This is a genomic window from Mesorhizobium sp. M0904 (assembly GCF_040319475.1).
Lineage (GTDB): Bacteria > Pseudomonadota > Alphaproteobacteria > Rhizobiales > Rhizobiaceae > Mesorhizobium.
Genome location: NZ_JAMYOC010000023.1, coordinates 57,077 through 111,191, shown reverse-complemented (window position 1 = coordinate 111,191; position 54,115 = coordinate 57,077). Strand labels below are relative to the sequence as shown.

The following is a 54,115-nucleotide window of genomic DNA, read 5'->3' as shown; positions in this document are numbered from 1 at the left end:
GGGGCGCAAAGGCGTGCTTATCCCGTTCACGCAGGCCGCTGTTCCGGAAGTGTCGATCGCCGGCGGCTTTGTCCGCATCGATCCGGCTGCGGCAGGGTTGGTCGAGGACGAGGACGGAGAACCTGCCGAGCGCGACAGCTTCGACCCCAAGGGCCGGCCGCGCGGGCCGAGGGACGCCGGAGGCAACCGGTGAGTTTTTCGGCTTCGGTGCTGACGCTCTATCCCGAGATGTTTCCCGGCGCGCTTGGCCTGTCGCTGGCCGGCCGCGCGCTCGAGACCGGCATTTGGTCGCTCGAAACGATCCAGATCCGCGACTTTGCCCGCGATCGTCACCGGACCGTGGACGACACGCCGGCCGGCGGCGGCGCCGGCATGGTGATGCGGGCAGACGTGCTGGCCAGCGCTATCGACCATGCCTCGCCGGCAGGCGATCCACGTCCGCGCCTGCTGATGAGCCCTCGCGGCAAGCCGCTGACACAGCGCCGTGTGCGTGAGCTCGCCGCCGGGCCGGGTGCGGTGATCGTCTGCGGCCGCTTCGAAGGCGTCGACCAGCGGGTCATCGAATCGCGAGGCCTCGAGGAAGTCTCGATCGGCGATTTCATCCTGTCCGGGGGCGAGCCGGCGGCACTCGTGCTGCTCGACGCCGTGGTGCGCCTGCTGCCCGGCGTGATGGGCAATGCGGTATCGGGCGAGGAAGAGAGCTTTGAAAACGGCCTGCTCGAACATCCGCATTATACGCGGCCGCAGGAATTCGAGGGCCGGCCGATTCCCGAAGTGTTGATTTCGGGCAATCACAGCAAGATCGCGGCGTGGCGGCGGGCCGAAGCGGAGAGGCTGACGAAGGAGCGACGGCCGGATCTTTTAGCCGCTCAGCCCTTATCGAAATAGTAGAAGGCCAGGAACAGGCCGACGGCAATGACGAAGCCGCGCACCGCGTTCTGCGGCACGCGCCTGGCGATCCAGACGCCGGCATAGCCGCCGAGCGCGCCACCCGGGATCATGATGATCGCCTGCAGCCAGGCGATGACGCCGCCGGAGACGAAGACCAGGATGGCAACCGCAGCGATGACCACGGCCAGCATGTTCTTCAATGCGTTCAGCCGATGATAATCGCCGGACTGGGTGAGACCGAGCGTCGCCAGCATCATGACGCCCATGCCGGCGCCGAAGAAGCCGCCATAGACGGCGGTGGCGAACTGCGCCAGCGACCCGACCAGCGAACCCACGGCGGCTTCATGCTCCGGCTTGGGCGCCGGCTTCAGCCAAGGCCCGGCAGCGAACAACGCTGTTGCCGCCAGCAGCAGCCACGGCACCAAGGCGCGGAACGACGGGTTGTCGAGGCTTAGAAGGATGAGCGCGCCAGACAGCGCACCGAGAGCCGAAATGAGGCTGAGCAGCAGTGCGCCGCGCCAGAAATGCTTGATGTCGTGCCAATAGGCCAGCGTCGAGGTGATATAGCCAGGAAATTGCGTCACCGACGATGTCGCGTTGGCGACGATCGGCGGCAGGCCGGCCAGGGTCATGGCGCCAAAGGTTATGAACGTGCCGCCGCCGGCAACGGCGTTGACCGCGCCTGATAGAAAGCCGGCGAGAAAGAGCAGGACCGCGTCCAAGATTGGCATGAGGGGTGTCGTCGCTGGAGGAAAAATGCTTATCTTCCGGCTTAGAAAGCTTGACGCGCGGGCGCAACCCCCTGGACCACAAGCGATCACGGGATTGCCACAGCGGCGCCAGCCAAAAAGAAGCAGCGCCAAAAAAGAGCCAGCGAAGGCGTGACAAAGCGCCGAAATAGCTGTATGTGCGCGCCGAACCGGAAGAAAATTCTCCCGGACCCGTCAACAGTGACGGTGTAGTCGCCCCTGCCCGATGTTCTCGAACAGAAGTTCTCGAACGAAGGGCATAGCCGAGCGGTCGATGCGACTGCAAGGCGAGTGTCGGACGCTCTGACTGTCGGAAGAACAAGAAGTGGATTATTGAGATGGACATCCTCCGTCAGCTCGAGGCCGAGCAGGCCGCCAAGATCGAAGCCAAGCGCAAGCTTCCCGAATTCCAGCCCGGCGACACCGTGCGCGTTCAGGTCCGCGTGACCGAAGGCACCCGCACCCGCGTCCAGGCCTATGAGGGCGTCGTCATCGCCCGCGCCGGCGCCGGCTTCCAGGAAAATTTCACCGTCCGCAAGATCTCCTACGGCGAAGGCGTGGAGCGGGTGTTCCCGGTCTATTCGCCGATGGTCGAGGGCGTCGAGATCGTGCGCCGCGGCAAGGTGCGTCGCGCCAAGCTGTACTATCTGCGTGACCGTCGCGGCAAGTCGGCGCGTATTTCGGAAAACACCGGCGTGCGCGCCCGCAAGCTCAACGATGAAGAGCGCGATGCGCTGAACGCCGACAAGGCGCGCATCGAGGCCGAGAAGGTGGCCGCCGCGCAGGCGCTGGCCGCCGAGAAGGCCGCGCAGGACGCCGCCGAGAAGAAGGCCGCCGACGAGGCCGCCAAGGCCGCGGAAGCAGCTGCCGCCGAATAAGACGTCGTCAAAACCCATGGTTTCGGAAAGGCGGCTTCGGCCGCCTTTTTGTTGTGCGAGGTGGATTCGATTTTGCCGGTCCGCAATCGATACGGATCGTTCCGTAATGCCGCCATTGAAAGCATCGGAAACTCATTTTCGTGCCGAGCGGCGCATCGGAGCGGCTTGCAAGGCGCCTGCGGAAAGCTAAAGTCGGCGCCGGATTTCCTGCATGCCTCGGTCGATCGAGGCGGTTCAGTTCTTGGGGAGCGTGTCATGACCAAATCGAAACTGCTGCTGGCCGGCCTGCTGGCTTGCCTTCTCGTGCCCATCGCGGCCCTGGCGCAGGCGCTGCCCGATCTTGGCGGCAGGAAAGTGGTGGTGGTGACCGAAAACGCCTATCCGCCGCTGCAGTTTATCGATGCCAAGACCGGTAAGCAGATCGGTTGGGAATATGACGCGATGAACGAGATCGCCAAACGGCTGAACTTCAAGGTCGAGTACCAGAACACCTCGTGGGACGCGATGATCCAGGCGGTTTCCGACAACCAATACAACATCGGCATGACCGGCATCACCATCAAGGACGACCGCAAGCAGAAGGTCGATTTCTCCGATCCCTATATGCGCTCGGAACAGTTCATGCTGGTGCGCGGCGACGAGAAACGCTTCACCGATGCCAAGACGTTCGCTGCCTTCAAGGACGGGCTGATCGGTGCGCAGGCCGGCACTACGCCGTTCTACACCGCCGTCTACAGCGTGCTCGACGGCAATGAGCAGAACCCGCGCATAAAGCTGTTCGAGACATTCGGCGCGACGGTGCAGGCGCTGAAGGCCGGCGACGTCGATGTCGTGCTCACCGACGGCACTGCCGGCAAGGGCTATGTCGATGCGTCCAATGGCGGGCTGAAGCTGATCGGCGGGCCGCTCGGCACCGAGGATTTCGGCTTCATCTTCCCCAAGGGCTCCGACCTGGTGAAGCCGGTCAATGCGGCGATCGCCGCGCTCAAGGCCGACGGCACGCTCGACGCGCTCAACAAGAAGTGGTTCCTCGACTACAAGATGGGGCAGTAGGCCCGCTTGTTGCGCGCATTTCATGACGATTGTGCGCGGGAACTCGCGCTGACTCTGCGCTCGTACACCCTCCTCTGGCCTACCGGCCATCTCCCCCGCAAGGGGGAAGATCGGATTTCGCATCGGTTTTCGCTAATTTTCAGTGTTGCAGAACCGGCGGCGAGGTCAAAGCTGCCGATCTCCCCCCTTGAGAGGGAGATGGCCGGCAGGCCAGAGGGGGGTGTGACAGAACGCTGCCTTCGTGACTCTGTCACCGGTACCGCTTGATGCCGTCGCCGCCTCTCGCCTCGGCCAAATCCGACTTCCCGTGGTGGCTTGCCGTGGCCGTGGCGATCGCCTTGGCCGCCGCCGTCTTCATCGTTGCCAGCGACCTCTATGCCCAGGTCTTCGTAACCGTCGCCAAGGGCATCGGCGTCACCATCTTCGTCACCGTGGTCGCCTTCGCGCTGGCTTGCGCGATCGGGCTCGGCGTCGCGCTGATGGGCCTGTCGGGCTCACGCTGGCTCAGCCAGATCGCCCGCTTCTACGTCGAGATCATCCGCGGCGTACCGATGCTGGTGCTGTTGTTCTGGATCGCCTTTGCCGGCGCGCCGGCCTTCGTCGCGGCGTGGAACGCGCTGACGGCGCCGCTGCAAAGCGCCGGCCTCTTCGGTGAGCTGCTGGTACGCGACGTCTCGCTTTTATGGCGCGCCGTCATGGCGCTGACCATCGGCTATTCCGCCTTCATCTCGGAGGTGTTCCGCGCCGGCATCCAGGCGGTCGAGAAGGGCCAGATCGAGGCGGCGAAGGCGCTCGGGCTGACGCGCACGCAGCGCTTCCGGCTGGTCGTCTTTCCGCAGGCGATCCGCACCATCCTGCCGCCGCTCGGCAATGATTTCGTCGCCATGGTCAAGGATTCCTCGCTGGTCTCGGTGCTCGGCGTCGCCGACATCACCCAGATGGGCAAGATCTACGCCGCCGGCTCGTTCCGCTTCTTCGAAACCTATTCGATCGTCGCCTATATCTATCTCATCCTGACCGTTGGCCTGTCGCTGGCCATGCGGGCGCTGGAGAAGCGGCTGCGCCACCAGCATGGGGAATAGAAGGCAGGCGAAAACGGCGCTACCATCGAGCCGACGCGACCGGGGAGGACCGATGATCATCGACAAGGCCAATGCGGCGCTTGAAGCGGTCTACACGGCCGACACGCCTGAGGCGCTCGCCAAGGCCTATGCGCAATGGGCCGCGACCTATGATGGCGAAACCGCGGCGCTCGGCTATCTCCTGCCGTTCCTGATCACCGCCTGGGTGGCGCGCTACGTGCCGCCGGGCGAAGGACCGCTGCTCGACGCCGGCTGCGGCACCGGCCTGTCGGGGCCGTCGCTCAAGGCGCTCGGCTACCACGACATTGCCGGGCTCGACCTGTCGCAGGACATGCTGAAAATCGCCGGCAGCCGGCAGGCCTACAGCGAGCTGAAACAGGCGATGCTCGGCGGGCCATTGCTCTGGCCGGACGGCTATTTCCGCGCCTTTTTCTCGACCGGCGTGTTCACCATCAGCCACGCGCCGGCGTCGGGCCTGCATGAGCTGGTGCGCATCACCCGGAAGGGCGGCCACGCCATCTTTACGGTCCGTGACCAAGTGTTTGAAAGCAGCGGGTTCAAGGCCGTGTTTGGCGAACTGGAGCAGGCGAAAAAATGGCGGCCGGTCGAGGAGAGCCCATGGTTCCGCTGCTATGCGATCGCCGAGCCTGAGGCCTTGGTGAAGACGTTTGTGTTCGAGGTGCTGTGAAGCGCCTGCGAAGGCAGACGCGATTGCTGAAAAGCCAAAACATTGATATGAGCAGCGCCATGGAAGAGCTTTTTGGCGATCCGGCCTATAAAGGTTTCGTGCTGCAGGACAGGAAACGCCTGCCGTCGCGATTTTCTGCGCGCGTCTGCGGGGCGCTGACCAGCCGACTTCGCTAGGGCGGACTCGCCAGGCTGTTTCGCCGGCCGACCGGCGTCCCTTTCCCTTTTTAAATCGACGGATTTACGCACATGAGCGCACCGCGCACCCTCTACGACAAGATTTTCGACGACCATGTCGTCGACCGCCAGGACGACGGCACCTGCCTGCTCTATATCGACCGCCACCTCGTCCACGAAGTCACCAGCCCGCAGGCGTTCGAAGGCCTGCGCATGACCGGCCGCAAGGTTCGGCATCCGGAAAAGACGCTGGCTGTCGTCGACCACAACGTGTCGACTTCGCCGGAGCGAAAGTTCGGCATCAAGAACGAGGAAAGCCGCATCCAGGTCGAAGCGCTGGCCAAAAACGCCAAGGATTTCGGTATCGAATATTATTCCGAGAAGGATATCCGCCAGGGCATCGTCCACATCATCGGTCCCGAGCAGGGCTTCACGCTGCCCGGCATGACCATCGTCTGCGGCGACAGCCATACCTCGACGCATGGCGCGTTCGGGGCCCTGGCGCACGGCATCGGCACCTCGGAAGTCGAGCATGTGCTGGCGACGCAGACGCTGATCCAGCGCAAGGCCAAGAACATGCTGGTGCGCGTCGACGGCGCACTGCCGGAAGGCGTCACCGCCAAGGACATCATCCTCGCCATCATCGGCGAGATCGGCACAGCCGGGGGCACCGGCTATGTCATCGAATATGCCGGCGAGGCAATCCGTGCGCTGTCGATGGAAGGCCGCATGACGATCTGCAACATGTCGATCGAAGCCGGCGCGCGCGCCGGCCTGATCGCGCCGGACGAGACCACCTTCGCCTATGTCAAGGACAAGCCGCGCGCCCCCAAGGGCGAAGCCTGGGATGCCGCGCTCGCCTATTGGAAGACGCTGCAGTCCGACGAAGGCGCGCATTTCGACAAGGTCGTCGTGCTCGACGCGGCAAAGCTGCCGCCGATCGTCTCCTGGGGCTCCTCGCCCGAAGACGTTGTCTCGGTTCAAGGCATCGTGCCGAACCCAGACGACATCACTGATGAGAACAAGCGCACGTCCAAGCAGCGTGCACTCGACTATATGGGCCTGATACCGGGCACCAAGATCACCGATATCGAACTTGACCGCGTCTTCATCGGCTCCTGCACCAATGGCCGCATCGAGGATCTGCGCGCCGCCGCCAAGGTGATCGAAGGCAAGAAGGTCAATCCGCGGGTCAGCGCGATGATCGTGCCGGGCTCCGGCCTGGTCAAGGAACAAGCCGAGGCCGAAGGCCTCGACAAGATCTTTGTCGCGGCCGGCTTCGACTGGCGCGAGCCGGGCTGCTCGATGTGCCTTGCCATGAACGACGACCGGCTGAAGCCGCATGAGCGCTGCGCCTCGACCTCGAACCGCAATTTCGAAGGGCGCCAAGGCTTCAAGGGCCGCACCCATCTGGTGTCGCCGGCAATGGCGGCGGCGGCGGCAATTGCCGGCCATTTCGTCGACATCCGCGAGTGGAAATAGCGCAGGGCGCGCCCTGTCGGATATGAGTGCCCGAGCCGCAATGCGGTTCGGGCATTCTTCAGCCGGGCCGCCTGACGAATTCGTGAAATCCCTCACGTCGGCCGGGTTGGTCCTTTGCAACGATCAGCGCCAGTTGGCGCTCGTCGAAGAGTTCGAACCATTCATCCCATTCGACCAGTTCATAGCCGCCGGCGTTGGCCGGACGTTCGGGCTCATCCTGGTCCTGATAGGCGTGCTGGCCGAAGACCAGCCTCAGCATGGGCTGCGTTCCCGCTTCGGGCGACACGTCGACGATCGCCGGAAAGCCGGCGCGCGCCGCCGCCCATGAGCGAATTGCATCGTGATCGGTCAACATGATCGTGTCGGCCATCGGAGCGTCTCCTGGTTGCCGTCGTGAAACGCCGCTCGCCGTTCGCGGTTCCGCCCAGCGGCTGCGTCGACGCACCTGTCGTATATTCGCTTTCGCTTAACCGCTTGTTTGGGCTTCCGCTCTAACGTCTCCTGAGGGAAGCGAGGGGAAATTACAGCGCTTGGACACCGGCCTGCTCATAGCGCTGCTCAATCCAGGCATCGCCCTTACACTCGGCACTGCATTTCTCGTGCTGTGGTTCTATCAGCGTCACCGTCCCTATCTGGCCGTGCTGGCGGCGGGCTACTCGGCCTCGGCCGCAGGCTTCCTGCTCCAGTATTTCACGCTGCCTGTCGGTATGGCGCCCACCAAGCTCATCTCGATCCTGTGCTTCACCTTTGCCACTTGCTGTCTCGCCGGCGCGGTCATTGCGCGCTATGGGCGGCGCGTGCCTTACACGGCGGTCGGCATTCTGGCCTGCGGCGGACTGGCCGCGTTCTCGTGGTTTCTTTTTGCCCGGCCGGATCTCACCTGGCGCATCCTTGCCATCAATTTCAGCTTCGGCGGCATCAGCCTGGTTGTCGCCGCCGAGTTGCGCGCGGTGCGCAACAACGGCCCGACAGAAATGGTCCTGTTCGTGCTGTCGCTGCTTTCCGGCATGAACTTCCTGGCGCGGACCCTTGCCGTCGTCATCGCGCATGGGCCGTTCACCAGCTATGAAGGGCTTTACACCTCGTCCTATTGGACGACGGCGCTGCTGTCGCATGCATTGCTGTCGCTGCTTATTGCACTTTGCCTGTTCGGCGCCGCCGCGCTCGATGTGATGAAGGCCCTGAAGACCGAAACCCTGACAGACCCGCTGTCGGGCCTGCTCAACCGCCGCGGCTTCGAGGAGCGCGCCACGCTGGTGCTGCAGCACTGTGCCACGGCCCGATTGCCGGTTACGCTGGTGCTGGCCGATCTCGATCATTTCAAGGCACTCAACGATCAGCATGGCCACGCGGCCGGCGATCGCGTCATCGTCGATTTCGCCGCCAAGCTTCTGTCGGCTGCAGGTACGCGCGGCGTTGCCGGCCGCATCGGCGGCGAAGAGTTCGCCGTGCTGTTGCCGCTCAGCGACCTTGGCGCGGCAAGACTGTATGCCGAAACCGTTCGCACGCTCTATTCGGCGGGCCGAATCGACGGGCTTCCGCCCGAGACAAGAGTGACCGCGAGCTTCGGCGTGGCCGCCCGCACCAGCGACGAAGGGCTGGACCCGCTGATGCGCCGCGCCGACGAAGCGCTCTACAAAGCCAAGAGGAATGGCCGCGACAGCGTGTGCCTGTCCTATCAGCGGCCTGAAACGGTCGTCCTTCCCAATCGGACCAGTGCTGGCTGAGCGTCAGCGGCGGCTTCGAATTAACGTCTTTTTCGCGCGTTGGTGATCTGCTGTTCGGGGGGAGTGCCAAAACGCCATGGGCAGCGCTAATTTCATCCTGCTGATCAACCTGTTCGTTGCCGGGCTGCTGGCGGCGGCCTTCATGACGATCGCGGTCTATGACGCCGGCCGGGTGTCGGCGCGCTGGCTGGCGTTCGGCTATGTGCTCGGCATGGCTTATTTCGCGATCGAGTTCAGCATTCCTGCCTTCGACAATGCGCGCCCCGTAGTTGTCGCCGCCTTTGCCGCTTTCCTTGCTGCTACCATCGCCTTCAATGGCGGGCTTGCCCATAAATACCGCGTTTCGCCGCCTTGGCCGCCGATGCTGCTCTTCCTGGTCTTCGCCACCCTCGCGGTCTACTTCGTCCAGGATCTGCCACGCCAATCCTTTGTGCGAATGGCGGCCTACCAGCTTCCCTATGCGGCCATGCAATTCACCGGGCTGGCGATCGTCTTGTCGTCCAGGCAAAGACGCGAGCGGCTCGACTATATGCTGATGGCTGTCCTGGCGGCCAGCACCTTGCAATTCGCCAGCAAACCCTTCATCGCCCATGCGCTTGGGGGCTGGGGCGCCAACCCGCAATCTTATGCGCAGACCAGCTATGCGTTGGTGTCGCAGTCTGTCGGCACCGTGTTCGGCCTGGCGCTTGCGCTGGTGACATTGGCTATCCTGGTCCGCGACGTGCTCGCCGAGGTGACGTCGAAATCGGAAACCGACACGCTTTCGCGGCTGCTCAACCGTGGCGGCTTCGAGCGCCATGCCGAGATCGCACTGCGCGACGCCATGCGGCGCGCCGTTCCAGCGGCACTGGTCATTGCCGATCTCGACCATTTCAAGCGCATCAACGATACTTACGGCCACGCGTCGGGCGATCGGGTCATCGAGGCCTTTGCCGGTTTCCTCCGCGATGCCGCGGCCGACCATCATGTCGCCGGACGCATCGGCGGCGAGGAATTCGCTATTTTCCTGCCGGGGACCAATCTAGCCGCCGCCCGGCTCTTTGCCGAGGGCACGCGCAGCGCCTTCGGTTCCACGCCGATCGACTGCCTGCCCGCAAATCACCGCTGCAGCGCCAGCTTCGGCGTTGCAGAGCTTGGTCCGGGCGAAAGCTTTTCCGACCTGCTGCGGCGCGCCGACAAAGCGCTCTATCAGGCGAAGGGCAGCGGCCGCGATTGCGTGCGTGTCTCGGTGGGGCCGGCTGTTGCCCTGCCGGCGCCGTCAACCAAGGGCGGCGTGGCCGTCAGCGGCAGGGGCTGAGCTCCGGCATCTCGCCGTCGGAGAGACCATACATATAGCTGCGGCCCTTGACGAAAACCGGTGGCCTGTAGCAGTCGCCGCCGCGGACATCGTCCGATTCGTTTTCGTAGATCACGTCGGGCTGGCCGGCGCCGGTGTAGTCGGACAACTCCTTGGCCAGCTTGCCCTCGCCAACGAGGATACGCTTGTAGCCGGCGGCGCTGTCGATGACGAGATTGCCGAAGGAATCGGCATAGACGCGGTCATGATGGCGCGTCCCGGCGAATGCCGGTGCGACGACGCCGACGGCGAGCGCCGCCAATAGGAACCAGGGAAGGCGCGGTCCTGCTGAATTCGAATGCATGGCGTGCTGCTCCATTGCTGAGAGGCAAGCCTCCTCGAATCAGAAATTAACCTTTTATTAACCTTTGTTAAGAGGGCAACCGCAGCCGGGGCGAGGTCTCGGAAAATATGGTTAATACCCGATCGCCCACCGGCCATCATTCGGCCATGCCTTGTTCCCACCATCACCGGCATCGGGCGCGACTTAAAAAGCATGAAAATCCGGGGGGCTCGATGCGCGGGGGAAAGCAGCATGAGATTACACCGCAGGTTTCGGGTGGCGCTGGCCATTCCGCCGCTACTGGCTGCCGCCGCCTGCGCGCCGCAGACCAGCGCGCCCAAGCTTGGCAATACGGCCGCCGCTTCCGTGTCGCTTGCTCCCGCCGCCAGCGAACCGACGGCACCGCAGCCGCGCATTGCTACTTACAACTGCGCCGACGGTAGCGTGATGACCATCGAGAATCTTGGCACGTCGGTGCGCGTGCTCGGCCAGGACGGCACCAGCGCCGAGCTGCCGGCCTCACCGGCCAATCAGACCAGCCGTTACGGCGAGGCGCATGGCGCAATCGTGATCGACGGGCGTGACGCGCTGGTAATGAAGGGCGGTGCCTCACCGCTGGCCTGCAAGCGCTGATCCGCCCCCTTGTGGCAGCCATTTTTTGCAGTGCAGCGACATTGTGCCGGTTCAAGGCGACAGTCCTAATCGATTGAAGCTGAAAGCGCCGCTTTCATCAGACTAAATTACGTTTTCGAAACGGTTTTCCGGCTTTGACGCGGTGCAAAAAGAGCATTAGAAACCGGCTGTCCGAAGTCGCAACCGGAAGCGGCAATGCCGCATTCCCACCTGAGGCTCCAGAGACGCCGAACTGGGGGAGCCATGAGCAAATCACCAGCCACCCGCGAATTTGCCAGACGTGAACGGCCGCTTTCGCCGCACCTGACCGTCTATCGGCCGCCGATCACCATGACGATGTCGATCGTCCACCGCATCACCGGCGGGGCGCTCTATTTCGGCACGCTGCTGGTCGCGCTGTGGCTGATGGCGGCGGCGAGTTCGGAGGCGACCTTCAATGCCGTCAACTGGGCCTTCGGCTCGTGGCTGGGACGGCTGGTGCTGTTCGGCTACAGCTGGGCGCTGATGCACCACATGCTGGGCGGTGTGCGCCATCTGATCTGGGACACTGGGGCAGGGCTGGAAAAGCATACGGCGTCGAGGATCGCCTGGGCGACGCTGGCCGGCTCGGTCACGCTGACGCTGCTGATCTGGATCGCCGGCTACATGGCGCGGGGGAGCCTGACATGAGCGGCAAAAACACCGACATGCGTACGCCGCTGGCCAAGGTCCGCGGCCTCGGTTCCGCCCGCGAGGGCACCGGCCATTTCTGGCGCCAGCGGCTGACGGCGATCTCCAACATCCCGCTGGTCCTGTTCTTCGTGGGTTTCCTGATCGCACTCAACGGTGCCAGCTATATCGAGGTGCGCGCCGCACTTGCCAATCCATTCGTGGCACTGGTGCTGGCGCTGGTCCTGCTGTCGGTGCTCTACCACATGCGGCTCGGCATGCAGGCAATCATCGAAGACTATGTGCATGGCGAAGGCGCCAGGCTGGCGCTGCTCGCCCTCAACACATTCTTTCCCGTAGTCGTCGGCGTCGCTTCGGTCTTCGCCCTGCTTAAACTGGCATTTGGAGGCTGAGTTTTGGCCAAGGACGCGAAGAACGCCAACACGGCTTCCGCCTATAGCTATGTCGACCACAAATTCGACGTCGTGGTCGTCGGCGCCGGCGGCGCCGGCCTGCGGGCCACGCTCGGCATGGCCGAGCAGGGCCTGCGCACCGCCTGCATCACCAAGGTGTTCCCGACGCGCTCGCATACGGTTGCGGCGCAGGGCGGCATTGCCGCCTCGCTCGCCAATATGGGTCCCGACAACTGGCAGTGGCATCTCTTCGACACCGTCAAAGGCTCGGATTGGCTGGGCGACACCGACGCGCAGGAATACATGGTGCGCGAAGCGCCGGCTGCGGTCTACGAGCTCGAGCATTACGGCGTCCCCTTCAGCCGCACCGAGGACGGGAAAATCTACCAGCGGCCGTTCGGCGGCATGATGATGAATTTCGGCGAGGGGCCGCCGGTGCAGCGCACCTGCGCGGCCGCCGACCGCACCGGCCACGCCATGCTGCACACGCTCTACGGCCAGTCGCTGAAGCACAATGCGCAGTTCTTCATCGAGTATTTCGCGCTCGACCTGATCATGGAGCCGGACGGCACCTGCACCGGCGTCGTCGCCTGGAACCTCGACGACGGCACCATCCACCGCTTTTCGGCGAAAATGGTGGTGCTGGCGACCGGCGGCTATGGTCGCGCCTATTTCTCGGCCACCTCCGCGCATACCTGCACCGGCGATGGCGGCGGCATGGCCGCACGCGCAGGGCTGCCGCTGCAGGACATGGAGTTCGTGCAGTTCCACCCGACCGGCATCTACGGCGCCGGCTGCCTGATCACCGAGGGCGCGCGCGGCGAGGGCGGCTATCTCGTCAATTCCGAGGGCGAGCGCTTCATGGAACGCTACGCGCCGTCAGCCAAGGATCTGGCTTCGCGCGACGTGGTCTCGCGCTGTATGACGCTGGAGATCAGGGAGGGCCGCGGCGTCGGCCCGAAGAAGGATCACATCTTCCTGCATCTCGACCATCTCGACCCGGCCGTTCTGCACGAGAGGCTCCCGGGTATTTCGGAATCGGCAAAGATCTTTGCCGGCGTCGACCTGACCAAGGAGCCGATCCCGGTGCTGCCGACGGTCCATTACAATATGGGCGGCGTGCCGACCAATTACTGGGGCGAAGTGCTCAACCCTACTGCCTTGAACCCGGACCAGGTGTCGCCCGGGCTGATGGCGGTCGGCGAGGCCGGCTGCGCCTCGGTGCACGGCGCCAACCGGCTGGGCTCGAACTCGCTGATCGACCTGGTGGTGTTCGGCCGTGCGGCGGCGATCCGGGCCGGCCAGGTGATCGACCGGACATCGGCGATCCCTTCGCCCAACGAGGCCGCCGTCGAAAAGATCATGGACCGCTTCGACCGGCTGCGTCACGCCAACGGCTCGACGCCGACAGCGGTTTTGCGCGAAAAGATGCAGAAGGCGATGCAGGAGGACGCGGCGGTGTTCCGCACCCAGGAATCGCTGGAAAGCGGCTGCAGGCGCATTTCGCAGCTTTGGGGCGAGCTCAAGGACGTCAAGGTGTTCGACCGCTCGATGATCTGGAACTCCGACCTGGTCGAGACGCTGGAGCTGGAAAATCTGATGGCCAACGCCATCACCACCGTCTACGGCGCCGAGGCGCGCAAGGAAAGCCGCGGCGCGCACGCGCGGGAGGACTTTTCGGCCCGCGACGACGCCAACTGGCGCAAGCATACGCTGGCCCGGCTCAACGAGGCCGGCGAGGTGGCGCTCAGCTACCGGCCGGTGCACACCGAGACGCTGCTCAAGGAGGCAGACGGCGGCATCAATCCGGCCAAGATTGCGCCGAAGGCGAGAGTGTATTGAAGATGGCGCTGGCGACAGCTGGATATTCCGGCACGCCCCTTCCAGCCAAGCTCGGCCTGAAGGACGGGATGATTGCCGCCTTCGTCGCCTTGCCGGCCGAGCTGGACGACCTTGCCGAAGCCGTGGACTTTGCCGAGCTCGACCGGCTGGCCAACTGGTCGGCGATTTCGGGCGTTCATGAGAAATACGATGCCGTGCACGCTTTCACCCGGCAGCGTGTCGAGATCGAGGACCGTCTTGGCGACATCGAAGCGGCGATCAAGCGGGACGGCATGGTCTGGGTGTCATGGCCAAAGAAGGCATCGAAAGTGCCGACCGACGTCACCGAGGACATTATCCGCACAGAGGCGCTGAAGCTCGACCTCGTCGACGTCAAGGTCGCCGCCGTGAACGAGATCTGGTCCGGGCTGAAGCTCGTCATCCGAAAGGACCTGAGGTAATGGTCGAACTCACGCTTCCGAAAAACTCGAAGATAATGGCCGGAAAAACCTGGCCGAAGCCGGAGGGTGCGACCAATCTGCGCGAATACCGCATCTACCGCTGGTCGCCCGACGATGACGAGAACCCGCGCATGGATACGTATTTCGTCGACATGGACGATTGCGGGCCGATGGTGCTCGACGCGCTGCTCTGGATCAAGAACAAGATCGACCCGACGCTGACGCTGCGCCGCTCCTGCCGCGAAGGCATTTGCGGCTCCTGCGCCATGAACATCGACGGATCGAACACGCTGGCCTGCACCAAGGGCTGCGACGACATTTCCGGTGCGATCAAGGTCTATCCGCTGCCGCACATGCAAGTGGTCAAGGACCTGGTGCCCGACCTCACCAATTTCTACGCCCAACACGCCTCGATCGAGCCGTGGCTGAAGACGGTGTCGCCCGAGCCGGCCAAGGAATGGCTGCAAAGCCATGAGGACCGCGAAAAGCTCGACGGGCTCTACGAGTGCATATTGTGCGCCTGCTGCTCGACCTCCTGCCCGAGCTACTGGTGGAACGGCGATCGCTATCTCGGCCCGGCGACGCTGCTGCAGGCCTATCGCTGGCTGATCGATTCCAGGGACGAGGCGACGGGCGAGCGGCTCGACAATCTCGAAGACCCGTTCCGGCTCTATCGCTGCCACACGATCATGAACTGCGCCCAGACCTGCCCCAAGGGGCTCAACCCGGCCAAGGCGATCGCCGAGATCAAGAAGATGATGGTGGAGCGACGGGTATAGGGGGCGGGCGGGTTGCAGCCGAGATCGTCTCGTCCGTAGCGATCCTTCGCGCCCCCCTCTGTCCTGCCGGACATCTCCCCCGCAAGGGGGGAGATTGGCCGTCATCTTGGCTTTCGCTAATCTCCACCATTGCAAGAATGGACGCACAGCGTTGAAGCTGCCGATCTCCCCCCTTGCGGGGGAGATGTCCGGCAGGACAGAGGGGGGTGCTGTCCCTCCGGCCTCAGAAGGATAGCCGATCCAATGACCGACTCCGACCTTCCCATCCTCTCTCCCATCGAAGCGCGCGTCCTCGGCTGCCTGATCGAGAAGAAGGAACTGACGCCGGACGTCTATCCGCTGACGCTCAATGCAGCACATGCGGCGGCCAACCAGAAAACGGCGCGCGAGCCGGTAATGTCGGTCGAGGTTGGCGAAGTCAGAAGGGCGCTTGGCCAGCTCGAGCAGAAGGGCCTCGTCAGGCAGGTGTTCGCGTCGCGCGTCGAGCGCTATGAGCATGTCGTGGCACAGCGCTTTTCCCTGACCTCGGCGCAGATCGCGCTGCTCGGCCTGTTGTTGCTGCGCGGCCCGCAGACGGCCTATGAATTGCTGGCGCGAAGCGAGCGCCTGGCGCGGTTGCCGTCGATCGACGAGCTTCGCGGCAATCTCGATCTGCTGATCGGCCGAAGGCCGCCACTGGTGCAGCAGATCGATCGCGGCCCAGGCCAGCGCGAGGATCGCTATGTCCATCTGCTCAGCGGGCCGGTGCAGCTGTCGACTGCAGCAGCGCCCTTGCAATCGTCCTCGCCGGCCTCGGATCTGGAGACGCGCGTACAGGCCCTCGAGGAGGAGGTCGCGGCATTGCGCGCCCGCCTGGATGCGCTGACCGGCGAAGGCACTACATAGTCACTCGAACGTCGGCGATCCTTCGCGCCCCCCTCTGCCCTGCCGGGCATCTCCCCCTCAAGGGGGGAGATTGCGCTGTCATCTCCACTTTCGCCAATCACCAAGGTTGAAGGACGAGAGCCGTCGCCAAAACTGCCAATCTCCCCCCTTGAGGGGGAGATGCCCGGCAGGGCAGAGGGGGCGCGAAGGATCGCCGACGTTCGTTTGGCGGCTCACCCGAGTCTGGCGTCGAGCGATACCTTGATGGCGCCGAGCGCCTTCGAGACCGGGCATCCGCCCTTGGCTTTTTCGGCTAGTTCCTGGAATTTGGCGGCATCGATGCCCGGTACCTTGCCGACCAGCGTGATCGCGCTGCCGGTGATGCCGGTGCCGGGGACCAGTGTCACCACGGCCTTGGCGTCGAGCTCGGTAGCCGGAGTGCCGTTCTCGGCAAGAAGATGCGCAAGTTGCATGGCAAAGCAGCCGGCATGGGCGGCGGCGATCAGCTCTTCCGGGTTGGTGCCGGATTTGCCGCTCTCGTCCTCGAAACGCATCTTGGCAGAATAGGGCGTGCCTTTCAGCGTCCCGCTCTGGGTATCGAGCGTGCCTTTGCCTTCCTTGAAACTGCCTTTCCAAACGGCGTTGGCGGTGCGGTCCATCAATTCCTCCTTGATTGTCGTGATTGAGCCCGTAGTCGGCGTCCGGTCGACTATAGCGCGCGCCGGAGCGAAGGCCACCCACGCTTTCGTATCGGCGGCAGCGTGACACACCATGTTCGAGCGAAAAAAATTCGAAAAAATACGCGTGCAAAAATGTCGACTTCCATCTGTCCCGGCCGTCCTGCGGGCGGCCATGGAATTGGTGGCCGGATGGAGGACCACATGAACAATCTGTTTTCTGCTCACTGGACAAGCACCGGCCACATGGCCGGTGAACAACAAGCCGACTGGTCGCGCCTGCGGCCTTCCGGCTTCGGCCGACTGCTTGCGGCGATTGCCATCATCGGCATTACGGTGTCCTTTCTCGACTATGCAGCGGCCAAAGGCCCAGCTGACGTGTCCGTCGCCTCGCCCTACGGTCCAACCCAGGAATGGAGGTAAAGATGAGATACGTTTGCCTGGTCTATGGTGAAGAAAAAGATCTCTACGCAATGACGCCTGCGAGGCTGGCCAAGCTCGACGCCGATTCGCTGGCCTATGACAGGTCGGTGGCGCAAAGCGGCCGCCTGATCATCGCGCAGGCGCTGCAATCGGTGAAGACATCGAAGACCGTGCGCCGGCGCCAGGGCAAGCGGCTGGTCACTGACGGCCCCTTCGCCGAGACCAAGGAGCAGCTGCTCGGTTTCGTCATGATCGAGGCCGGGGATCTCGACGAGGCGCTGGAGATCGCCGGCGGAATCCCGCTGGCCGAAATCGGCACGATCGAGGTGCGGGCGATCTACAACGTACCGGGGTCGTAGGGATGTCCCGATAAGATCCTTGGCAAAGTGATGGCGGCCGATGACTGGCGCAGGCTTTCGTTTTCTTCGATCGATGCAACTTTTGCGTGTTGAAGCGAAGCAATACTTCTTCTATCGTCGCCCGAGATTGGGGATCTTGGGGTATGCATATATTGATTGCTGCAATCGGCCTGCTGGGGGCAGCGGCGTTCTGGTGGTACCGGCTGAAGATCATGAACGACGCGGCGCGTGAGGTTGCCGACGTCGTTGGCCGCGTCCAGGGCAATATTCGCCGCAAGAAGCTGCGCACGCAGGCGGCGCTCTCGCCGCTGACGGCGATCGACGATCCGGTCGTCGCCGCCGCGACGCTGATCACCGCGATTGTTTCCGAGCATGGTCCTGTGCTGCCGCAACGCGAAGCCGCCATTCGATCGGTGATCTCGGAGATCGCCGACAAAAAGCAGACCGATGAAGCCGTGATCTACGCCAAATGGGCGGCATCGCAAATCGACGACGCCACGGTCGTCATCGACAAGCTGGCACCGTTCCTGCGCGAACGGCTCGACGCAGCTGAAAGGAACGATCTGCTGCGAATGGTCAGCCGTGCGGCGGAAGCTGGTGGACAAAACCTGCCGATTCCCGACCAGCGCATGCTCCGGCTGCGCCAGAAGCTAGGCTTTGAGGTCAACTGACCGAACGCCAGTAAAACGCGCGCGCTTGCCGGGCCTAGATCGCCTCGCCCTTCAACAGTTTCGGCGTGTCGCCGGACAGACCCGACGCCTGGCGGATGAAGAACCCCTTCAGCCGCGGCATGCGCTCGACAAGGCCGAGGCCGATGTCGCGCAAAGTGCGCAGCGGGCCGAAATCGTTGGAAAACAGCCGGTTCAGCACATCGGTGGTGATGCCCATCTGCACCGTGTCGAAACGCCGCCATTGCTGGTAGCGCTCAAGCACGTCCAGCGCGCCGATGTCCTGGCCGAGCCGGTCGGCCTCGACCACCACTTCGGCTAGCGCCGCCACGTCCTTGAAGCCGAGATTCAGACCCTGGCCGGCGATCGGGTGGATGCCGTGGGCGGCGTCGCCGGCCAAGGCGATGCGCGGCGCGACGAAGGCGCGCGCAATGATCAGCCCAAGCGGCCAGGCACGCGGCTTGTCGGCGATATGGATTTCGCCGAGTTTCAGGCCAAAGCGCTGCTCGAGCTCATATTCCAGGACCAGGGTGTCGCCACTGACCAGCTTGTCGGCATCGTGCGACCGTTCGACCCAGACGATCGACGAGCGGTTGGTGCCGTCCTTGCCCGGCTTGAGCGGCAGCGTGGCAAACGGGCCTGCGGGAAGGAAATGCTCTTCGGCGCGGCCGTTGTGCGGCCGCTCATGCGCCACCGTGCAGACGATGCCGGACTGGCCATACTCCCATTTCACCGTCTTGATGCCGGCCATGTCGCGCAGCTTCGAGTTGACGCCGTCGGCGGCGACCAGCAGCCGCGCCTTCAGCGTCGCGCCGTCGGCAAGATGCATGGTTATGCCGGCGCCGTTGATGTCGAAGGCGCTGACGGCGACGCCTTCGATGATGCCGACGCCGAGTTGTTCGGCGCGCCGGCGCAAGGCGCCGTTCAAATCCTTGTTGGCGACCATATGCGCGAAGGGTTCGCCGGGCGCGACCTCGCCATCGAAAGTGAGGAACACCGGGCGGACCGGATCGGATGTGCGCGAATCAGTGACGATCATTTCGGTGATCGCCTGCGCCTCCGGCGCGATCTCGTTCCAGACGCCGAGCTGGTCGAGCATGCGGCACGCGGCGGCGGCAATCGCCGAGGCGCGGCCGTCCTTCCGCCAGACGCCGGCGGGTGCTGCATCGACGACGGCAACGGCAAGGCTCGGCCGCGCCTGCTTCAGCGATACGGCGGCGGCCAGGCCGACATAGCCGGCGCCGGCGACGAGAACGTCGAGCGAATTCTTGCTGTCCACCATGGCAATTCCTTTCGCAGCCTGACCGTCGCCGGGCTTTCCGCCCTTGACTGCCCGCTGTTCCTGTCGGAAACCGCCATGGTAATTTTGCGGCGAGGTCAAGATGACGGCAGCCATGGACGAGCTTCTCGGCATTCTCGACCTCGAGCAGCTGGAACACAACCTGTATCGTGGTCGCAGCCCCAAGCTCGACTGGCAGCGCATCTTCGGCGGCCAGACCATCGCCCAGGCGCTGGTCGCCGCGCAGCGAACGGTCGAGCCCGAGCGCCATGTGCACTCGCTGCATGGCTATTTCATGCGGCCGGGCGACACCAAGGTGCCGATCATCTACGAGGTCGACCGCATCCGCGACGGCGGCTCCTTCACCACGCGCCGCGTCGTCGCGATCCAGCACGGCCAGGCGATCTTTTCGCTGGAAGCCTCGTTCCAGCAGGATGAGGTCGGCCTGGAACATCAGGTGCCGATGCCCCAGGACGTGCCGGCGCCCGACACGTTGCTGTCGCAACGCGAGTTGCTGGGCAAGTTCGGCGAAGCGGTGCCCGAGGGCATCAAGCGCTATTGGGAGCGCGACCGGCCGATCGAGATGAAGCCGGTAATGCTGAAGCATTATACCAGCCGGGAAAAGCTCGAGCCGAAGCAGAACATCTGGATCCGCACCACCGGCCCGGTGCCGGCCGACCGCGCCACGCAGGCGGCCGTGCTCGCTTACCTCTCCGACATGACTCTGCTCGACACCTCGACCTTTGCCCATGGCCGCGCCATTTTCGATCGCGATATCCAGGCAGCCAGCCTCGACCATGCCATGTGGTTCCACCGCAGCCACCCGCTCGACGACTGGATGCTGTACACGCAAGACAGCCCGTCGACGCAAGGATCGCGCGGTTTTACCCGCGGCTCGCTGTTTGCCCGCGACGGCACGTTGATCGCCTCGGTTGCCCAAGAAGGACTCATCCGGCTGAAGCGGCCGCCTGCGGAGTAGGCATTTTTCGAAATTTGCCTATTTTTTAAGCATATGCACTGCCGCGCCTGTGAACAGGCAGCTGCCAGACCTTCTCGATTTCGTTGTTTAACAACAGCTTAACACCCTGCTTCGGCAATTGGCACGGAGCTTGAATCCTAGCGGGCACTCTCCGGCTCTCATGGGGATCGGCGAAGTCGTGCAAACGCGGGGACCCGCAACAGCAAAGGGTGAAACCTTATGAAGATCGTGATGGCAATCATAAAGCCGTTCAAGCTCGACGAGGTGCGCGAGGCGCTCACCGCAGTCGGCATCCAGGGCCTGACCGTCACCGAAGTAAAAGGCTACGGACGCCAGAAGGGGCACACGGAAATCTATCGCGGGGCGGAATACGCGGTCAGCTTCCTGCCGAAGATCAAGATCGAAGTCGCGGTCGCCGTCGACATGGTCGACAGGGCGGTCGAAGCCATCACCGCGGCGGCCAAGACCGGCCAGATCGGCGACGGCAAGATCTTCGTTTTCGGCATCGACCAGGCGGTGCGCATTCGCACCGGCGAAACAGACACCGACGCGCTTTGAGCCGCCGATACGTATTCCAATGGAGAGTTCAATGAATATTCCTTCCACCTTGAAGATAACGGGACGCGCGGCCGTTTTGGGCTCGCTCGCTCTCGCTGCACTGGGCACGGTTGCTGCGTTCGCGCAGGAAGCGGCACCGGCAGCACCGGCTGCCCCAGCGCCCGCGCTCGACACCGGCAACACAGCCTGGATGCTGACCTCGACGGCGCTGGTGCTGATGATGACCATACCGGGCCTGGCGCTGTTTTATGGCGGCATGGTGCGCAAGAAGAACGTGCTCGCCACGATTATGCAGAGCTTTGCCATCACCTGCCTGGTGACGGTGCTGTGGTTCATGTTCGGCTATTCGCTGGCTTTCTCGGATGGCGGCGGCATGAATGCCTATCTCGGCGGCTTCTCGAAGTTCTTCCACAACGGCATCACCACCTCGTCGCTGTGGCTGCCGGGCGTGGCGAACATCCCTGAGTTCGTCTTCTCGATGTTCCAGATGACCTTCGCCATCATCACGCCGGCGCTGATTGCCGGCGCCTTCGCCGAACGCATGAAGTTCTCGGCGCTGCTCATCTTCATGGGGGCGTGGCTGCTGGTGGTCTATGCCCCGATCGCGCACTGGGTGTGGGGCGGCGGCTTCCTCGGCACAGCCGGCGTTCTCGATTTCGCCGGCGGCACGGTCGTTCACATCAATGCCGGTGTTGCCGGCCTGGTCTGCGCGCTGGTTCTCGGCAAGCGTGAAGGCTACGGCACCGCCAACATGGCGCCGCACAACCTCGTCTACTCCGTAATCGGTGCTTCGCTGCTGTGGGTCGGCTGGTTCGGCTTCAACGCCGGTTCGGAACTGGCCGCCGACGGCCTTGCGGGTGCCGCGATGCTGAACACCCAGGTTGCCGCTGCCGCTGCGGCGCTCGCCTGGATGTTCGCCGAATGGATCGTCGCCAAGAAGCCGAGCGTTCTCGGCATCATCTCGGGCGCCGTCGCTGGCCTGGTCGCGGTGACGCCGGCTTCCGGCTTCGTCAATCCGACCGGCGCCTTCATCGTCGGCATCGTCGCCGGCGTGCTGTGCTACGTCTCGGCCGTCAAGCTCAAGCACGCGTTCGGCTATGACGACTCGCTCGATGCATTCGGTGTGCACGGCATCGGCGGCATCATCGGTGCATTGCTGACCGGCGTGCTCGCGGATCCGGCGATCAACAGCCTCGGCTCGGGCGCCTCTGTCGGCAAGCAGCTCTACGGTATCGTCTTCACCATCCTGTGGACGGCGATCGCGAGCTTCGTGATCCTCTACATCGTCAAGGCGCTGGTCGGCCTGCGTCCTTCCACCCAGGAAGAGGTCGAAGGCCTCGACATCAGCCAGCACGGCGAAGTGGTGCCGTAAAGGCATTGGCCGGCATCGGCGTTTTGCCGGTGCCGGGAAGATCCCGTCGTGACGCTCCCGAAAGGACTCACGCCTTGAGGCCCGGAAACCTTCCGGGCCTCTTTTTTGCGCGCGGATGGCCGTGATGGCTCGATCGCGGTCGCTTGATCAAGGTGCTCGATCCGCCGGCGGCGTGAAACATCGGCCGCAGCGGCTCCGAACTGTGGTGGCGGTGGCCCGTTCCGGTGACGCAGAATGCCCATGGTTAATGCGCCCTTAACCTTCCCGCCGCTAGTCTGACAGCCGAATCTGCCGTGTTGCGCGTCCGCGCCCCGGCCGGGCAACGACAGACGAGGAAGAGCATGCGTTCAGGGGCTTCAGCACCGCTTGCGCTGGCCGATACCGGGCACGGCATCCGGGCGTTCGCGAGGCGCCAGGTCGGGCGGCTGGTCGGTGCCGGGCTGTTTGCTCTGGTTGGCTTCGGCGTCGCCGCCCTTGCCACCTGGAACGTCGCCGATCCGAGCTTTTCGCATGCCACTGATAATACCGTCACCAATGCAATGGGTTATGCGGGCGCCGTCTTTTCCGACATCGCCATGCAGTTCTTCGGACTTGCGGCGGTTGCGGCGTTGGTGCCGGCGGTGATCTGGGGGTTTCTGCTGTTTACCGCGCGCGGCGTCGACAGGCTGCCGAAACGGGCGCTCGCCTGGTTCGGGTTTTCGCTGCTTGGCGCGGCAATCGCCGGCTGCGTGGTGCCGCCCAAGACCTGGCCGCTGCCGACCGGCCTCGGCGGCGTATTCGGCGATATGGTGCTCAATATCCCAGGCCTCATCATCGGCAGCTATCCGACCGGCCTCGTCGCCAGCGTGCTCGCCGTGCTCCTGGCAGCCCCGGCGCTGTGGGTATTCTTGTATGGCTCGGCGCTGATTTCGCGCAAGAACGGCTTTGCCGTCCCCGAACAGCCTGCCGTGCCCGATCCGCAGGACGACCTGCTTTTCGACAATGACGAGGACGAGGGCGACGAAGGCATATTGGCGCTTGGCGCCATCACCCACTGGTGGCTGTCGCTGCGGGCCTATCTGCGCCGCCGGGCCGCGCGTCGGCGCGAGCGCGACGATTTCGAACCGGAGATGGAACCGCGCCCCAGCGCCTGGCGGCGGGCGGCCGAACGGGTCGAATCGGCCGAGTTCGCCGAGGCGCGGATGAGCCCGGGCGGGCGCGCCCGCGTCGAGCCGGAATTCTTCGCCGCCATGGTCAACGACCGCAGTGCCTCGATCGACCCCGACGATGCCGACGTCTTCGATAACGACGACAATGACGACATGGATTTCGCGCCCGAGCCGGCCGGCCAGCGCCGCGCCGCGCCGACGGCAAAGGTGCAGAACTTCCGCTCCGACGCGGCGACGCGCGTCGAGGCGCCGGCGCCGCGGCCGGCACCAGGCGCCCGCGTCCAGCGCGAGGCGCAGACGTCGCTAATCGGCTCGGAGAAATTCGAGATGCCGTCGCTGCATTTCCTGTCGGAACCGAAGAACGTGGTGCGCGACGCAAGCCTGTCCAAGGACGCGCTGGAGCAGAACGCCCGCCTGCTCGAGGGCGTGCTGGAGGATTTCGGCGTCAAAGGCGAAATCATCCATGTGCGTCCGGGTCCGGTCGTCACGCTCTACGAGTTGGAACCGGCGCCCGGCATCAAATCGTCGCGGGTCATCGGCCTGTCCGACGACATTGCCCGCTCGATGAGCGCCATCGCCTGCCGTGTCGCCGTGGTGCCCGGCCGCAACGCCATCGGCATCGAATTGCCGAACGCCAGGCGCGAGACCGTCTATTTGCGCGAGATCATGGCCAGCCGCGATTTCGAGACCACCAAGGCCAAGCTGGCGCTGGCGCTGGGCAAGACCATCAATGGCGAGGCGGTGATCGTCGACATCGCCAAAATGCCGCACGTGCTGGTTGCCGGTACCACCGGCTCGGGCAAGTCCGTCGCCATCAACACCATGATCCTGTCGCTGCTCTATCGGCTGACGCCGCAGGACTGCCGGCTGATCATGATCGATCCAAAGATGCTGGAACTCTCGGTCTATGACGGCATCCCGCACCTTCTGACGCCGGTGGTCACCGATCCGAAGAAGGCGGTGGTGGCGCTGAAATGGACCGTGCGCGAGATGGAGGACCGCTACCGCAAGATGTCGAAGGTCGGCGTTCGCAACATCGACGGCTTCAACGCGCGCGTGCAGCAGGCCGAGAAAAAGGGCGAAAGGATCTCCCGCACCGTGCAGACCGGCTTCGACCGCCAGACCGGCGAAGCGATCTACGAGACGGAGAATCTCGACCTCGAGCCGATGCCCTACATCGTCGTCATCATCGACGAGATGGCCGATTTGATGATGGTCGCCGGCAAGGACATCGAAGGCGCGGTGCAGCGCCTGGCGCAGATGGCGCGCGCCGCCGGCATCCATGTCATTATGGCAACGCAGCGGCCGTCGGTCGACGTCATCACCGGCACCATCAAGGCGAATTTCCCGACCCGTATCTCGTTCCAGGTGACATCGAAGATCGACAGCCGCACCATCCTGGGCGAGCAGGGCGCCGAACAGCTGCTCGGCATGGGCGATATGCTCTACATGGCCGGCGGCGGCCGCATCCAGCGCGTGCACGGTCCCTTCGTCTCCGACGACGAGGTGGAGAAGATCGTCGCGCATCTGAAGCTGCAGGGCGTGCCGGAATATCTCGACGCCATCACCGAGGACGACGACAAGGATGACGACGAGCCGACGGGCAAAGGCAGTGGCGGCGGCGACGGCGGTAATTTCGAGGATTCCGACGATCCCTACGACCAGGCGGTTGCGGTGGTGCTGCGCGACGGCAAGGCCTCGACCAGCTACATCCAGCGCCGGCTCGGCATCGGCTACAACCGCGCCGCCTCGATCATTGAGAGGATGGAGAAGGAAGGCATTGTCGGCCCGGCCAACCATGCCGGAAAACGCGAAATCCTGGTGCCGACGGAGGACGACAAGTTCTAGAGCGCATCCGCGCCGGCAACTTTGAACCTTTTGGCGCGTTGCAACGATGAGCGCCGTGCGGCCCGCCAAACTTAAGCCCAACTGGGGGGCCAGACCAATATAACGAGCAAGCAATCAGATGATGGTGACCGGCATGAAAAACGCAACTCTCGCCCCAAAAAGGGATTTCGCCCCAACCCGCCGGCAGGTGCTCGGCCTCGGTCTGGTCCTGGCCGGTGCGGCGGCCACCAATGTCGTGCCCGGCTTCCAGCTGCTGGCGTCGGCGCAAGCAGCGGTTCCGGCGACGGCGCAGAAGATCGCCGATCATTTCTCCTCGGTCAAATCGATGAGCGGCGAGTTCGTGCAGTTCGGGCCCAAGGGCGAGCAGACCGGCGGCAAGTTCTTTCTGGAACGGCCGGGCAAGATCCGCTTCAATTATGACGGCGCCTCGAACTTCAGGGTGATTTCCGACGGCAAGTCGGTGGTCATCCTCAACAAGAAACTGCGGACCTCCGACCTCTATCCGCTGTCGAAGACGCCGCTGAAGCTGCTGCTCGACGACAAGATCGATCTCTCGGGCGGACGCGTCAGAAGCGTCAAGGAAGAAAACGATCTCACCACCATCCAGCTTGCCGACAAATCAGTGTTCGGCAATTCGAAGATCACCATGATGTTCGATCCGAAATCCTATGAATTGCGGCAATGGACCATCACCGATGCGCAAGGCAAGGACACAACGGTGATGATCTTCAACACCAAGGAGGGCGTCAGCTTCGCCCCCGACACCTTCGCCATCGATTATACGGCGAACCGCGAGCTGAACACCAAGACGCGGTAACTTTCTGCTGCTGCGGGATGGCTTTTCCGCGTTGGTGCGGGCGGCTTGTTTTTGCGGTGCGCGGCTGGCAGTAGTTTCCGCGATTGACTTCCGTCGGAGCCATCCGGCGGATCTTGCGTTGTCCGGAACCCCACATGCCGTTTTCCGTCGCTACCTGGAACATCAACTCCGTTCGACTGCGCATGCCGATCGTCGAGCGCCTGCTGGTGGAGCAGGCGCCGGACGTGCTCTGCCTGCAGGAAACCAAGGTTCCGGACGAATTGTTTCCGGAGAAGGCGTTCCGCAAGCTCGGCTACGAGCACATCGCCTTCCATGGCCAGAAGGGCTATCACGGCGTTGCGACCATAGCGCGCCGTCCGATCGAGGTGGTCGAAAAGCGCCGCTTCTGCGAGATCGACGACAGCCGGCATCTGTCGGTCACCGTCAAGGCCGGCGGCAAAACGATCCTGCTGCACAATTTCTACGTTCCGGCCGGCGGCGATGAGCCCGACCCGGCCGTTAACCGAAAGTTCAAGCACAAGCTCGATTTCGTTGCCGAGATGAACGCCGTGCGGGCCGAGCATGACGAGCACTCCGGCTCGATCCTGGTCGGCGACCTCAACATCGCGCCGCTCGAGCACGATGTCTGGTCGCACAAGCAGCTCCTCAACGTCGTCAGCCATACGCCGGTCGAGACGGAAAATTTCGAGGCGATGCGGCTCTCCGGCGACTGGGTCGACCTGATGCGGCTCAATGTGCCTTACGAGGAGAAACTCTACACCTGGTGGAGCTATCGCGCCCAGGATTGGCAGGCCTCAAATCGTGGCCGCCGCCTCGACCATATCTGGTCGTCGCCAAACCTGGTGCCGCATTTTGCCGGCTATGAAATCCTGCGGCCGGCACGCGGCTGGGAACGGCCCTCGGACCACGTGCCGGTTATCGGGCGTTTCAACCTCGATTAGCTCTGTCTCGCCTTAACAACTCAACGAAACCTGAAGCTATCCGCGATGTAGTCGGGACGGGCGTTGAGCGCGGCGAAAACGTCGTCCAGGTCTGGAGCCCCCGCCAATATGCCCGACAGGACCAGCGTCGTCGCGACGCCGACGCCGTTGCCGCCGGCGATGTCGTGCTCGACGCTGTCGCCGACGCAGACCACGCTGTCGCGCTCCGGGTGACCCGCCAGTGCCAGCGCTGCCTCGAATATCTGCGGATTGGGCTTGCCGATGCGCGCCACGCTGCCGCCGAGGCTCTCATAGAGATCGGCGAGCCGGCCGGCGCCGAAGCGAGGGCCGACGGCAGTCAGCATGATCTTGTCGGGATTGGTGCAGAAGCATGGCACCCGGCGCGCCGCCGCCGGACCAAGAAGCCGGCGATAATGGTCGAGGTCGTAGCGATCGCCCTCGCTGGCGGAAATCAGCACCAGTTCTGCATCGTCGCCGTCCTTGGCCAGGACGAACGGCAGGCCGTCGACAGCCGAACGGTCATTGTCGCGGCGGATCAGCAGGCATTTTGTCTGCGGGCGCAGGGCTCCGGATGCCGCCATTTGATGGAAGGAGCGCCACGCCACCTCGCCGGATGAGACAAAGTGATCCCAGCTTCCCGGTTCGAAGCCGAGCTTCAGCAGGCGGCGCTCATTGGGTTGCGCCCGCTTGCCGGAATTCGAGATCAGCACGATGGTCTTGCCGGCACGCTTGAGTGCCGACAAGGCCTCGACAGCGCCTGGATAGGCGCTGGTGCCGTCGTGCAGCACACCAAATTGGTCGAGCAGGAATACCTGATAGCGCTCGGCCAGCGCGGCGATGCCGTCGAGGTGCTGAATTGCCTTGGCCGTCATAAAAGCCCCGCTGCGCTAGCGCCCATCAGCGCCAGCCGCGCCGTCCCGGCGGCGGCCTCCTCCGAAAGAGCCGGCACGAGAGCGACGCCAAGCTTGCGCTGCCGGATTGCCGTCCAGGCCGGATTGGCCGCTCCGCCGCCGACGCTCCTGACCGATGTCAGCCGGGGTGCGCCGAGTTCGGCAAGCCGGCGATAGCCGAGCGCTTCGATCGCCGCAATACCCTCGAGCATCGCTTTCAGATAATCGGCGTCGTCGGCGGGCCGCGGCTCGAGGCGCGGCGGCAAGGCCGGATCGGCTATGGGGAAGCGTTCGCCCGGCGCCGGCAGCGGGTAATAGTCGAGACCGATCTCGGTCGCCGGGTCGATTTTTTTGCTGAGTTCGACAATGCGGGCGACGGGGAAATGCTGGGCCAGAACCTTGCCGCCGGAGTTCGAGGCGCCGCCCGCCAGGTAGGTGTCACCCAGCCGATGGCTGTAGATGCCGAATTGCGGCGCCGAGATCGGCCGGTCGGAGAGAATCTTGATGGTCAGCGATGAGCCGAGCGCAGTGACGCCGTCGCCCGCCGCCGTCGCGCCGGTTGCCAGGAACGACGCACAGCCATCGGTGGTGCCGGCGACCACGACCACGTCACGCGACAGGCCGAACATTTTCGCGGCGCTGGCGGTGAGCGTACCCGTGACATCGCCCGGCCGCACGACGCCAGGCAGAAATTCCATGCGCATTCCGGTGGCCGCGATCCAGTCCGGCCAGCGGCGGGTTTCGACATCGTAGCCGGTTTTCAATGCGTTGTTTTCGTCGCTGCCATCGAAGCGGCCGGAGAACTGTCCGGCGATCCAGTCGGCCTGGTGCAGCACAGCGGCGACGCCGGGCAGGTGCTGGAAAGACAGCGCCTTGGCGAGACCGGAGGTCGCCCCAAGGGCAGCGCTCGTTGCCGGTGCCGCGCCGGCTATTTCACTCAGAATAGTGTCGTCAGCGACCTTGTCGTTGTACATCAGCGGTTCGGCCAGCGGCCGCCCGGCGCCGTCGACCGGCAGCAGCGTGCCCGACGTTCCGTCGACGGCGATCGAGCGCACTGCCGCGCGATCGATACATTTGAGCAGTTCCGCCAGCGTCGCGCCGACGGCCTCCCACCAGATGGCGGGGTCGCGGCCGTTCGGCCCAAATCGCTCGAGGGCAATAGCGGAATGCGCGGCAATGGAAAAGTCCGGGCGCATGGCGACGGCGCGCGCGCCGGATGTACCGATGTCGATGCCGATGGCAAGCGGGCCAGACGAACGCGGCATGTCAGCTGCCTCCGGCATTGAGTTTCTGGCGATATTTTTCGGCGTCCCAGTTGATCAGTTCGTCATTCTCTGCCGCTGTCAGATAATTCAGCTTCGCCGCGACATCGACCCGCGCTGTCACGTCGGCGAGGCAGCGCTGCATGGCGTCGGCACCGGCGCCGGCGTCGCCGCGCATCAGCACGCCGAGGCCGGGAAACAGGATCGCCACGGGTGCGGCGCCGCAGCGCTCGATGACGCGCTTCACATCCTCGCCCGGCCTCGCCACGACCGAGCCCTTGCCGAGAAAGATGACGTGGTCGGGGTAGAGGCTGCCGCCCGAAGCCATGCGGCAGCTTTCGGGGTCGATCGCCACCGCGTGCGCCTCGACATCCGCCGGCAATCTGTAGTCGCTGTCGCCGGCGCGCGCCATCAATGCGGCGGTGTCCGGCTCAGCCACCTGGCGCGGCGGCCGTGCCAACAGCCGGGTTACGCGGCGCAGCAGCATGCCTGCCTCAGCGACGGTGTCGGCAGCAACGACCAGGCCGTGATTGCCGAGGATCAGGATATCCACGCCTGGCCGGAGGCGCTCGGCGATGCCCTGGGCGAGCGGCAGTCCCGGCCGGCGATAGGGAACATACGCCCATTGGTGGCCGTCGAGCCGCTTGGCGGCCTCGGCCTCGCAGTCGGTCTGCACGGCCAGCGAAATGGTCTCGACGCAGTGGACATGCAGAACGATGCGCTGCGGCATCAGCGCATGCACGGTGGTCTCGATCGAGGGGCGCAAGCCGCGCGGATTGAGGGCGCCGACAGTGAAGGCCTGTGGCTGTTCGGCGGTCGGGTCGCGTCGTTCGATGGCGTCGAGCAATGGCGGGATGCTGACCGGCACCATGATGTCCGCGGTGAGCGCGTCCTTCAGCCAGGTGCCGGAGGCCTTGATCCAGAGCGTGTCACCGGCTTTCAGCGAGGTGTTGCCGCCGGCGGCCTGGGTCAGATGCGGGTCGCTGCCGATCTCGGCGGAAAGCGACCGCAGCGCTGCCAATTCCTGCGCATCCGCACTGATCGTCATCGAAATTCCTCCACAAACCGGCCGCGTGGCCACGGCTTTGGACGTCCTGTCGCCGGGACGAAGACCGACGCTGGTATCGCAGATGCGAGTAAGTTACGTCAACAGTGATGTTATCGCGTCAAATCAGACTTGCAATCCGAGGGCCGTTGAGTAAGTTGCACCAATTGCCGTGCAAAATGGCAATGCCGTGCAGTGGCTTGGGAGGCAAGCGCATTGGGAGGTAAGGGTTGAGCGACTCCGGCCGCCAGCGTCAGATCGTCGAGCTTTTGCGGGACCGGCCTTTCGCATCGGTGCGCGAGCTGCAGGAGCGGCTTGGCGTGTCGGCGGCGACGGTGCGGCGCGACATCGACAAGATCGATGAGGCCGGCGAAGCGCGCAAGGTTTATGGCGGCATCTCGGCGCTCGATGGCGCTTCGCAAGCCGGCGTCGCCTATGCCAGGCCCTATGACGAGAACCGCGACCTCGCCGTCGAGGCCAAGCGGCAGATCGCCGCTCTCGCCGCCACCATGGTGCGCGACGGCGACGCGGTCATCGTGCATGGCGGTTCGACCTGCTTCCATCTCGGCGTCAAGCTCGCCGACCGCAATATCCGGCTTTACACCAACTCGATGCCGCTCGCGGCCTATCTCAGCGATCACGGCCATTGCAGTCTGACCGTTGCCGGCGGCGACCTTTACCGCGAGCCGGGCATCATCCATTCGCTGACGCAGACGGTGCCGTTCTACGCCTCGAAGTTTTTTCTCGGCGCGCAAGGCATCGGCCAGGAAGGCCTTCTGGAATCGCACCCGCTGCTGGTCCGCTCGATCGTCGAGCTCAGCCTCTGCGCCGACCAGATCGTCGTGCTGGCCGACAGCCGAAAACTGTCAATCCATGCGCGCAATGTGGCGCTGCCGCTGTCGCGGATCGGCACACTGGTCACCGATGACGGACTGTCCGAGACAGATGCCCGCATGCTCGAAGATGCCGGCGTCACGGTGAGGATCGCCGCTTCCTCGGGAGGCGCCCAGTGAACATCGCGGTCCTCGATTTCGGCAAGACCAATTCGAAGCTGTTCGTCTTCGGCCAGGACGGACAGATCCTCGACGAGCGCCGCACCCAGCCGAGCTGGATCCGCAAAGGCGGCTTCAGCGTGCTCGACGAGGCAACGCTGCACGATTGGGCGGCTCGCGCCATCGATGATGCCGTCGATACGCATGGCGTGGAAGGGCTGATGGTATCCGGCCATGGCTGCACCTTCGCGTTGATCGACGAAGCCGAGCTGACGCATCCGATCCTCGATTACGAGCAGGAACCGCCAGCTGAAATCGCCGCGCAGATCGACCGCCGCATTCCAGATTTTGCCGAGACCTTTTCGCCGCGCCTGCCGCTTGGCTTCAACTACGGCCGCCACATGTTGTGGCTGAAGGAGGTGGAGCCCGGCGCCTTCGCCACAGCGACGTCGATCCTCGGCTACCCCCAATATTGGAGCTGGCGATTTGGCGGCCGGCCGGTGTCGGAGGTCTCCTATCTCGGCTGCCATTCGCATCTATGGGCGCCGCGCAAACGCGATTTCAGCTCGCTGGTCGATGCCGAGGGCTGGCGCGGCCAGATGCCCGCCTTCGAGCGTGCCGGCGCGGTGATCGGCGAGCAGCGCTTCAGCCGGGCCGCCAAGCCGGTCGCCGTCCACAACGGCATCCATGACAGCAATGCTGCGCTCCATGCCTACCGCCGACAGCAGCTCGGGCCGGTGACCGTGGTCTCGACCGGCACCTGGGTGGTCGTGCTCAATCCGGACTGTCCGCTCGATGCACTCGATGGCGAGCGCGACATGCTGGTCAATGTCGATGTCGACGGCGGCCCGGTGCCGACCATCCGCTTCATGGGCGGCCGCGAATTCGCCACGATCAGCGCCGGCTGGCAGGGCGCAATCGCGCCGTCATCGGTACAACGGGTGATCGACGCCGGCATCATGGCGCTGCCGAGCTTCGCGCCCGGCGGCCCGATGCCGCACCGCCGCGGCGAACTGGTCGGGCGTACGCCCAATGCCGAGGAACGCGCGGCCGTGGCGCTGCTCTATGTCGCGCTGATGCTCGATCTGTGCCTCGAGCTGATCCATTCGGACAATACGGTGATCGTCGATGGCGGCCTGAACAATGGCGGGCTGCTTGCCGCGCTGCTGGCGCAATTGCGGCCCGGGCAGGCCTTCCTGCAGGGCGCAACGCTGGAGGGCAGCGCCACCGGCGCCGCCGCACTTGCCTTTGAAAGCGTCGGACGCGAGTTTGCCACCGAGGCGCCGGAGGCGGTGCATGCGGCAAGCTTCACCGGCCTTGCCGGCTACCGCAACGACTGGCGCGGCCTTGCCGCCGACCGGGGCGTGGCCAGGGCAGCCTCGGGAGGTGCACGATGAGCGCCGCCGCCCGGATCGAGACGATGCGCCAGCCGGTGCTGGAGATGCGCCACATCTCGAAGACGTTCGGGGCGATCCGCGCCTTGCATGATGTGTCGCTGACCGTTCACGCCGGCGAGCTGCACGCGTTGATGGGCGAGAACGGTGCCGGCAAGTCGACGCTGATGAAGGTGCTGTCCGGCGCCTACCGGCCGGACCCCGGCGGCGAAATCCTGATCGACGGCGTACCGGCCGCCACCGGCGACCCGATCAAGGCGCGCGCCGCCGGCATTGCGGTCATCTATCAGGAGCTGTCGCTGGCGCCCAATCTGTCGGTGGCGCAGAACATCTTCCTCGGCAACGAGCCAAGACGGTTCGGCATCGTCGACCGCGAGCAGTGCAACCGGCGCGCCAGCGAGATCATCGCGCGGCTCGGCGTGGCCTTTTCGGCGCGCACCCCGGTCACCAGCCTGTCGCTCGGCGAGCGCCAGCTGGTGGAAATCGCCCGGGCGCTGTCGACCAATGCGCGCATCATCGTCATGGACGAGCCAACCACGTCGCTGACCTCGCGTGAGACCGACCGGCTGTTCGAGGTGATCGCGACGCTGAAGTCGCAAGGCATCGCCATCATCTACATCAGCCACCGCATGGAAGAGGTCTACCAGCTCGCCGACCGCGTCAGCGTGCTGCGCGACAGCGGCTATGTCGGCACGCTCGACCGCGCCGACCTGAACGCCTCGCGCTTGGTATCGATGATGGTCGGGCGCGATCTGTCGACCTTCTACAAGAAGGATCACCGCCCGCCGGACAGCAAGCGCGCCGTCGCGCTGTCGGTGCGCGGCATGTCGGACGGCAATCTCATAAAGAATTGTTCCTTCGACCTCCACAAAGGCGAGGTGCTGGCATTGGCCGGCCTAGTCGGCTCGGGCCGGACCGAACTGGCACGGCTGATCTTCGGCGCCGACAGGCACATATCGGGCACGCTGGAGCTCGGCGGCAAACCGATATCCATCGGTTCGCCGAGCGAGGCGCTCGATGCCGGCATCGCCTACCTGACCGAGGACCGCAAGCAACTTGGCCTGTTTCTCGACATGTCGATCTCCGACAACATCAGCATGGGCGTGCTGGCAAAGGACGCGAAGGCCGGCGGTCTGCGCGACTTCGCGGCTGCCGAAAAGCGCGCCGCCAAGGCGGTGTCAGACCTCTCCATCCGCACCAGCTCGGTGCAGGCCAATGCGGGTTCGCTGTCGGGCGGTAACCAGCAGAAGGTGCTGCTCGCCCGCCTGCTGGAAACCGAGCCGCAGGTCGTCATCCTCGACGAGCCGACCCGCGGCGTCGATGTCGGGGCGAAGTCGGAAATCTACCGGCTGATCGACAACCTGGCCAAGAAAGGCATCGCCATCCTGATGATCTCCAGCGAACTGCCGGAGGTGATCGGCATCGCCGACCGCGTGCTGGTGATGCGCGACGGCACCATTGCTGGCACGGTGACGGCGTCGGAGGGCGAGCCGCTGCGGCAGGAAGCGATCATGGAACTTGCAACGGGAGCGGCTCAGCGATGACCGACAAGGTGGCCGACACGATGAAAGCGGACGACCGGGCGATCGGCAGAAGTACGAGGTGGCGCACCGCCATCGCCGCACTCGGCATGCTGCCGATCCTGATTCTGCTGGCGGTCGGCTTTCAGTTCATCAACCCGCGCTTTTTCACCCAGACCAATCTGCTGATCGTCATGCAGCAATCGTCGATCAACATCGTGCTGGCGGCCGGCATGACCTTCGTCATCCTGACCGGCGGCATCGACCTGTCCGTCGGCTCGATCCTTGCCGCCTCGGCGATGGTGGCGGTGATGGTGTCGCTGGTGCCCGATTGGGGACTGCTGGGCGTGCCGGCGGCCATTCTCGTCGGGCTCGGCTTCGGCGTCATCAACGGGCTGCTGATCGCCTATATCAAGCTGCCGCCCTTCATCGTCACGCTGGGTTCGCTGACCGCCGTGCGCGGCGTCGCCCGCCTGCTTGGCCAGGACACTACGGTGTTCAACGCGGACCTGCCGTTCGACTTCATCGGCAACGGTTCGCTGTTCGGCATTCCGTGGCTGGTAATCATCGCGCTGGCGGTCGTGGTGCTGTCCTGGCTGGTGCTCAAGCGCACCGTGCTCGGCACCTGGATCTACGCCGTCGGCGGTAACGCCGAGGCCGCTAGGCTGACCGGCATCAAAGTGCCGCTGGTGCTGCTCTTCGTCTATGGCGTTTCCGGCCTTCTGGCCGGGCTTGGCGGCGCTATGTCGGCGGCCCGGCTCTATGCCGCCAACGGGCTGCAGCTCGGCCAGTCCTACGAACTCGACGCCATTGCCGCGGTCATCCTCGGCGGCACCAGTTTCGTCGGCGGCGTCGGCTCGATCTGGGGCACGCTGATTGGCGGCCTGATCATCGCCGTGCTGTCCAACGGGCTCATCCTCGCCGGTGTTTCGGACATCTGGCAGTACATCATCAAGGGATTGGTCATCATCGTGGCGGTCGCCCTCGACCGTTACCGGCTCCAGGCAGGAGCAAGAACGTGATGGCCCTTAGTCGCCGGCATCCAACGAGCCGGTTTCATGTGTAACGCACCGTGAGAGGCGCGGGGCATCAGGAGGAAAATAAAACAATGAAGACCATCGCTAAACTGCTCTGCGGCGTAGCCTTTGCGGCCGCCGTCATCGCGCCGGCATCGGCCAAGGACCTGAACAAGGTCGGCATCTCGGTCGGCCTGCTCGGCAATCCGTTCTTCGTCGCCACCATCAAGGGCATCGAGGACGCGGCCAAAAAGATCAATCCGAATGTGCAGGTGACCTCGGTATCGGCCGACTACGACCTCAACAAGCAGGTTTCGCAGGTCGATTCCTTCATCGCCGCCGGCGTCGACGTCATCATGCTCAACGCCGTCGATGCCAAGGCGATCGCGCCGGCGGTCAAGAAGGCACAGGCGGCCGGCATCGTCGTTGCCGCCTTCGACGTTTCGGCGCCGGGCGCCGACGTCACCGTGATGACCAACAACGTCAAGGCCGGCGAAGAGGCGTGCCAGTATCTGGTCGATCATACCGGCGGCAAGGGCGACTACGTCATCCTCAACGGCCCGGCCTCGTCATCGATCCTGGAGCGGGTCAAGGGCTGCAAGGACGTGCTGGCAAAACACCCCGACATCAAGATCCTTTCCGACGACCAGAACGCCGAAGGCTCGCGTGACGGCGGCCTGAAAGTGTTCCAGTCGCTTCTGACCCGTTTCGACAAGATCGACGCGGTCTTCGCCATCAACGATCCGACGGCGATCGGCGCCCAGCTTGCGGCCAAGCAGCTCAACCGCTCGGAGTTCATCTTCACCGCGGTCGACGGCGCGCCCGATATCGAGAAGGAACTCGCTTCCGGCACGTCGATGATCAAAGCCTCGGCCTCGCAGGATCCCTATGTGATGGCCGGTCAGTCGCTGACGATGGCGGCTGACCTGCTTGCTGGCAAGAAGCCGGCTGAGCCGACGGTACTGCTCGACCCGAAGCTGATCACGGCCGACAATTTGAAGGATTACAAGGGCTGGACCGCAGCTCGCTAAGCCTCCCAAGCCTGGTGCGGCTGGGATGACCGGCCGCACCTTTTTTATCGGAGCAATGGATTGCCAAAAGCCGATTTGGACTTGGGTCCGCTACTCCTGGAATGACCGGAGACAATCATGTCGCGCATCGGAATCCACTCATTCGTCTGGTCGGCGAGCTCGGCGCAGAGCGACCTCGAGCGGACGCTGGCCAACACCAGGGAGGCCGGCTTCGACCTGATCGAATTCTCTTATCTCGACCCCGCCAATGTCGACATCGACGGCTTGGCCAAGCGGATCGGCGACCTCGGCCTCGGCGTCGCGACCAGCATCGGACTGCCGGCCGACGGCGATATTTCGAGCGCCGACAAAACGATTGCGGCGCGCGGAGTCGAAATCCTGAGACGTACGATCGCGCTGACCCGCGATCTTGGCGGCCAGAAGGTTGCCGGCATCCTCACCACCAGCCATGGATTGCAGAGCGAGGCGCCGACGCGCGACCAGTGGAACCGCAGCGCCGGCACGCTTGCCGAGGTGGCCGAGACAGCAAAATCAGCAGGCGTCAGCCTCAACCTCGAGATCGTCAACCGCTTCGAAAGCAACCTGCTCAACACCGCCGCGCAAGGCATGGCCTTCATCGCGGACAGCGGCTCCGACAACATCTTCCTGCATCTCGACAGCTTCCATATGAACATCGAGGAGGCCGATGTCGGCTTGGCCATTCGCAACGCCGCAAGGAAGATCGGCTATGTCCATATCGGTGAGAGCCATCGCGGCTTCCTCGGCACCGGCAATATCGATTTCGCCGCGATATTCGATGCGCTGACCGCCATCGGCTACAGCGACGACCTCAGCTTCGAATCCTTCTCGTCGGAAATCGTCGATGAGAACCTGTCGCGAAAAACCGCCATCTGGCGCAATCTGTGGACCGACAATATGGAGCTGGCCAAACATGCGCGCCGCTTCATTGCGCTCGGACTGGAAACGGCGCGGCGCAAGGCCGAGCTTGTTTCCGCAACGCACCGGCCTTGAGAACTCGCAGTTCCGAAATCGATCTGGTTAGACCAGAGGCGCTGTATTAGCCGGCAAAACGCGGCCCAAGTTCCTCGATGCGACGGATCATCGCCTGGAAATCCTCCGAGATGCGCTGGTGCAGGTGAACCGCCAGCTCCGGGTATTCCTCGAGGATGCGGCGGAACATCTTGCGGCTGAGCCGCAGCACTTCCGAATCGATTTCGGCAGAGGCGCTGGTCAGCCGGTTGGTATCGGCGATCAGCGCCAGTTCGCTGAGCATGGTGCCGGGGCCGGCGGTGCCGATCGGGATGCGCTCGCCGTCGTGCTCGCGGTAGAGGACGATGCGGCCGCTGATCACGATATAGGCGCAATCGGCCGCGTCATCCTCGCGGTAAAGCTTGTGGTCGGCTTGCAACCTGGTGGTTTCGGCGCCGAAGGCGAGCAGACGCAGTTGTTCCTGCGTAAAGCCCTCGAAGAGCCTCACGGTGGACAGGATGCGGATGTCGTCATCCAGCGCCATCTAGCTATGTCCCCGAACCGTCAGTCCGACTCCTCCCCTACGAGGCCGATCCAGAACCACCTCCAGCCTCAGGACCGTACCCGAAAAGCGCCCCGCCCGGATCGCTTATTTGAATAATGAAATGTTTAAGGAACCAGCTTGTAGCCGCCGCTTTCTGTTACGAGAATTTCCGCGTTGGAAGGATCGCGCTCGATCTTCTGGCGCAGCCGGTAGACATGCGTTTCCAGGGTGTGGGTGGTGACGCCGGAATTGTAGCCCCAGACTTCCTCCAGCAGCACGTCGCGGGTCACCACCTTCTGGTCGGCGCGGTAGAGATATTTGATGATCGAGGCTTCCTTTTCGGTCAGCCGCACCTTGGCGCCGCGCGGGTCGATCAGAAGCTTCTGGCTGGGCTTGAACGTGTAGGGGCCGACCGAGAAAGTGGCGTCCTCGCTCTGCTCGTGCTGGCGCAGCTGGGCGCGGATGCGGGCCAGCAGCACGGCAAAGCGGAATGGCTTCGTCACATAGTCGTTGGCGCCGGCCTCGAGCCCAAGGATAGTGTCGGAATCGGTGTCGTGGCCGGTCAGCATGATGATCGGCGCCTTGTAGCCGCCCTTGCGCAATATCTTTACCGCCTCGCGGCCATCCATGTCGGGCAGGCCGACGTCCATGATGAGCAGGTCGATAAGCCCGCCGCGCGCGGTGGCGATGCCTTTGGCGGCGGTCGCTTCCTGCAGGACATCGAATTCCTCATAAAGCGACAATTGCTCGACAAGGGTGCCGCGCAGGTCGTCATCGTCGTCGACGATCAGAATGGTGCGTGAAGTCATGGATCAATCCGTTGTTTTGAAAAGAGATTTCAGTTGACCGCAGCCTGTTTATGCGGAAGCTGACCGGCACAACAGCCGTTCACAGTGATTTGTTCCGTGGCACGATCATACAAGAAAAAACACGATCGCAATGCAGTCGGCGCAATTTTGCCGAAAGGGCTCGCCGTGCTCACCGTGCGCGCGCGCCCGGGCCATGCCAGCCAGGGCTTTCTGCAGGCCGGCAAACTGGTGTTTCCATGTGCGCTGGGGCATGGCGGCATCTCGGCGGCCAAGCGCGAGGGCGACGGCGCCACGCCGCTTGCCTCGATGCGGATATTGTCGGGATATTTTCGCGGCGACCGTTTCGCCGGCGGCCGCCGGACGCGGCTCGCGATGACGCCGATCGGCCGCGACCTCGGCTGGTGCGAAGTGCCTGGGGACCGCAACTACAACCGCCCGGTCAAAATCCCCTATGGCGCCAGCCATGAGCGGATGCTGCGCACCGACGATTTCTATGACGCCTGCCTGGTGCTGGACTGGAACATTGTGCCGCGCCGGCGCGGGCGCGGCAGCGCCATCTTCTTCCACCTGGCGCGCCCCGGCTTCACGCCGACGCAAGGCTGCGTCGCGGTAACGGCCCGCACCATGGCGCGGCTGCTGCCGCTGCTGTCGGAACGGACGGTGGTGAGGGTGGTAAGGTGAGGGAGTCGTGAATTAAGGTAGGGGAATAGTGAGTAGTGAATAGGGAAATTGGTCGGGAAGGATATTCGCGGACCCGCCGCTTAGCTTCACTGCTCACTACACCGTCCTAGCGCTTCCTCGGCAGCTGCCAACCCGTGTCGAGAAGGCCGAGCCGGCCGAGTTCGCGGTCCATGACGCGTGCGATGTCCTTGCGTTCGCCGCCGATGTCGCGCAGCTGGCGATCGGAGAGATCCTCGACATTCTCGTAGGGAAGATTGACCGCGATTTTTGCGTAGCGAAACCAGTCAAGCATAGCGCGTAGCCAGGTCGGGCGGAGGGTTACAGAGCGCAAGACGGTGTCAGACATGGTGTAATCCGCTTCTCCGGACATCAAATCCGGTTTGATGTTTCCTCGATGACCAGATCATGACCGATTGAAATCCAGACAGGAAACGAGTAGTTTTTTCTGCATCTTCAAGTTTTTTTTGAGGATTGGGATGCTCGACCGAACTTTCCTCGTCTGGCACTGATGGCGCGCCTGCTGCCTGGAACCCGTGCGCTGCGGACTCTGGAGGCAGCGGCCCGGCACCTCAATTTCACCCGCGCCGCCGACGAGCTCGGCCTGACGCCGGCGGCGGTCAGCCATCAGATCAAGGAAATCGAGGATCAGCTCGGCATCGTGCTGTTCGCGCGCACCAGCCGCACGATCCGGCTGACCGAGGCGGGTGCGGTGCTGTTCGAAGCTTCGACCGATGCGCTCGACCTGCTTGGCCGGGCCGTCTCACGGGCGCAGAAGACGGCGCGCGGATCGGCGCTCCTGAAGGTCACCCTCGATGCGCAATTCGCGACGAAGTGGCTGATGCGGCGCGTCGACGATTTTCGCAAGCAGCATCCGGCAATCGAGCTGCGTTTCGACATCAGCTACGAGGTGCGCGACTTCGATCGCGACGATGTCGATCTCGGCATCCGTTTCGGCACCGGCAAATATCCGGGGCTTCGCTCGCACCGGCTGTTCGAAAACGTCATCATTCCGGTCTGCAGCCCGGCCCTGTTGCGGGCCGGGCCGCTCCTCAAGGAGCCGCGCGACCTGTTCCATCATACGCTGGCGCATATCGAGTGGTCGCGCCAGGGCGTCACCTGGCCGAACTGGAGCATGTGGATGGCGGCGGCGGGCGTCGACGATTTCGACGACAGCCGGACCATCGTGTTCGGCAATTCGACCGATGCCGTCCAGGCCGCGCTCGACGGCAATGCGGTTGCGCTCGCCGATTTCGCCATGGTGGCAAACGACCTTTCGGAAGGCCGGCTGATCCGGCCGTTCGAACTCGGCATCAAGGTCGCGCCCGAATTCGCCTATTTCCTGGTCTATCCCGAAACGGCGGCGAATGATCCGCGCATCGTCGCCTTTCGCGATTGGCTCCTCGAGGAAGTCGCCAAGACGCCGACCTGACGGTCAGCCGGTCGCCGCCGCGCCGAACCAGCCGATCACCGCGCCGATGAGAAGCAGCACGCCGAGCCAGTGACCAACATCGATGAGCGTCAGATCCCAGCCGAAACCTTCGTAGCGATGGTTGACCGAAAGCGTGGTGGCGACGAACCCCAGCCAGAGAACGAAGCCGAAGATCACCCCCGCAAGCAGACTCGGTTCGCCGCCGGTCACCGCGCCGATGATCAGCGACATGACCAGCGCCATCACGATCTCCGCGACGAAGGAGACGACGAAGGGCAGCATCGATTTGCTCATCGTCGCCGGATCAAGCTTGGCGGCCTTCAGCCACGGCTTGCTCAAGCCCAGGTACCAGGCGGCGCCGAACAACCACGCCACGACGGCGGCGACGATTACCGCCAGCCAATTGATTGCCGAAAAATCCATGGTTCCCTCCGGTCGATTGCGCGATGGAACGCCTGTTCGGCGATGCCGTCAAGCAACACGCCAGACGGTGGTGCGCTTGACCTCGGCGTCTTCCAGCGCGCGGGTCACCGCCACTTCGTAGACGGCAAGCGGCTCCAGCCCGGTCTTCGGCAGATAGGAGCGGCCGGGATCGCCGACGAGAATGTCGGCGCCGCGCGCCCTCAGCCGGGCGAACCACGGCATCAGCCCGTCGGCAAAGGACTTGTCGTAGAAGACATCGCCGGCCAGCACGACGTCCCACCCGGCATCGCTGCCAATGGGATCGCCGGCAAGGAATTCTATCTCGGTCCCATTGGCCTCGGCATTGAGGCGGATCGCGGTCGCGCAGAACGGGTCGATATCGGCGGCGATCACCTCGGCAGCGCCGGCCTTCACTGCTGCAATAGCGACAAGGCCGGAGCCTGAGGCGAAGTCGAGCACGCGCCTGCCGCGCACCGCCGCCGGATTGTCGAGGATGTAGCGGGCAAGGCCTTGGCCGCCGGCCCAAGCGAAAGCCCAGAAGGGTGGCGGCAGGCCGATTTCGGTCAGCTCGTCCTCGGTCCGCTGCCATAATTCATGTGCCTCGTCGGCCAGGTGCAGGCGGACCTCCGGCACATGCGGCGGCGCCATCAGCGCCGTGTTGTCGAGGATGAATTTCCTGGCGCTGTCCGGCGTCAGCGCCGTCATGGCGCCGGCGTCAGGCCGCCCATGCGGCAAACCTCTTGCCATTCGGCCGGCGTCACCGGCTGCACGGACAGCCGCCCGAGCCGCACCAGCGCCATGTCGGCCAGCTGTGGATTGGCCTTGGCCTGCTCCAGCGTCACCGGCTTCGGCATGTCCTTGAAGGCGCGGATGTCGACGCACTCCCAGCGGGGGTCATCGGTGGTGCTGTCCTGATGGGCCAGAGCGCAGACTTCGGCGATGCCGACGATGTCGAGCCCGTCATTGGAATGGTAGAAGAAGCCGAGATCGCCGATCTGCATCGCCTTCATGTTGTTGCGCGCCGCATAATTGCGCACGCCGTCCCATTGCGTGCCGGCCTTGCCCTTGGCCTTGAGGTCCTCGAAGGAGAAGACCGAAGGTTCGGATTTGAACAGCCAGTAGTTCATTGTGTTGCTCCTCCTCAGGTGCCGCCGCGATCAGATATCCGCCGGCTTGTTGAAGCTCCAGTTCCACTGCCGGATTTCGACGCTTTCGAACAGCCCTGCCTTGGTATAGGGATCGGCCGCCGACAGGGCTTTTGCCGCAGCCAGATCTGGCGCCTCGACGACGGCGAGAGTGCCGTTCGGCTTGCCGTCGGCGTCGAGGAACGGGCCGGCGAAGACCAATTTCTTGTCGCCGTTTAGCCCTTCCAGGAAGGCAAGGTGCTTGGGCCGCGTATCGAGCCGCACCTGCAGGCTTCCTGGCTTGTCCTTGCAAATCAGCGCAAACAGCATCTTTTCCATCTCCGCAATCATTGGGAATTACATGTCGGTTTCGGTCTTGAGCGGCCGTGTCATCAATGCCGATACAGCCTGGTCTATGGTTATGGTGCCGTCCAGTATGGCGGCGACGGCGGCGATGATCGGCGCGTCGATCCGGCGCTCGCCGGCGATGCGGGCGGCGATTGCCGCCGTCGGCACGCCTTCCGCCAAAGGCAAGCCGGCAAGCGGCTTGCCTTGCCCCAGCGCCAGCCCATAAGCGAAATTGCGCGACTGCGCGGACGAGCAGGTAAGCAGCAGGTCGCCGAGGCCGGAAAGTCCCATCAGCGTCTCGGCCTTGGCGCCAAAGGCGGCGCCGATGCGGCGCAATTCGACGAAACCGCGCGTCACCATCGCCGCCTGGGCGCTGGCACCGAGCCCGGCGCCGGTGACGGCACCCGCGGCAATGGCAAAGACGTTCTTCAGCGCGCCGCCGATCTCGACGCCGATCAGGTCGTCGCTCGAATAACAGCGCAGGTTTTCCGCCGAAAAGCGGGCGGCGAGGTCGGTGGCCAGAGCCTCGTCGCGGGCGGCGACCACGACGGCCGTCGGCAGGCCCCTGGCGACGTCGGTGGCAAAGCTTGGGCCGGACAAAGCGGCGACCGGATTTGCCGGCAGGATACCCTCAGCAATGGACGACAGCAGCGCGCCGGTGTCGCGCTCGATGCCCTTGGCGCAGAGGACCAGCGGGACGCCTTTCGGCATATGGCTGGACGCGGCCGTCAGCATAACCCGCAACGATTGCGCCGGCGCCACCGCCAGAACGCAGTCGGCGCCGTCGAGCGCGGCCACGATGTCGCTCGTCGCCACGATGCCGGCCTGGAGCGCGATGCCCGGCAGATAGCGCGGATTTTCGCCACGGTCGATCGCCGCGACGGTCTCCGGGTCGCGCGCATAGAGGCGGACGAAATGACCGGCGCGCAGCATGGCCAGCGCCAGCGCCGTGCCCCAGGCGCCGCCGCCGAGGACGGCGACGCGCCAACCGCTTGGCGCCTTGTGCTCGCTGCCGGTCATGCCTTGGCTCCACGCCGGCCCGAGCCGACCATCGGAGCGGAGATGCTGTCCAGCGGCCACCGCGAGCGCGGCACGAAATCGGCGGCGTTTTCGCCTGATATCCCGGCGCGCAGGCGCTCGATGCCGGCCCAGGCGATCATCGCCGCATTATCGGTGCAGAGGTTAAGCGGCGGCGCGACAAAGCTGAACCCGCCCTGCTTGCACAGGCCCTGCAATGTCGCCTTGATCGTCCGATTGGCGGCGACGCCGCCGGCAACAACCAGCGCAGGCTCGGCCTTGTCCGGGAATTGCTGGCGGAACCTGGTCAGCGCCCGCGCAACACGGTCGCCCAGCGCATCCGCGACCGCCGCCTGGAAGGAGGCGCAGATATCGGCGACGTCCTGGTCGCTCAGCGGGGCAATCGCCGTTGCCGCCTGGCGTACCGCGGTCTTGAGACCGGAGAAGGAAAAATCTGGCTGTGCCGAGCCCTTCATCGGGCGCGGAAACGCAAAACGCGCCGCATCGCCATTTGCCGCCGCCTTCTCGACATTCGGTCCGCCCGGATAGGGCAGGCCGAGCATCTTGGCCGTCTTGTCGAAGGCCTCGCCAAGCGCGTCATCGATGGTCGTCGCCCAGCGCTGGTAGTCGCCGACGCCGCGCACGGCGACGATCTGGGTATGGCCGCCGGAGACCAGCAGCAAGAGGTAGGGAAAGTCGAGCGCATCGGTCAATCTGGCCGTCAGCGCGTGGCCTTCGAGATGGTTGATGGCGATCAGCGGTTTTTTGGCTGCCGCGGCGATTGCTTTTGCCGTCATCAGGCCGACGATCAGCCCGCCAACAAGACCGGGACCGGCGGTGGCGGCAATCGCATCGATGTCGGCGAGGTCAACGCCGGAATCGGCCAGCGCTGCCTCGATGATGCCGTCGAGCGCCTCGACATGGGCGCGCGCGGCAATCTCCGGCACGACGCCGCCGAAGGCAGCATGCTCCTCGATCTGGCTGAGCACGATGTTCGACAGGATTTGCGGCGTGCTGCGACCGTCCAGCGCCACCACGCTGGCGGCGGTCTCGTCGCAACTCGTCTCGATGCCCAGAACGCGGATCAATTCGTCGCTGTCCTCGATGATTGTGCAATCGGCCTTTCCCCGATAGGAGAAAACCCGGAAAACTGCCTCGATCTGCCGGGGGTTATCACGGACGGCGCGTCATGCAAACAACCTTGAAAATCGGAACACGCGGCAGCCCGCTGGCACTGGCGCAGGCGCATGAAACGCAGGCGCGGCTGATGGCCGCGCACGGCATGCCGGTCGAGGCGTTCGAGGTGGTCGTCATCTCGACCAGCGGCGACCGCATCCAGGACCGGCCGCTGTCGGAAGCCGGCGGCAAGGGCCTGTTCACCAAGGAGATCGAGGAGGCGCTGCTGGCGCGCCGCATCGACATCGCCGTGCATTCGTCGAAGGACATGCCGACGCTGTTGCCCGAGGGGCTGGAACTGTCCGCCTACCTGCCGCGCGAGGACGCGCGCGACGCCTTCATCGGCAAGGCGGCGCGAACGATCGCCGGCCTGCCGCAAGGCGCCAAGGTCGGTTCGTCGTCGCTGCGGCGCCAGGCGCTGATCCGGCGGATGCGGCCGGACGTCGAAGTGGTGATGTTTCGCGGCAATGTGCAGACGCGGCTGCGCAAGCTCGCCGACGGCATCGCCGACGGCACCATCCTCGCCTATGCCGGGCTGAAGCGGCTCGGGCTTGAGGACGTCGTCACCGACCTGATGCCGCTCGACGTCTTTCCGCCGGCGCCGGGGCAAGGCGCGATCTGCATCGAAAGCCGCATCGGCGACCGCGATGTGGAACAGATGCTGGCAGCGATCCACGACGGGCCGACCGGCGAGGCGCTGGCCTGCGAGCGCGCCTTCCTGGCGGCGCTCGACGGCTCCTGCCGCACGCCGATCGCCGGCCATGCGACGATATCGGGCGGAACGGTTTCCTTTGCCGGGCTGATCATCTCGCCCGATGGCACGCAGTCGCATGAGGTCAGGCTGGAAGGGCCGGCGCAACAGGCTGCCGGCATCGGCGCGGAAGCCGCCGCGATCGTTCGGGCAAAGGCCGGCGAAACATTCTTCGACGGCTGGACCTGACATGCTCCGCGTCCTGGTGACGAGGCCCGAGCCGGGCGCCTCGCGCCCGGCGCGCCGGCTCGCGGATGCCGGCTTTCAGCCGATCCTGCTGCCGCTGGCCGAAACGGCGGCGCTGCCGGTCGAAGCAGGCGCGCTCGCTGACGCCGCCGCGGCGGTCGCGGTCACCAGCGCCAATGCGGTTCGCCATGCGCCGAAAGAGGTCATTGCCGCGCTCGCGCGCTTGCCGTGCCACGCTGTCGGCAAGAAGACGGCGGAAGCCGCCCGCAGGGCCGAGTTTCTGTCTGTCGGCGAAGGCCTGGGCAATGCCAAGGCGCTGGCCGATGCGCTCGCTGGCGGTTACGCGGGGCAGACCATCGTCTATCTCTGCGGGCGGGTGCGCTTTCCGGATTTCGAGGAGCGGCTGTTTGCGTCGGGCGTTCATGTCCGCGCCGTCGAGACCTACGACACTTTTGCGCTGGATTATTCCGACGAGGCCGTTCTTGCGCGCCTGTCCGCCCGGCCGGTCGAGGCGGTGCTGCTCTATTCGGCCAAGGCGGCCACGGCGATGCAGGCCCTGGCTAGCCGGCCGGCGCTACGCGGTGTTTTTGAAGATGCACGCCTTCTCGCCTTGTCGGGACGTATTGCCGCGGCCCTGGGCGAGGTCGCCGGCGAAAGGATCCGGATTGCGCCTGAGCCCAGCGAGGATGCCTTGCTGGGGCTTTTGCAGGCGTCGCGCTGATTGGCACTCGCGGCGGACAAGAAAACTGTCACCCATGCAATCGGTCCATTCTGTTACCTATCTATCCGGTTGACATCTCGGCCCCTTCTCCCCGTCCACTCTACGGGAGAAGTGCCCGGCGGGGCGATAAGGGGCAGCGCCAATGATTGCGCTCGGGCACATTTTGTTCTTGCTTTGTGCCGGCAGCTATGCTAGAAATTCACTTAGGTGCTGATTCGCGCCAACGACCCGCCGCCGAGGCGGGTTTTTCGTTTCTGGTCACGCATGCCGTGTCCCAAAATCGCTGCGGCGTTTTGCCAAAACTGAATTCCAAAGCCGTGGCGTCATCACGCCGCCCCTTTTCACCGCTTGGTGATGTGCTAGACCCTTCAAACCATCCGAAGCGAATTTTGCGGAGCCCGAGCATGGTCAAGACGCCGAAGATGCGGCATTCCAAGAGCCGCCGTGAGCCGGTGACCATCGAGCTCGAGCCCGGCGCCGTCTCGCGAGTCGCCGCCGAACAGGATGCCGGCAAACAGCAGCCAGACAATGCAGAGTCAGCGGGGGCGCAAACCGACGAGGCGAAAGCCGAGGAAGCGGCAAACGCCTCGCAGCCCGAACCGCCTGAAGAGCCGGTGCATGCCGACCAAACCGATCTCGAGCCGTGGGAACATGCCGACGCAGCCGCGCCGGCCGGCACGCAAGAGCCGGCGGATGCCGGCGCCGATTCTACCAGGGAAACGGAAACCTCTTATCCCGCCGGTTCGGATGCGCCGGCCGGGCGCTCCACGGCTTCCGACTACAGTTTCGAAGATGCATCCAGCCCAACCGGGGCCAACGAACCGGGGATCCCAGGCTCCGGCGAGAAGACAGCTGAGGCGAGGGACGACCATATGGCAGCGCAGCCGAAGCGGAGCGGCATCAGCGGCATCGCCGCCGGCATTATCGGCGGCGCCATCGCGCTCGCCGCAGCCGGCGGGCTGCAATTTGCCGGCCTGCTCGGTGCGCCCGGGTCGGGCGGCGTGTCGCTCGACGCGGTCAATGGCGAGATCGTTTCGCTGAAACGCGAGGTCGCGGACCTCAGACAGGCCGACGCCAACAATAACGCCTCGGCCAAGGTGGACGGGCTGTCGTCGGCGTTGGACCAGGTCAGGGCGGACGTCGCGGCGTTGAAGTCGGCCGTCGAACAAGGCGGCGCCGGCGACAATGCCGGGCTGGCGGCACTTGGCGACAAGGTCCGGCAGATCGAGCAGGCGGTCGCGGCTCTCGGCAAGGCCGGCGGCACGGCGCCGGTCGATCTCGGCCCGCTCAACGAAAGGCTGGCCGCGCTCGACGCCTTGGTGAAGTCAGCCGGCGAAACGGCAAAGGCGCAGGAAGGCCGGCTTGCGGCCCTGGAACAGTCGGTTTCCCAGCTCTCGGGCAAGGTCGATGCACAGGCTTCGCAGCCGAAGATCGCGCTGGCCATTGCCGCCTCGGCGCTCAAGGCAGCGCTCGACCGAGGTGCGCCGTTCGCAGCCGAACTCGAAACCTTTGCCGCGATCTCACCGGATGCGCCCGAGATCGCGACGCTGCGCGCCTATGCCGAAAAGGGGGTGCCGACGCGGGCCGAGATTGCCGCCGAAGCGGACGCCGCCGCCAACGCCATGGTCGCTGCCGCAATGCCTGTCGACCAGAATGCCGGCATCCTGCAAAAGCTGCTGTCGAGCGCCGAATCGCTGGTCAAGGTCAGGCCGATCGGCGCCGTCGAAGGCACCGGCGTCCCGGAAACCGTTGCCCGTATGGAGGTCGCGGTCAATCAGGGTGACTACGCCAGGGCGCTCAGTGAATACGAAGCCCTGCCGGAGGCGGCCAAGGCCGCCGGCGCCGACTTTGCCGGGAAACTGAAAGCGCGGATGGAGGTCGAGACACAGATCGATTCGCTCATCGCCGGCGCGATGAAGGCGTGAGGAACCCAATGATCCGCATCCTCGCCTTCCTTGCCGTCGTCTTTGCGCTCGGGCTCGGCTTCGCCTGGCTGGCCGACCGGCCGGGTGAAATGCTCGTTACCTTCAACGGCTATCAATACCAGGTCAGCCTGATGGTCGCCGCGGTGGCGGTCGTTGCCGTGGTTGCCGCGGTGATGATCGTCTGGTGGCTGGTCAAGGCGCTGTGGAACAGTCCCTATACCATCTCGCGCTATTTCCGCGTGCGTCGCCGCGACCGCGGCTATCAGGCGCTGTCGACCGGGATGATCGCCGCCGGCGCCGGTGACGGCGCGCTCGCCCGCAAGAAGACCAAGGAAGCGGCAAAGCTGATCCGCTCCGATCAGGAGCCGCTGATCCAGCTGCTCGACGCGCAGGCCTCGCTGCTTGAAGGCGACCATGATGGCGCCCGCGAAAAATTCGAGACCATGCTCGACGATCCCGAAATGCGGCTGCTCGGCCTGCGCGGGCTTTATCTCGAGGCCGAGCGGCTCGGCGACCGCAACGCAGCCCGCCACTATGCCGGCCGGGCAGCGGCGGTGGCGCCGCAACTGGCCTGGGCGGCCGAATCGACGCTGGAAGACTTGACCGGGCGTGGCGACTGGGATGGCGCGCTGAAACTGGTCGATGCCCAGAAGTCGACCCGGCAGATCGAGCGCGATGCGGCCAACCGGCGTCGCGCCGTGCTGCTGACCGCCAAGGCGCAGGCGCTGATCGACAGCGATGCCAATGCTGCAAGGGCGGCGGCGCTCGAAGCCAACCGGCTGCGGCCGGATTTCGCACCGGCGGCGGTCGTCGCGGCGAAATTGCTGTTTCGGCAGAACGACGTGCGCAAAGGCTCGAAAATCCTCGAGGCGGCGTGGAAGGCCGAGCCGCACCCGGAGATCGCGGAGCTCTATGTCCATGCCCGGCCGGGCGATGCCGTGCTCGACCGGCTGAACCGGGCAAAGAAGCTGCAGGAGCTGAAGAAGAACCATGCCGAGGCCTCGCTTGCCGTGGCGCGCGCCGCGCTCGATGCGCAGGATTTTGCAACCGCCCGCCGCGAGGCGGAAGCCGCCATCCGCATGGATCGCCGCGAAGGCGCCTATCTGCTGCTGGCCGACATCGAGGAGGCCGAGAGCGGCGACCAGGGCAAGGTGCGGCAGTTGCTGTCTAAGGCGGTGAGAGCGCCGCGCGACCCGGCCTGGGTCGCCGACGGCGTCGTCTCCGAACGCTGGGCTCCGGTATCGCCGATCACCGGCAGGCTCGACGCATTCGAATGGCGGGCGCCGATGGAGCGGCTCGGCCAGTTGATCGACAGCCATGAAGAGACTCCGGAGGGACCGATGCCGGCCATCGCGACTCCAGCCAAACCGGTACAGGAAACAGCCGAGGCGATCGAGCACACAGCCGTTGCTGCCGAGACACCGGGCACAGCGACCGAAGTGAGGACCGAAAACCGTGCCGCCGAGGATCATGTGACACCAATCACCGCGGCGGCGTTTGCCCAAGTGCCGGAAGATGCCGAAGCCGTCGAGCCGGCGCAGGAGCTGACGCGGCTGCCCGACGATCCCGGCGTCGATCCCGACGACGCGGCGGACAAATCGACGCGCCGGTTTCGTTTGTTCTGATCAGGGTCGAGTGGACCCGGGCTTATTGGGAATGATTTAATGTTCGAACGCGTTTTGTCGTTTCTAAGGGATCTGCCGTCCGGTGGTGGCGCCAGCCCCAGCGCCGACGATCCGCGCGTTGCCGCGTCCGCCCTGCTTTTCCACGTGATGAACGCCGACGGGGTGCGCCAGGATACCGAATGGGAGCGGTTCAAGAAGGTGCTGGCGGAAAGCTACTCGATCAGCGGCGACGAACTCGACGCGTTGGCGGCTGCCGGCGAGCGGGCCGACAATGAGGCGATCGACCTCTACGCCTTCACCAGCGTGCTCAAGCGCCATCTCGACGCCGAGGCGCGAAAGGCCTTCATCGGTCTGATGTGGGAGATCGTCTATGCCGATGGCGAGCTGCACGAACTCGAGGACAATACCGTCTGGCGGGTCGCCGAGCTGATCGGCGTCGAACGTCGCGACCGTGTCGAGGCGCGCCTCAAGGCGGCCGCCGCGGCTCCTGGTGCTGCCGGAACGTCAAGCGACGAATAGACAGGGTCCAGCCTTCCAATGCCGCCCAAGCCAAGCCCGAGACCAAAGATCCTGATCGTGCTGCATCAGGAGCATTCGAGCCCCGGACGGGTCGGCCATATGCTTATCGAGGAAGGCTTCGACCTCGACATCCGCCGACCGCCGCTCGGCGAGGCCTTGCCGCAGACGTTGGATGGCCATGCCGGCGCAGTGGTGTTTGGCGGGCCGATGAGTGCCAATGACGGCGACGAGTTCGTCCGCCGCGAGACCGACTGGCTTAAAATTCCGCTCAACGAGAACCGGCCGCTGCTTGGCATCTGCCTCGGCGCGCAAATGCTGGTCAAGCATCTTGGCGGCAGGGTCGAGGGCCACGGCGAGGGCCTCGTCGAAATCGGCTGGTATCCGCTTAAGGCGACCGAAGCGGGCAGCAGGCTGATGCATTGGCCGGAGATGGTCTATCAATTCCATCGCGAGGGCTTTTCGCTGCCAAAGGACGCGACGCTTTTGGCGACGGCCGAAACCTATCCCAACCAGGCCTTCCGCTATGGCGACAATGCCTGGGGCATCCAGTTCCATGGCGAATTGACCCGGGCGATGATGCAGCGCTGGGTGGTGCGCGGCGCGCACCGCTTCGAATTGCCCGGCGCGCAGCCCGGCCGCGACCATCTCGGCGGCCGGCTGATCTGGGACATGCACCTCAAGCGCTGGCTCGGCGAGTTCCTGCCGATGATTTTCGGCAAGCCGGCGCTGCGGTAATCAGTTTCGCCCCCTGAGATGACGCACCTTGCGCAGCTGCGGGAACAGCACCGCCCATAGCCCGGCGACAGCGATCGCCCCGACACCGCCGACCACCACGGCCGGAACCGTGCCGATCAGCGCGGCCATGGTGCCGGCGCGGAATTCGCCGAGCTCATTCGAGGCGCCGACAAACACCTGGTTGACGGCGTTGACGCGGCCGCGAACGTCGTCCGGCGTCCACAGCTGGATCAGCGTCTCGCGGATGTAGACGCTGAACATGTCGGTGGCGCCGAGCAAGGCGAGAGCAGCGATCGACAGCCAGGTGATGGTCGAGAGGCCGAACAGGACGGTGAACGCGCCGAACAGCGCAACGAAGCCGAGCATGACAAGGCCGGCATGGTTGCGGATCGGGTGTCCGGCCAGCCAGATGGCGACGCAGATGGCGCCGACGCCGGGCGCCGAGCGCAACAGGCCGAGCCCCCACGGGCCGAGTTCGAGGATATCGCGCGCGTAGACCGGCAGCAGCGCCGAGGCGCCGGACAGGAGCACCGCGAACAGGTCGAGCGAAATCGCGCCGAGCACGATCTTTTCGCTCCAGATATAGCCGAAGCCGGCGAACAGGGTCTGTACCGTCGGCCTGTCGGTCCTGCTGCGCTGGGCAGGCTTCGGGATGGTGAAGATCAGCACGGCGGCAATGAGCATCAGCACGGCCGCTGTGGTGTAGGCAGCTTCGGCCGAAAGCCCGTAGAGCAGGCCGCCGGCGACCGGCCCGACGATGGTTGCCGTCTGCCAGGCGGAAGAGTTCCAGGCGATGGCGTTGGCGAAATCCTCAGGCGGCACCAGATTGGCGAACAGCGATGACGAGGCCGGCCCGAAGAAGGCGCGCGCAATGCCGAACATGGCGAGCACGATGAAGACCGGCATCGGCCCGGAGAGGCCGCGCAGCGTCAGCAGCAGGAGGGCCAAGGCGCAGCCCGCCTCGACCAGCACCGCCAGCGCCATGATCAGCCGGCGCCCGAAACGGTCGGCAACGTCGCCGGTGACCAGCACCAGCAGCAGCGAAGGCAGGAACTGGACGATGCCGACAAGGCCGAGGTCGAACGGGTCGCGGGTCAGATCGTAGATCTGCCAGCCGACGGCGACCGACACGATCTGGGTGGAGAATGTCGAGAGGAAGCGCGCCGCCCAATAGCTCAGGAACGGCCGGTGGCGAAAGGCGGCATAACGCTGGTCGGATGGTACTTGGGATTCTGCGGTCATGGAATAAGGCCCCGTGGCGGCGATGTCGGCCGGCGGGGCACTTCCACGATGGGCGCTGGTCCGGCCAAGAGAGCCTTTAGCGCAGTTCGGCGCAAGGCGCGCGCAAAAATCCGGCCTGGATCAACAATTTCGTTCTTGCAGATAACAAGCGGATGGCGGCGGATCGCAGATCGCAAACTTTCGAGATTAGCCGAAACACCACTCGTTTCGTCATCCCAGGGCGGGGCAAGGAGCGAAGCGACGCGGCGCAGACCCTGGGATCCATGCCATTGCATCTGCCGAAGAATGCAACGGTTCAGAACGGCACTTGCGTCGGCGCAGGCGCCAGCTACCCTTCAACCATGACCGGCTATACCTATGTGACCGCAAACCAGAAGCGCGGCACGATCTATATAGGCGTCACCAACGACCTCGGCCGCCGCATGCCGGAGCACAAAGCCGGCCAAGGCTCGCGCTTCACCGGCCGTTACGGCGTGCAGCGTCTGGTTTGGTACGAGGAACATTTCGACATTCGCGACGCCATCCAGCGCGAGAAGTCGCTGAAGCGCTGGCCACGCCAATGGAAGATCGAGCTCATCGAGAAGACCAATCCGGAATGGTTCGAGCTTTTTCGCGGGACGGGGTGGTAGCATTCGGTTCTGGTCCGCAGGCGCACTGCCGCGAGGTAACGGCATGGATCCCAGGGTCTGCGCCGCGTCGCTTCGCTCCTTGCTCCGCCCTGGGATGACGAAGTGGAGGGGTGTTCGGCCAATCTCGAAAACTTGTAATTCGCCATCAATCGTCGTCCGATACCCGGACGCGCTGCCACTCTCCGACATCAGCGATTAGCCTTCAGCCATCCTACCTTCGTCCCAGGGCCGAGCAAGGAGCGAAGCGACGCGGCGCAGACCCTAGGATGCCATGCGGTTAGCTTCGAGCGTCGCAGCTTCCGCTGAACACAAACAGACCGACCAGCGGAACGCGTTCAATGTGCATCCCGCTCGATCTGATGGCATCAGGCCGTCGCCTTGGCCTTCCTGCCCCGGCTCTTGACGGGCGCGGGCGGGGCGGCTTTGCGGCCGAGGCCGATCGCCTTGGCCAGCTGCGAACGCGAGGCCGCGTAGTTGGGAGCGACCATCGGGTAGTCCGACGGCAGGCCCCATTTGGCGCGGTAGGCGTCTGGCGTCAGCCCAAAATGAACGCCGATATGGCGCTTCAAGGATTTGAACTTCTTGCCGTCCTCGAGACAGATGATGTAGTCCGGCGTCACCGATTTCTTGGGATTGACGGCAGGCGTCAGCGGCGCGGCGACTGGGACTGCCGGTTGCCCCAGCCCACCTATGGAAGCGCTGACGCTGGCGATGAGATCGCCGAGGCCGGAAGCCGGCAAGCGGTTCTTCTCGACATATGCGGAGACGATATGGGCGGTCAGCTCGAGCAGGTCGATGTCTTTGCGAGCGTTGTTGTTGTTGTCGGTCAATCTATCTCTCCGTCCGTGGGGGTCGCAGAAATTCCTAGTCGGCAAATCTGCGCAATGCAATGACGCCGCACCACGTCACACATTATTTTGAATAATAATACTAACGGCAGCGCGGGATTAACAACCCTGAGCCGGTGCTCGATAATATCAGACAATCAGCAATATCAGATAATCAGGGATTTGTCGCGCCACAGTCGAAATCCGCCTTCGAAGGCGCGTGTGTTGTCGCCGCGTCTGCAATCGGCGGGC

General features: G+C 64.5%; 61 protein-coding genes (2 of these 61 cut by a window edge). 41 read left to right on the top strand and 20 right to left on the bottom strand.

Features of this window, described 5'->3' with window-relative positions; translation table 11 throughout:
- Positions 1-193, top strand: the final stretch of a protein-coding gene (rimM, locus tag NKH80_RS23325; protein WP_352993691.1) for a ribosome maturation factor RimM. The gene continues 407 nt to the left of window position 1, outside the view; only the last 193 of its 600 coding nucleotides appear in the window; the start codon falls outside the window, past its left edge; its stop codon occupies positions 191-193.
- A complete protein-coding gene (gene trmD, locus NKH80_RS23320) occupies positions 190-888 on the top strand; it encodes a tRNA (guanosine(37)-N1)-methyltransferase TrmD (protein WP_352701251.1) in 699 nt (232 codons plus the stop codon). Before rimM ends, trmD begins: the two co-directional genes overlap by 4 nt.
- Here trmD and NKH80_RS23315 read toward each other — a convergent pair.
- A complete protein-coding gene (locus NKH80_RS23315; RefSeq protein ID WP_352993689.1) occupies positions 870-1,622 on the bottom strand; it encodes a sulfite exporter TauE/SafE family protein in 753 nt (250 codons plus the stop codon). The two genes, trmD and NKH80_RS23315, sit on opposite strands and share 19 nt — an antisense overlap.
- Before the next feature lie 356 nt (positions 1,623-1,978).
- Between NKH80_RS23315 and rplS the strand changes: the two genes are divergently transcribed.
- The 6 genes from rplS (at position 1,979) to leuC (ending at position 6,999) form a co-directional block, all read left to right on the top strand.
- Positions 1,979-2,518, top strand: coding sequence for a 50S ribosomal protein L19 (gene rplS, locus NKH80_RS23310; RefSeq protein WP_352993687.1), 540 nt, complete (start codon positions 1,979-1,981; stop codon positions 2,516-2,518).
- A 255-nt stretch (positions 2,519-2,773) separates the two neighbouring features.
- Entirely contained in the window at positions 2,774-3,571 is a 798-nt protein-coding gene (locus NKH80_RS23305) for a transporter substrate-binding domain-containing protein (protein WP_254817834.1), read from the top strand.
- A gap of 266 nt (positions 3,572-3,837) precedes the next feature.
- The gene (locus NKH80_RS23300) at positions 3,838-4,653 is read left to right on the top strand and encodes an amino acid ABC transporter permease (protein ID WP_352479648.1); all 816 of its coding nucleotides are present in this window, start codon (positions 3,838-3,840) and stop codon (positions 4,651-4,653) included.
- 52 nt (positions 4,654-4,705) lie between these two features.
- Positions 4,706-5,341 (top strand): class I SAM-dependent DNA methyltransferase, encoded by a 636-nt coding sequence (locus NKH80_RS23295; protein ID WP_352993685.1) that lies wholly within the window; start codon positions 4,706-4,708, stop codon positions 5,339-5,341.
- Positions 5,342-5,364: 23 nt separating this feature from the next.
- Positions 5,365-5,517 carry a hypothetical protein gene (locus NKH80_RS23290; protein WP_352993726.1) on the top strand — a complete coding sequence of 51 codons (153 nt, stop codon included), beginning with the start codon at positions 5,365-5,367 and terminating at the stop codon, positions 5,515-5,517.
- A 72-nt stretch (positions 5,518-5,589) separates the two neighbouring features.
- The gene (leuC, locus tag NKH80_RS23285) at positions 5,590-6,999 is read left to right on the top strand and encodes a 3-isopropylmalate dehydratase large subunit (RefSeq protein WP_352993683.1); all 1,410 of its coding nucleotides are present in this window, start codon (positions 5,590-5,592) and stop codon (positions 6,997-6,999) included.
- A gap of 58 nt (positions 7,000-7,057) precedes the next feature.
- Here the strand turns inward: leuC and NKH80_RS23280 are convergent, their stop codons facing one another.
- Entirely contained in the window at positions 7,058-7,369 is a 312-nt protein-coding gene (locus NKH80_RS23280) for a hypothetical protein (protein WP_352993681.1), read from the bottom strand.
- A 160-nt stretch (positions 7,370-7,529) separates the two neighbouring features.
- Between NKH80_RS23280 and NKH80_RS23275 the strand changes: the two genes are divergently transcribed.
- Positions 7,530-8,726 carry a GGDEF domain-containing protein gene (locus tag NKH80_RS23275; protein ID WP_352993679.1) on the top strand — a complete coding sequence of 399 codons (1,197 nt, stop codon included), beginning with the start codon at positions 7,530-7,532 and terminating at the stop codon, positions 8,724-8,726.
- A 76-nt stretch (positions 8,727-8,802) separates the two neighbouring features.
- Complete coding sequence (locus tag NKH80_RS23270; protein WP_352738336.1) at positions 8,803-10,023, top strand: GGDEF domain-containing protein; 1,221 nt, start codon at positions 8,803-8,805, stop codon at positions 10,021-10,023.
- On the opposite strand, the gene NKH80_RS23265 is transcribed toward NKH80_RS23270, so the two are convergent.
- Entirely contained in the window at positions 10,007-10,366 is a 360-nt protein-coding gene (locus tag NKH80_RS23265; RefSeq protein WP_352649381.1) for a hypothetical protein, read from the bottom strand. The genes NKH80_RS23270 and NKH80_RS23265 overlap by 17 nt on opposite strands.
- A gap of 231 nt (positions 10,367-10,597) precedes the next feature.
- Between NKH80_RS23265 and NKH80_RS23260 the strand changes: the two genes are divergently transcribed.
- The 7 genes from NKH80_RS23260 to NKH80_RS23230 all read left to right on the top strand — a co-directional run bounded on the left by NKH80_RS23260 (position 10,598) and on the right by NKH80_RS23230 (position 15,985).
- Entirely contained in the window at positions 10,598-10,978 is a 381-nt protein-coding gene (locus tag NKH80_RS23260) for a hypothetical protein (protein WP_352649382.1), read from the top strand.
- Between the two features lie 243 nt (positions 10,979-11,221).
- On the top strand, positions 11,222-11,647 hold the full coding sequence (sdhC, locus tag NKH80_RS23255; protein WP_352479640.1) for a succinate dehydrogenase, cytochrome b556 subunit: 426 nt from the start codon (positions 11,222-11,224) through the stop codon (positions 11,645-11,647).
- On the top strand, positions 11,644-12,039 hold the full coding sequence (gene sdhD / locus NKH80_RS23250) for a succinate dehydrogenase, hydrophobic membrane anchor protein (RefSeq protein ID WP_352508952.1): 396 nt from the start codon (positions 11,644-11,646) through the stop codon (positions 12,037-12,039). The genes sdhC and sdhD overlap by 4 nt, the downstream gene beginning before the upstream one ends.
- A gap of 3 nt (positions 12,040-12,042) precedes the next feature.
- Positions 12,043-13,881, top strand: coding sequence for a succinate dehydrogenase flavoprotein subunit (sdhA, locus tag NKH80_RS23245; RefSeq protein WP_254817824.1), 1,839 nt, complete (start codon positions 12,043-12,045; stop codon positions 13,879-13,881).
- Between the two features lie 2 nt (positions 13,882-13,883).
- Positions 13,884-14,321, top strand: coding sequence for a DUF3052 family protein (locus NKH80_RS23240; protein WP_352508972.1), 438 nt, complete (start codon positions 13,884-13,886; stop codon positions 14,319-14,321).
- Positions 14,321-15,100: a succinate dehydrogenase iron-sulfur subunit gene (locus tag NKH80_RS23235; protein ID WP_352508950.1), complete on the top strand. Its 780-nt coding sequence runs from the start codon at positions 14,321-14,323 to the stop codon at positions 15,098-15,100. Before NKH80_RS23240 ends, NKH80_RS23235 begins: the two co-directional genes overlap by 1 nt.
- A gap of 243 nt (positions 15,101-15,343) precedes the next feature.
- On the top strand, positions 15,344-15,985 hold the full coding sequence (locus tag NKH80_RS23230) for a YceH family protein (protein ID WP_352738331.1): 642 nt from the start codon (positions 15,344-15,346) through the stop codon (positions 15,983-15,985).
- A gap of 212 nt (positions 15,986-16,197) precedes the next feature.
- Here NKH80_RS23230 and NKH80_RS23225 read toward each other — a convergent pair whose 3' ends face one another.
- On the bottom strand, positions 16,198-16,623 hold the full coding sequence (locus NKH80_RS23225; RefSeq protein WP_254817821.1) for an OsmC family protein: 426 nt from the start codon (positions 16,621-16,623) through the stop codon (positions 16,198-16,200).
- A gap of 222 nt (positions 16,624-16,845) precedes the next feature.
- Here NKH80_RS23225 and NKH80_RS23220 point away from each other — a divergent pair, with 222 nt between their 5' ends.
- From NKH80_RS23220 to NKH80_RS23210, 3 genes are all read left to right on the top strand, one after another.
- Positions 16,846-17,064, top strand: a complete 219-nt coding sequence (locus tag NKH80_RS23220; RefSeq protein WP_352993675.1) for a hypothetical protein — start codon at positions 16,846-16,848, stop codon at positions 17,062-17,064.
- Between the two features lie 2 nt (positions 17,065-17,066).
- Positions 17,067-17,423: a YciI family protein gene (locus NKH80_RS23215; RefSeq protein WP_352479974.1), complete on the top strand. Its 357-nt coding sequence runs from the start codon at positions 17,067-17,069 to the stop codon at positions 17,421-17,423.
- A gap of 143 nt (positions 17,424-17,566) precedes the next feature.
- Complete coding sequence (locus tag NKH80_RS23210) at positions 17,567-18,094, top strand: hypothetical protein (protein ID WP_352691681.1); 528 nt, start codon at positions 17,567-17,569, stop codon at positions 18,092-18,094.
- A gap of 34 nt (positions 18,095-18,128) precedes the next feature.
- Here the strand turns inward: NKH80_RS23210 and NKH80_RS23205 are convergent, their stop codons facing one another.
- Positions 18,129-19,373, bottom strand: coding sequence for a ubiquinone biosynthesis hydroxylase (locus NKH80_RS23205; protein WP_352993724.1), 1,245 nt, complete (start codon positions 19,371-19,373; stop codon positions 18,129-18,131).
- Between the two features lie 100 nt (positions 19,374-19,473).
- Between NKH80_RS23205 and tesB the strand changes: the two genes are divergently transcribed.
- The 6 genes from tesB to NKH80_RS23175 all read left to right on the top strand — a co-directional run bounded on the left by tesB (position 19,474) and on the right by NKH80_RS23175 (position 27,033).
- Positions 19,474-20,349 carry an acyl-CoA thioesterase II gene (gene tesB / locus NKH80_RS23200; RefSeq protein WP_352691683.1) on the top strand — a complete coding sequence of 292 codons (876 nt, stop codon included), beginning with the start codon at positions 19,474-19,476 and terminating at the stop codon, positions 20,347-20,349.
- A 219-nt stretch (positions 20,350-20,568) separates the two neighbouring features.
- Positions 20,569-20,907 carry a P-II family nitrogen regulator gene (locus tag NKH80_RS23195; protein WP_254817816.1) on the top strand — a complete coding sequence of 113 codons (339 nt, stop codon included), beginning with the start codon at positions 20,569-20,571 and terminating at the stop codon, positions 20,905-20,907.
- A 49-nt stretch (positions 20,908-20,956) separates the two neighbouring features.
- Positions 20,957-22,279 (top strand): ammonium transporter, encoded by a 1,323-nt coding sequence (locus NKH80_RS23190; RefSeq protein ID WP_352896803.1) that lies wholly within the window; start codon positions 20,957-20,959, stop codon positions 22,277-22,279.
- Positions 22,280-22,620: 341 nt separating this feature from the next.
- Positions 22,621-25,275, top strand: coding sequence for an FtsK/SpoIIIE family DNA translocase (locus tag NKH80_RS23185; protein WP_352993673.1), 2,655 nt, complete (start codon positions 22,621-22,623; stop codon positions 25,273-25,275).
- A gap of 133 nt (positions 25,276-25,408) precedes the next feature.
- The gene (locus NKH80_RS23180; protein ID WP_352993671.1) at positions 25,409-26,092 is read left to right on the top strand and encodes an outer membrane lipoprotein carrier protein LolA; all 684 of its coding nucleotides are present in this window, start codon (positions 25,409-25,411) and stop codon (positions 26,090-26,092) included.
- Positions 26,093-26,226: 134 nt separating this feature from the next.
- Entirely contained in the window at positions 26,227-27,033 is an 807-nt protein-coding gene (locus tag NKH80_RS23175) for an exodeoxyribonuclease III (protein ID WP_352779327.1), read from the top strand.
- 20 nt (positions 27,034-27,053) lie between these two features.
- Here the strand turns inward: NKH80_RS23175 and NKH80_RS23170 are convergent, their stop codons facing one another.
- From NKH80_RS23170 to NKH80_RS23160, 3 genes are read right to left on the bottom strand one after another with little or no spacing between them, the layout of a single operon-like run.
- Positions 27,054-27,905: a TIGR01459 family HAD-type hydrolase gene (locus NKH80_RS23170; RefSeq protein WP_352901909.1), complete on the bottom strand. Its 852-nt coding sequence runs from the start codon at positions 27,903-27,905 to the stop codon at positions 27,054-27,056.
- The gene (locus NKH80_RS23165) at positions 27,902-29,188 is read right to left on the bottom strand and encodes an FGGY-family carbohydrate kinase (RefSeq protein WP_352993668.1); all 1,287 of its coding nucleotides are present in this window, start codon (positions 29,186-29,188) and stop codon (positions 27,902-27,904) included. Before NKH80_RS23165 ends, NKH80_RS23170 begins: the two co-directional genes overlap by 4 nt.
- A gap of 1 nt (position 29,189) precedes the next feature.
- Entirely contained in the window at positions 29,190-30,233 is a 1,044-nt protein-coding gene (locus NKH80_RS23160; RefSeq protein WP_352993666.1) for a class II aldolase/adducin family protein, read from the bottom strand.
- Positions 30,234-30,460: 227 nt separating this feature from the next.
- Here NKH80_RS23160 and NKH80_RS23155 point away from each other — a divergent pair, with 227 nt between their 5' ends.
- The 6 genes from NKH80_RS23155 to NKH80_RS23130 all read left to right on the top strand — a co-directional run bounded on the left by NKH80_RS23155 (position 30,461) and on the right by NKH80_RS23130 (position 37,194).
- Complete coding sequence (locus NKH80_RS23155; protein ID WP_352649392.1) at positions 30,461-31,243, top strand: DeoR/GlpR family DNA-binding transcription regulator; 783 nt, start codon at positions 30,461-30,463, stop codon at positions 31,241-31,243.
- Positions 31,240-32,619, top strand: coding sequence for an FGGY-family carbohydrate kinase (locus tag NKH80_RS23150; RefSeq protein WP_352993664.1), 1,380 nt, complete (start codon positions 31,240-31,242; stop codon positions 32,617-32,619). The genes NKH80_RS23155 and NKH80_RS23150 overlap by 4 nt, the downstream gene beginning before the upstream one ends.
- Complete coding sequence (locus tag NKH80_RS23145) at positions 32,616-34,160, top strand: sugar ABC transporter ATP-binding protein (RefSeq protein ID WP_352993662.1); 1,545 nt, start codon at positions 32,616-32,618, stop codon at positions 34,158-34,160. Before NKH80_RS23150 ends, NKH80_RS23145 begins: the two co-directional genes overlap by 4 nt.
- A gap of 20 nt (positions 34,161-34,180) precedes the next feature.
- Entirely contained in the window at positions 34,181-35,158 is a 978-nt protein-coding gene (locus NKH80_RS23140; protein ID WP_502894194.1) for an ABC transporter permease subunit, read from the top strand.
- Between the two features lie 86 nt (positions 35,159-35,244).
- Entirely contained in the window at positions 35,245-36,183 is a 939-nt protein-coding gene (locus tag NKH80_RS23135) for an ABC transporter substrate-binding protein (protein ID WP_254817805.1), read from the top strand.
- 117 nt (positions 36,184-36,300) lie between these two features.
- Positions 36,301-37,194 carry a sugar phosphate isomerase/epimerase family protein gene (locus NKH80_RS23130; protein WP_352993660.1) on the top strand — a complete coding sequence of 298 codons (894 nt, stop codon included), beginning with the start codon at positions 36,301-36,303 and terminating at the stop codon, positions 37,192-37,194.
- A gap of 46 nt (positions 37,195-37,240) precedes the next feature.
- Here NKH80_RS23130 and NKH80_RS23125 read toward each other — a convergent pair whose 3' ends face one another.
- Together NKH80_RS23125 and NKH80_RS23120 are read right to left on the bottom strand one after the other, a co-directional pair.
- Positions 37,241-37,696, bottom strand: a complete 456-nt coding sequence (locus NKH80_RS23125) for a cyclic nucleotide-binding domain-containing protein (RefSeq protein WP_352649397.1) — start codon at positions 37,694-37,696, stop codon at positions 37,241-37,243.
- A 125-nt stretch (positions 37,697-37,821) separates the two neighbouring features.
- Entirely contained in the window at positions 37,822-38,505 is a 684-nt protein-coding gene (locus NKH80_RS23120) for a response regulator transcription factor (protein WP_254817802.1), read from the bottom strand.
- Positions 38,506-38,649: 144 nt separating this feature from the next.
- Between NKH80_RS23120 and NKH80_RS23115 the strand changes: the two genes are divergently transcribed.
- Positions 38,650-39,186: a L,D-transpeptidase family protein gene (locus tag NKH80_RS23115; RefSeq protein ID WP_352993722.1), complete on the top strand. Its 537-nt coding sequence runs from the start codon at positions 38,650-38,652 to the stop codon at positions 39,184-39,186.
- Between the two features lie 106 nt (positions 39,187-39,292).
- Here the strand turns inward: NKH80_RS23115 and NKH80_RS23110 are convergent, their stop codons facing one another.
- Entirely contained in the window at positions 39,293-39,532 is a 240-nt protein-coding gene (locus NKH80_RS23110; protein ID WP_352993657.1) for a hypothetical protein, read from the bottom strand.
- A gap of 162 nt (positions 39,533-39,694) precedes the next feature.
- Here NKH80_RS23110 and gcvA point away from each other — a divergent pair, with 162 nt between their 5' ends.
- Complete coding sequence (gcvA, locus tag NKH80_RS23105) at positions 39,695-40,615, top strand: transcriptional regulator GcvA (protein ID WP_352993655.1); 921 nt, start codon at positions 39,695-39,697, stop codon at positions 40,613-40,615.
- Positions 40,616-40,618: 3 nt separating this feature from the next.
- Here the strand turns inward: gcvA and NKH80_RS23100 are convergent, their stop codons facing one another.
- The 6 genes from NKH80_RS23100 to tsaD are packed head-to-tail and all read right to left on the bottom strand — an operon-like array spanning position 40,619 to position 44,612.
- Positions 40,619-41,038 carry a DUF1761 domain-containing protein gene (locus NKH80_RS23100; RefSeq protein WP_352993653.1) on the bottom strand — a complete coding sequence of 140 codons (420 nt, stop codon included), beginning with the start codon at positions 41,036-41,038 and terminating at the stop codon, positions 40,619-40,621.
- Between the two features lie 48 nt (positions 41,039-41,086).
- A complete protein-coding gene (locus NKH80_RS23095; RefSeq protein WP_502900989.1) occupies positions 41,087-41,785 on the bottom strand; it encodes a class I SAM-dependent methyltransferase in 699 nt (232 codons plus the stop codon).
- Entirely contained in the window at positions 41,740-42,165 is a 426-nt protein-coding gene (locus tag NKH80_RS23090) for an EVE domain-containing protein (protein WP_254817798.1), read from the bottom strand. The genes NKH80_RS23095 and NKH80_RS23090 overlap by 46 nt, the downstream gene beginning before the upstream one ends.
- Before the next feature lie 30 nt (positions 42,166-42,195).
- Entirely contained in the window at positions 42,196-42,492 is a 297-nt protein-coding gene (locus NKH80_RS23085) for a YciI-like protein (protein ID WP_352993716.1), read from the bottom strand.
- Between the two features lie 27 nt (positions 42,493-42,519).
- A complete protein-coding gene (locus NKH80_RS23080; protein ID WP_254817797.1) occupies positions 42,520-43,530 on the bottom strand; it encodes an NAD(P)H-dependent glycerol-3-phosphate dehydrogenase in 1,011 nt (336 codons plus the stop codon).
- Complete coding sequence (tsaD, locus tag NKH80_RS23075) at positions 43,527-44,612, bottom strand: tRNA (adenosine(37)-N6)-threonylcarbamoyltransferase complex transferase subunit TsaD (protein ID WP_352993713.1); 1,086 nt, start codon at positions 44,610-44,612, stop codon at positions 43,527-43,529. Before tsaD ends, NKH80_RS23080 begins: the two co-directional genes overlap by 4 nt.
- A gap of 104 nt (positions 44,613-44,716) precedes the next feature.
- Between tsaD and hemC the strand changes: the two genes are divergently transcribed.
- The 6 genes from hemC (at position 44,717) to NKH80_RS23045 (ending at position 51,165) form a co-directional block, all read left to right on the top strand.
- Positions 44,717-45,643 carry a hydroxymethylbilane synthase gene (gene hemC, locus NKH80_RS23070; protein WP_352993651.1) on the top strand — a complete coding sequence of 309 codons (927 nt, stop codon included), beginning with the start codon at positions 44,717-44,719 and terminating at the stop codon, positions 45,641-45,643.
- 1 nt (position 45,644) lies between these two features.
- Entirely contained in the window at positions 45,645-46,361 is a 717-nt protein-coding gene (locus NKH80_RS23065; RefSeq protein WP_352993649.1) for a uroporphyrinogen-III synthase, read from the top strand.
- 404 nt (positions 46,362-46,765) lie between these two features.
- On the top strand, positions 46,766-48,286 hold the full coding sequence (locus NKH80_RS23060; RefSeq protein WP_352993647.1) for a COG4223 family protein: 1,521 nt from the start codon (positions 46,766-46,768) through the stop codon (positions 48,284-48,286).
- An 8-nt stretch (positions 48,287-48,294) separates the two neighbouring features.
- On the top strand, positions 48,295-49,911 hold the full coding sequence (locus NKH80_RS23055; RefSeq protein WP_352993645.1) for a heme biosynthesis protein HemY: 1,617 nt from the start codon (positions 48,295-48,297) through the stop codon (positions 49,909-49,911).
- A 39-nt stretch (positions 49,912-49,950) separates the two neighbouring features.
- Entirely contained in the window at positions 49,951-50,430 is a 480-nt protein-coding gene (locus NKH80_RS23050; RefSeq protein WP_352509112.1) for a tellurite resistance TerB family protein, read from the top strand.
- Between the two features lie 18 nt (positions 50,431-50,448).
- On the top strand, positions 50,449-51,165 hold the full coding sequence (locus NKH80_RS23045; RefSeq protein WP_292657163.1) for a glutamine amidotransferase: 717 nt from the start codon (positions 50,449-50,451) through the stop codon (positions 51,163-51,165).
- Here NKH80_RS23045 and NKH80_RS23040 read toward each other — a convergent pair whose 3' ends face one another.
- Complete coding sequence (locus NKH80_RS23040; protein WP_352479996.1) at positions 51,166-52,407, bottom strand: MFS transporter; 1,242 nt, start codon at positions 52,405-52,407, stop codon at positions 51,166-51,168.
- 341 nt (positions 52,408-52,748) lie between these two features.
- Between NKH80_RS23040 and NKH80_RS23035 the strand changes: the two genes are divergently transcribed.
- The gene (locus NKH80_RS23035) at positions 52,749-53,036 is read left to right on the top strand and encodes a GIY-YIG nuclease family protein (RefSeq protein ID WP_352993710.1); all 288 of its coding nucleotides are present in this window, start codon (positions 52,749-52,751) and stop codon (positions 53,034-53,036) included.
- Positions 53,037-53,401: 365 nt separating this feature from the next.
- Here NKH80_RS23035 and NKH80_RS23030 read toward each other — a convergent pair whose 3' ends face one another.
- Positions 53,402-53,866, bottom strand: coding sequence for a Ros/MucR family transcriptional regulator (locus tag NKH80_RS23030; protein WP_352993643.1), 465 nt, complete (start codon positions 53,864-53,866; stop codon positions 53,402-53,404).
- A 164-nt stretch (positions 53,867-54,030) separates the two neighbouring features.
- Positions 54,031-54,115 carry the 3' portion of an ROK family protein gene (locus NKH80_RS23025; protein ID WP_352993641.1) on the bottom strand. 620 nt of this gene lie beyond the right edge of the window, so the window shows 85 of its 705 coding nt (coding positions 621-705); the start codon falls outside the window, past its right edge — the gene reads right to left on this strand; it ends in the stop codon at positions 54,031-54,033.

Excerpts from the sequence above, each read along its gene's own strand:
- leuC (WP_352993683.1), top strand. The coding sequence starts at position 5,590 with ATGAGCGCACCGCGCACCCTCTACGACAAGATTTTCGACGACCATGTC.
- NKH80_RS23220 (WP_352993675.1), top strand. The coding sequence starts at position 16,846 with ATGAACAATCTGTTTTCTGCTCACTGGACAAGCACCGGCCACATGGCC.
- gcvA (WP_352993655.1), top strand. The coding sequence starts at position 39,695 with ATGGCGCGCCTGCTGCCTGGAACCCGTGCGCTGCGGACTCTGGAGGCA.
- NKH80_RS23185 (WP_352993673.1), top strand. The coding sequence starts at position 22,621 with ATGCGTTCAGGGGCTTCAGCACCGCTTGCGCTGGCCGATACCGGGCAC.
- NKH80_RS23175 (WP_352779327.1), top strand. The coding sequence starts at position 26,227 with ATGCCGTTTTCCGTCGCTACCTGGAACATCAACTCCGTTCGACTGCGC.
- NKH80_RS23135 (WP_254817805.1), top strand. The coding sequence starts at position 35,245 with ATGAAGACCATCGCTAAACTGCTCTGCGGCGTAGCCTTTGCGGCCGCC.
- NKH80_RS23110 (WP_352993657.1), bottom strand. The coding sequence starts at position 39,532 with ATGTCTGACACCGTCTTGCGCTCTGTAACCCTCCGCCCGACCTGGCTA.
- NKH80_RS23305 (WP_254817834.1), top strand. The coding sequence starts at position 2,774 with ATGACCAAATCGAAACTGCTGCTGGCCGGCCTGCTGGCTTGCCTTCTC.
- NKH80_RS23215 (WP_352479974.1), top strand. The coding sequence starts at position 17,067 with ATGAGATACGTTTGCCTGGTCTATGGTGAAGAAAAAGATCTCTACGCA.
- NKH80_RS23180 (WP_352993671.1), top strand. The coding sequence starts at position 25,409 with ATGAAAAACGCAACTCTCGCCCCAAAAAGGGATTTCGCCCCAACCCGC.
- NKH80_RS23035 (WP_352993710.1), top strand. The coding sequence starts at position 52,749 with ATGACCGGCTATACCTATGTGACCGCAAACCAGAAGCGCGGCACGATC.
- hemC (WP_352993651.1), top strand. The coding sequence starts at position 44,717 with ATGCAAACAACCTTGAAAATCGGAACACGCGGCAGCCCGCTGGCACTG.
- NKH80_RS23225 (WP_254817821.1), bottom strand. The coding sequence starts at position 16,623 with ATGGACCGCACCGCCAACGCCGTTTGGAAAGGCAGTTTCAAGGAAGGC.
- NKH80_RS23145 (WP_352993662.1), top strand. The coding sequence starts at position 32,616 with ATGAGCGCCGCCGCCCGGATCGAGACGATGCGCCAGCCGGTGCTGGAG.
- NKH80_RS23130 (WP_352993660.1), top strand. The coding sequence starts at position 36,301 with ATGTCGCGCATCGGAATCCACTCATTCGTCTGGTCGGCGAGCTCGGCG.
- NKH80_RS23045 (WP_292657163.1), top strand. The coding sequence starts at position 50,449 with ATGCCGCCCAAGCCAAGCCCGAGACCAAAGATCCTGATCGTGCTGCAT.
- NKH80_RS23165 (WP_352993668.1), bottom strand. The coding sequence starts at position 29,188 with ATGCCGCGTTCGTCTGGCCCGCTTGCCATCGGCATCGACATCGGTACA.
- NKH80_RS23050 (WP_352509112.1), top strand. The coding sequence starts at position 49,951 with ATGTTCGAACGCGTTTTGTCGTTTCTAAGGGATCTGCCGTCCGGTGGT.
- NKH80_RS23195 (WP_254817816.1), top strand. The coding sequence starts at position 20,569 with ATGAAGATCGTGATGGCAATCATAAAGCCGTTCAAGCTCGACGAGGTG.
- NKH80_RS23055 (WP_352993645.1), top strand. The coding sequence starts at position 48,295 with ATGATCCGCATCCTCGCCTTCCTTGCCGTCGTCTTTGCGCTCGGGCTC.
- NKH80_RS23125 (WP_352649397.1), bottom strand. The coding sequence starts at position 37,696 with ATGGCGCTGGATGACGACATCCGCATCCTGTCCACCGTGAGGCTCTTC.
- NKH80_RS23230 (WP_352738331.1), top strand. The coding sequence starts at position 15,344 with ATGACCGACTCCGACCTTCCCATCCTCTCTCCCATCGAAGCGCGCGTC.
- sdhD (WP_352508952.1), top strand. The coding sequence starts at position 11,644 with ATGAGCGGCAAAAACACCGACATGCGTACGCCGCTGGCCAAGGTCCGC.
- NKH80_RS23295 (WP_352993685.1), top strand. The coding sequence starts at position 4,706 with ATGATCATCGACAAGGCCAATGCGGCGCTTGAAGCGGTCTACACGGCC.
- NKH80_RS23235 (WP_352508950.1), top strand. The coding sequence starts at position 14,321 with ATGGTCGAACTCACGCTTCCGAAAAACTCGAAGATAATGGCCGGAAAA.
- NKH80_RS23040 (WP_352479996.1), bottom strand. The coding sequence starts at position 52,407 with ATGACCGCAGAATCCCAAGTACCATCCGACCAGCGTTATGCCGCCTTT.
- NKH80_RS23140 (WP_502894194.1), top strand. The coding sequence starts at position 34,181 with ATGAAAGCGGACGACCGGGCGATCGGCAGAAGTACGAGGTGGCGCACC.
- NKH80_RS23095 (WP_502900989.1), bottom strand. The coding sequence starts at position 41,785 with ATGGCAAGAGGTTTGCCGCATGGGCGGCCTGACGCCGGCGCCATGACG.
- NKH80_RS23080 (WP_254817797.1), bottom strand. The coding sequence starts at position 43,530 with ATGACCGGCAGCGAGCACAAGGCGCCAAGCGGTTGGCGCGTCGCCGTC.
- sdhC (WP_352479640.1), top strand. The coding sequence starts at position 11,222 with ATGAGCAAATCACCAGCCACCCGCGAATTTGCCAGACGTGAACGGCCG.
- NKH80_RS23090 (WP_254817798.1), bottom strand. The coding sequence starts at position 42,165 with ATGAACTACTGGCTGTTCAAATCCGAACCTTCGGTCTTCTCCTTCGAG.
- NKH80_RS23260 (WP_352649382.1), top strand. The coding sequence starts at position 10,598 with ATGAGATTACACCGCAGGTTTCGGGTGGCGCTGGCCATTCCGCCGCTA.
- NKH80_RS23100 (WP_352993653.1), bottom strand. The coding sequence starts at position 41,038 with ATGGATTTTTCGGCAATCAATTGGCTGGCGGTAATCGTCGCCGCCGTC.
- NKH80_RS23085 (WP_352993716.1), bottom strand. The coding sequence starts at position 42,492 with ATGCTGTTTGCGCTGATTTGCAAGGACAAGCCAGGAAGCCTGCAGGTG.
- NKH80_RS23270 (WP_352738336.1), top strand. The coding sequence starts at position 8,803 with ATGGGCAGCGCTAATTTCATCCTGCTGATCAACCTGTTCGTTGCCGGG.
- NKH80_RS23280 (WP_352993681.1), bottom strand. The coding sequence starts at position 7,369 with ATGGCCGACACGATCATGTTGACCGATCACGATGCAATTCGCTCATGG.
- NKH80_RS23160 (WP_352993666.1), bottom strand. The coding sequence starts at position 30,233 with ATGACGATCAGTGCGGATGCGCAGGAATTGGCAGCGCTGCGGTCGCTT.
- tesB (WP_352691683.1), top strand. The coding sequence starts at position 19,474 with ATGACGGCAGCCATGGACGAGCTTCTCGGCATTCTCGACCTCGAGCAG.
- NKH80_RS23170 (WP_352901909.1), bottom strand. The coding sequence starts at position 27,905 with ATGACGGCCAAGGCAATTCAGCACCTCGACGGCATCGCCGCGCTGGCC.
- NKH80_RS23205 (WP_352993724.1), bottom strand. The coding sequence starts at position 19,373 with ATGGTGGACAGCAAGAATTCGCTCGACGTTCTCGTCGCCGGCGCCGGC.
- NKH80_RS23120 (WP_254817802.1), bottom strand. The coding sequence starts at position 38,505 with ATGACTTCACGCACCATTCTGATCGTCGACGACGATGACGACCTGCGC.
- NKH80_RS23315 (WP_352993689.1), bottom strand. The coding sequence starts at position 1,622 with ATGCCAATCTTGGACGCGGTCCTGCTCTTTCTCGCCGGCTTTCTATCA.
- rplS (WP_352993687.1), top strand. The coding sequence starts at position 1,979 with ATGGACATCCTCCGTCAGCTCGAGGCCGAGCAGGCCGCCAAGATCGAA.
- NKH80_RS23060 (WP_352993647.1), top strand. The coding sequence starts at position 46,766 with ATGGTCAAGACGCCGAAGATGCGGCATTCCAAGAGCCGCCGTGAGCCG.
- NKH80_RS23210 (WP_352691681.1), top strand. The coding sequence starts at position 17,567 with ATGCATATATTGATTGCTGCAATCGGCCTGCTGGGGGCAGCGGCGTTC.
- NKH80_RS23265 (WP_352649381.1), bottom strand. The coding sequence starts at position 10,366 with ATGCATTCGAATTCAGCAGGACCGCGCCTTCCCTGGTTCCTATTGGCG.
- NKH80_RS23240 (WP_352508972.1), top strand. The coding sequence starts at position 13,884 with ATGGCGCTGGCGACAGCTGGATATTCCGGCACGCCCCTTCCAGCCAAG.
- NKH80_RS23300 (WP_352479648.1), top strand. The coding sequence starts at position 3,838 with ATGCCGTCGCCGCCTCTCGCCTCGGCCAAATCCGACTTCCCGTGGTGG.
- NKH80_RS23065 (WP_352993649.1), top strand. The coding sequence starts at position 45,645 with ATGCTCCGCGTCCTGGTGACGAGGCCCGAGCCGGGCGCCTCGCGCCCG.